This is a genomic window from Lachnoclostridium sp. An138 (genome assembly GCF_002160765.1).
GTDB lineage: Bacteria > Bacillota > Clostridia > Lachnospirales > Lachnospiraceae > Laedolimicola > Laedolimicola faecalis.
This window is the reverse complement of record NZ_NFLF01000011.1, coordinates 1-57,671: the sequence shown is the minus strand read 5'-3', so window position 1 is coordinate 57,671 and position 57,671 is coordinate 1. Positions and strand designations below refer to the sequence as shown.

Annotated in this window: 52 protein-coding genes (1 of these 52 running past the window's edge); 3 read left to right on the top strand and 49 right to left on the bottom strand. The window is 51.0% G+C overall.

The genetic code is table 11. The annotated features are described in order from the left end of the window. The 38 genes from B5E82_RS10515 to rfbB all read right to left on the bottom strand — a co-directional run. Positions 1-86: the 5' end (the start) of a dihydroorotate dehydrogenase electron transfer subunit gene (locus B5E82_RS10515; RefSeq protein ID WP_087307506.1), read on the bottom strand. It extends 685 nt beyond the left edge of the window; only the first 86 of its 771 coding nucleotides appear in the window; it begins with the start codon at positions 84-86; its stop codon lies beyond the left edge, outside the window. A 79-nt stretch (positions 87-165) separates the two neighbouring features. Beyond that, on the bottom strand, positions 166-1,092 hold the full coding sequence (pyrF, locus tag B5E82_RS10510) for an orotidine-5'-phosphate decarboxylase (protein ID WP_087307505.1): 927 nt from the start codon (positions 1,090-1,092) through the stop codon (positions 166-168). A 48-nt stretch (positions 1,093-1,140) separates the two neighbouring features. Continuing rightward, complete coding sequence (gene hflX, locus B5E82_RS10505) at positions 1,141-2,385, bottom strand: GTPase HflX (protein WP_087307504.1); 1,245 nt, start codon at positions 2,383-2,385, stop codon at positions 1,141-1,143. Positions 2,386-2,430: 45 nt separating this feature from the next. Continuing rightward, the gene (locus B5E82_RS10500) at positions 2,431-3,366 is read right to left on the bottom strand and encodes a glycosyltransferase family 2 protein (protein ID WP_206415669.1); all 936 of its coding nucleotides are present in this window, start codon (positions 3,364-3,366) and stop codon (positions 2,431-2,433) included. A gap of 111 nt (positions 3,367-3,477) precedes the next feature. Beyond that, a complete protein-coding gene (locus B5E82_RS10495; protein ID WP_162610760.1) occupies positions 3,478-4,695 on the bottom strand; it encodes an LCP family protein in 1,218 nt (405 codons plus the stop codon). A 27-nt stretch (positions 4,696-4,722) separates the two neighbouring features. Then, positions 4,723-6,132: an undecaprenyl-phosphate glucose phosphotransferase gene (locus B5E82_RS10490; RefSeq protein WP_087307501.1), complete on the bottom strand. Its 1,410-nt coding sequence runs from the start codon at positions 6,130-6,132 to the stop codon at positions 4,723-4,725. A 6-nt stretch (positions 6,133-6,138) separates the two neighbouring features. After that, positions 6,139-7,098, bottom strand: a complete 960-nt coding sequence (locus B5E82_RS10485) for a glycosyltransferase family 2 protein (RefSeq protein ID WP_087307500.1) — start codon at positions 7,096-7,098, stop codon at positions 6,139-6,141. After that, entirely contained in the window at positions 7,085-8,539 is a 1,455-nt protein-coding gene (locus tag B5E82_RS10480; RefSeq protein WP_087307499.1) for a glycosyltransferase family 2 protein, read from the bottom strand. Before B5E82_RS10480 ends, B5E82_RS10485 begins: the two co-directional genes overlap by 14 nt. Positions 8,540-8,548: 9 nt before the next feature. After that, a complete protein-coding gene (locus B5E82_RS10475) occupies positions 8,549-9,223 on the bottom strand; it encodes a DUF4956 domain-containing protein (protein ID WP_087307498.1) in 675 nt (224 codons plus the stop codon). A gap of 93 nt (positions 9,224-9,316) precedes the next feature. Beyond that, positions 9,317-10,042: a polyphosphate polymerase domain-containing protein gene (locus B5E82_RS10470; RefSeq protein ID WP_087307497.1), complete on the bottom strand. Its 726-nt coding sequence runs from the start codon at positions 10,040-10,042 to the stop codon at positions 9,317-9,319. After that, entirely contained in the window at positions 10,035-11,657 is a 1,623-nt protein-coding gene (locus B5E82_RS10465) for a CotH kinase family protein (protein WP_140393127.1), read from the bottom strand. Before B5E82_RS10465 ends, B5E82_RS10470 begins: the two co-directional genes overlap by 8 nt. Positions 11,658-11,674: 17 nt before the next feature. Further along, positions 11,675-13,267 (bottom strand): CotH kinase family protein, encoded by a 1,593-nt coding sequence (locus B5E82_RS10460; protein WP_087307495.1) that lies wholly within the window; start codon positions 13,265-13,267, stop codon positions 11,675-11,677. Between the two features lie 41 nt (positions 13,268-13,308). After that, on the bottom strand, positions 13,309-13,737 hold the full coding sequence (locus B5E82_RS10455; RefSeq protein ID WP_087307494.1) for a GtrA family protein: 429 nt from the start codon (positions 13,735-13,737) through the stop codon (positions 13,309-13,311). Positions 13,738-13,784: 47 nt separating this feature from the next. Beyond that, complete coding sequence (locus B5E82_RS10450; protein ID WP_087307493.1) at positions 13,785-14,114, bottom strand: EamA family transporter; 330 nt, start codon at positions 14,112-14,114, stop codon at positions 13,785-13,787. Position 14,115: 1 nt separating this feature from the next. After that, positions 14,116-14,475 carry an EamA family transporter gene (locus tag B5E82_RS10445; RefSeq protein WP_087307492.1) on the bottom strand — a complete coding sequence of 120 codons (360 nt, stop codon included), beginning with the start codon at positions 14,473-14,475 and terminating at the stop codon, positions 14,116-14,118. Further along, positions 14,459-15,400, bottom strand: a complete 942-nt coding sequence (locus tag B5E82_RS10440) for a glycosyltransferase family 2 protein (RefSeq protein WP_087307491.1) — start codon at positions 15,398-15,400, stop codon at positions 14,459-14,461. The genes B5E82_RS10445 and B5E82_RS10440 overlap by 17 nt, the downstream gene beginning before the upstream one ends. Positions 15,401-15,421: 21 nt before the next feature. Beyond that, the gene (locus B5E82_RS10435) at positions 15,422-16,603 is read right to left on the bottom strand and encodes a hypothetical protein (RefSeq protein ID WP_087307490.1); all 1,182 of its coding nucleotides are present in this window, start codon (positions 16,601-16,603) and stop codon (positions 15,422-15,424) included. After that, the gene (locus tag B5E82_RS10430; protein WP_140393126.1) at positions 16,593-18,080 is read right to left on the bottom strand and encodes a hypothetical protein; all 1,488 of its coding nucleotides are present in this window, start codon (positions 18,078-18,080) and stop codon (positions 16,593-16,595) included. The genes B5E82_RS10435 and B5E82_RS10430 overlap by 11 nt, the downstream gene beginning before the upstream one ends. A 119-nt stretch (positions 18,081-18,199) precedes the next feature. Then, entirely contained in the window at positions 18,200-19,258 is a 1,059-nt protein-coding gene (locus tag B5E82_RS10425; RefSeq protein WP_442911308.1) for an acyl-CoA reductase, read from the bottom strand. Between the two features lie 136 nt (positions 19,259-19,394). Next, positions 19,395-20,486, bottom strand: a complete 1,092-nt coding sequence (locus B5E82_RS10420; protein WP_087163817.1) for a LuxE/PaaK family acyltransferase — start codon at positions 20,484-20,486, stop codon at positions 19,395-19,397. Positions 20,487-20,525: 39 nt separating this feature from the next. Beyond that, positions 20,526-21,938 (bottom strand): AMP-binding protein, encoded by a 1,413-nt coding sequence (locus B5E82_RS10415; RefSeq protein WP_242966308.1) that lies wholly within the window; start codon positions 21,936-21,938, stop codon positions 20,526-20,528. Next, entirely contained in the window at positions 21,922-22,161 is a 240-nt protein-coding gene (locus B5E82_RS10410) for an acyl carrier protein (RefSeq protein WP_087163816.1), read from the bottom strand. Before B5E82_RS10410 ends, B5E82_RS10415 begins: the two co-directional genes overlap by 17 nt. 20 nt (positions 22,162-22,181) lie before the next feature. Beyond that, the gene (locus B5E82_RS10405; RefSeq protein WP_087307487.1) at positions 22,182-23,159 is read right to left on the bottom strand and encodes a transketolase family protein; all 978 of its coding nucleotides are present in this window, start codon (positions 23,157-23,159) and stop codon (positions 22,182-22,184) included. Continuing rightward, positions 23,152-23,961, bottom strand: a complete 810-nt coding sequence (locus B5E82_RS10400; protein ID WP_087307553.1) for a transketolase — start codon at positions 23,959-23,961, stop codon at positions 23,152-23,154. Before B5E82_RS10400 ends, B5E82_RS10405 begins: the two co-directional genes overlap by 8 nt. 1 nt (position 23,962) lies before the next feature. Beyond that, complete coding sequence (locus B5E82_RS10395; RefSeq protein ID WP_087307486.1) at positions 23,963-24,709, bottom strand: SDR family NAD(P)-dependent oxidoreductase; 747 nt, start codon at positions 24,707-24,709, stop codon at positions 23,963-23,965. 102 nt (positions 24,710-24,811) lie between these two features. Beyond that, positions 24,812-25,537, bottom strand: a complete 726-nt coding sequence (locus B5E82_RS10390) for a hypothetical protein (protein ID WP_087307485.1) — start codon at positions 25,535-25,537, stop codon at positions 24,812-24,814. 40 nt (positions 25,538-25,577) lie between these two features. Beyond that, positions 25,578-26,705 (bottom strand): dTDP-4-amino-4,6-dideoxygalactose transaminase, encoded by a 1,128-nt coding sequence (gene rffA / locus B5E82_RS10385; RefSeq protein ID WP_087307484.1) that lies wholly within the window; start codon positions 26,703-26,705, stop codon positions 25,578-25,580. Beyond that, positions 26,702-28,405 (bottom strand): hypothetical protein, encoded by a 1,704-nt coding sequence (locus tag B5E82_RS10380; protein ID WP_087307483.1) that lies wholly within the window; start codon positions 28,403-28,405, stop codon positions 26,702-26,704. Before B5E82_RS10380 ends, rffA begins: the two co-directional genes overlap by 4 nt. Then, the gene (locus B5E82_RS10375; RefSeq protein WP_087307482.1) at positions 28,402-30,183 is read right to left on the bottom strand and encodes a hypothetical protein; all 1,782 of its coding nucleotides are present in this window, start codon (positions 30,181-30,183) and stop codon (positions 28,402-28,404) included. The genes B5E82_RS10380 and B5E82_RS10375 overlap by 4 nt, the downstream gene beginning before the upstream one ends. A gap of 15 nt (positions 30,184-30,198) precedes the next feature. Then, positions 30,199-31,161 carry a glycosyltransferase family 2 protein gene (locus tag B5E82_RS10370; protein WP_087307481.1) on the bottom strand — a complete coding sequence of 321 codons (963 nt, stop codon included), beginning with the start codon at positions 31,159-31,161 and terminating at the stop codon, positions 30,199-30,201. 15 nt (positions 31,162-31,176) lie between these two features. Then, entirely contained in the window at positions 31,177-33,063 is a 1,887-nt protein-coding gene (locus B5E82_RS10365) for a DUF6020 family protein (RefSeq protein ID WP_087307480.1), read from the bottom strand. 99 nt (positions 33,064-33,162) lie between these two features. Beyond that, positions 33,163-35,136, bottom strand: coding sequence for a glycosyltransferase family 2 protein (locus B5E82_RS10360; protein ID WP_242966303.1), 1,974 nt, complete (start codon positions 35,134-35,136; stop codon positions 33,163-33,165). A gap of 57 nt (positions 35,137-35,193) precedes the next feature. Continuing rightward, positions 35,194-35,943 carry an ABC transporter ATP-binding protein gene (locus tag B5E82_RS10355; protein ID WP_087163806.1) on the bottom strand — a complete coding sequence of 250 codons (750 nt, stop codon included), beginning with the start codon at positions 35,941-35,943 and terminating at the stop codon, positions 35,194-35,196. A 9-nt stretch (positions 35,944-35,952) separates the two neighbouring features. Continuing rightward, positions 35,953-36,741, bottom strand: coding sequence for an ABC transporter permease (locus B5E82_RS10350; RefSeq protein ID WP_275533160.1), 789 nt, complete (start codon positions 36,739-36,741; stop codon positions 35,953-35,955). Then, on the bottom strand, positions 36,728-37,549 hold the full coding sequence (locus tag B5E82_RS10345) for a hypothetical protein (protein ID WP_087307478.1): 822 nt from the start codon (positions 37,547-37,549) through the stop codon (positions 36,728-36,730). The genes B5E82_RS10350 and B5E82_RS10345 overlap by 14 nt, the downstream gene beginning before the upstream one ends. Positions 37,550-37,565: 16 nt before the next feature. After that, positions 37,566-38,117: a dTDP-4-dehydrorhamnose 3,5-epimerase gene (gene rfbC / locus B5E82_RS10340; protein WP_087307477.1), complete on the bottom strand. Its 552-nt coding sequence runs from the start codon at positions 38,115-38,117 to the stop codon at positions 37,566-37,568. Positions 38,118-38,139: 22 nt separating this feature from the next. Further along, on the bottom strand, positions 38,140-39,009 hold the full coding sequence (rfbA, locus tag B5E82_RS10335) for a glucose-1-phosphate thymidylyltransferase RfbA (RefSeq protein ID WP_087307476.1): 870 nt from the start codon (positions 39,007-39,009) through the stop codon (positions 38,140-38,142). 27 nt (positions 39,010-39,036) lie between these two features. Continuing rightward, positions 39,037-40,119, bottom strand: a complete 1,083-nt coding sequence (gene rfbB, locus B5E82_RS10330; protein WP_087307475.1) for a dTDP-glucose 4,6-dehydratase — start codon at positions 40,117-40,119, stop codon at positions 39,037-39,039. Positions 40,120-40,303: 184 nt separating this feature from the next. On the opposite strand from rfbB, the gene B5E82_RS10325 reads away from it, so the two are divergent. Next, positions 40,304-41,827, top strand: coding sequence for a DUF6056 family protein (locus B5E82_RS10325; RefSeq protein ID WP_087307474.1), 1,524 nt, complete (start codon positions 40,304-40,306; stop codon positions 41,825-41,827). Positions 41,828-41,963: 136 nt separating this feature from the next. Here B5E82_RS10325 and B5E82_RS10320 read toward each other — a convergent pair whose 3' ends face one another. The 5 genes from B5E82_RS10320 to hydG all read right to left on the bottom strand — a co-directional run bounded on the left by B5E82_RS10320 (position 41,964) and on the right by hydG (position 47,736). Beyond that, entirely contained in the window at positions 41,964-43,412 is a 1,449-nt protein-coding gene (locus tag B5E82_RS10320) for a hypothetical protein (RefSeq protein ID WP_140393125.1), read from the bottom strand. Positions 43,413-43,443: 31 nt separating this feature from the next. Next, on the bottom strand, positions 43,444-44,961 hold the full coding sequence (locus B5E82_RS10315) for a glycosyltransferase family 39 protein (protein WP_087307472.1): 1,518 nt from the start codon (positions 44,959-44,961) through the stop codon (positions 43,444-43,446). 59 nt (positions 44,962-45,020) lie between these two features. Further along, a complete protein-coding gene (arcC, locus tag B5E82_RS10310) occupies positions 45,021-45,953 on the bottom strand; it encodes a carbamate kinase (RefSeq protein WP_087307471.1) in 933 nt (310 codons plus the stop codon). A 129-nt stretch (positions 45,954-46,082) separates the two neighbouring features. Next, positions 46,083-46,349, bottom strand: a complete 267-nt coding sequence (locus B5E82_RS10305) for a hypothetical protein (protein ID WP_087307470.1) — start codon at positions 46,347-46,349, stop codon at positions 46,083-46,085. Further along, on the bottom strand, positions 46,324-47,736 hold the full coding sequence (gene hydG, locus B5E82_RS10300; RefSeq protein WP_087307469.1) for a [FeFe] hydrogenase H-cluster radical SAM maturase HydG: 1,413 nt from the start codon (positions 47,734-47,736) through the stop codon (positions 46,324-46,326). The genes B5E82_RS10305 and hydG overlap by 26 nt, the downstream gene beginning before the upstream one ends. A gap of 292 nt (positions 47,737-48,028) precedes the next feature. On the opposite strand from hydG, the gene B5E82_RS10295 reads away from it, so the two are divergent. Next, the gene (locus tag B5E82_RS10295) at positions 48,029-49,288 is read left to right on the top strand and encodes a DNA polymerase Y family protein (protein ID WP_087307468.1); all 1,260 of its coding nucleotides are present in this window, start codon (positions 48,029-48,031) and stop codon (positions 49,286-49,288) included. 74 nt (positions 49,289-49,362) lie between these two features. Here the strand turns inward: B5E82_RS10295 and B5E82_RS10290 are convergent, their stop codons facing one another. From B5E82_RS10290 to B5E82_RS10270, 5 genes are all read right to left on the bottom strand, one after another. Then, entirely contained in the window at positions 49,363-50,127 is a 765-nt protein-coding gene (locus B5E82_RS10290) for a type III pantothenate kinase (protein WP_087307467.1), read from the bottom strand. Between the two features lies 1 nt (position 50,128). Continuing rightward, positions 50,129-52,204: a penicillin-binding transpeptidase domain-containing protein gene (locus B5E82_RS10285; protein WP_087307466.1), complete on the bottom strand. Its 2,076-nt coding sequence runs from the start codon at positions 52,202-52,204 to the stop codon at positions 50,129-50,131. Positions 52,205-52,317: 113 nt separating this feature from the next. Further along, a complete protein-coding gene (locus B5E82_RS10280) occupies positions 52,318-53,412 on the bottom strand; it encodes a hypothetical protein (protein ID WP_087307465.1) in 1,095 nt (364 codons plus the stop codon). Between the two features lie 53 nt (positions 53,413-53,465). After that, positions 53,466-55,109 (bottom strand): M56 family metallopeptidase, encoded by a 1,644-nt coding sequence (locus B5E82_RS10275; protein ID WP_087307464.1) that lies wholly within the window; start codon positions 55,107-55,109, stop codon positions 53,466-53,468. Between the two features lies 1 nt (position 55,110). Beyond that, the gene (locus tag B5E82_RS10270; protein ID WP_087307463.1) at positions 55,111-55,488 is read right to left on the bottom strand and encodes a BlaI/MecI/CopY family transcriptional regulator; all 378 of its coding nucleotides are present in this window, start codon (positions 55,486-55,488) and stop codon (positions 55,111-55,113) included. Between the two features lie 260 nt (positions 55,489-55,748). On the opposite strand from B5E82_RS10270, the gene B5E82_RS10260 reads away from it, so the two are divergent. Further along, complete coding sequence (locus B5E82_RS10260; RefSeq protein ID WP_087307461.1) at positions 55,749-56,588, top strand: PHP domain-containing protein; 840 nt, start codon at positions 55,749-55,751, stop codon at positions 56,586-56,588. On the opposite strand, the gene B5E82_RS10255 is transcribed toward B5E82_RS10260, so the two are convergent. Continuing rightward, positions 56,577-57,470 (bottom strand): LysR family transcriptional regulator, encoded by an 894-nt coding sequence (locus B5E82_RS10255; RefSeq protein WP_087307460.1) that lies wholly within the window; start codon positions 57,468-57,470, stop codon positions 56,577-56,579. The two genes, B5E82_RS10260 and B5E82_RS10255, sit on opposite strands and share 12 nt — an antisense overlap. Positions 57,471-57,671: the final 201 nt, after the last annotated feature.

The window sequence follows — 57,671 nt, the reverse complement described above, 5'->3', positions numbered from 1 at the left end:
ATATCGTCCGCATGCAGCCACAGGCTGTAAATCTGTTCCGCAATCTCACGCTGCTCTGTAATGACAGCTGTTTCCCTGTATTTCATAAAAGTCTCCTTTGACCTGTTTTCTATATCCGGCACTTTTGCTTCCTTCCGCTCTTCCGCCGCGCCGGCTTCCCGCCGCTTACCGGGCTTCCAGCGCCTGGCGGATATCCGAAGCCATGTCCTCTACGGCCGCTCTGGAGGCGTCTCCGAAGTTCTCCGGACCGAAGGACGCATATTTTTCCTGCTTGTAGGCAGCGATGATGCCTCTGGAAGAGTTTACGATGGCGCCCAGCCCGTCTTCATTGAAGAAGTTCACCAGATCCTTCCCCTGGCCTCCCTGGGCTCCATATCCCGGCACCAGGATGAAGGTCTTCGGCATCAGCTTCCGGAGGACTGCTCCCATCTCCGGATAGGTAGCGCCCACAACGGCTCCCACATAGCTGTAAGTGTCGCCCATGTGCTCCTCGCCCCACTGGGCCACTTTTTCTCCTACCAGCTCATAGAGAGGCCGGCCGTCTACCAGCTGATCCTGAAATTCTCCGCTGGAAGGATTGGAAGTCTTCACCAGGACAAAGATTCCCTTGCCTTCCTCCTGGCATACTTCGATAAAGGGCTTTACGCCATCGCTTCCAAGGTAGGGATTCACCGTGGCGAAATCCTCATCAAAAGGCACATAACATTTGCTTCCCACCTGAATCTTTCCCAGATGACCCACCGCATAGGCCGCGGAAGTGGAACCGATGTCCCCGCGCTTAATATCTCCGATAACCACCAGATCTTTGGACTTGCAGTAGTCAATGGTTTTCTTGTATGCCTTCAGGCCTTCGATTCCGAACTGCTCGTACATGGCAATCTGAGGCTTCACGGCGGGAATCAGATCATACGTCTTGTCCACAATCTCCTTATTAAACTGCCAGATAGCCTCCGCCGCGCCTTCCAGGGTCTCGCCGTATTCCTCAAAGGCCTTTTTCTGGATATGCTCCGGGATATAAGAGAGCATCGGGTCAAGGCCTACCACAATGGGGGCTTTCGTCTTCTGAATCTTCGCAATCAGTTTGTTAATCATATTGATATCCTCCTTGGAATTGTTTTCCGTATCTGAAATAACTGTACCCTAAACCGGGCACGCCGTCAAGTTCCGGCTGGCGTAATAACGGACATAAATTCCGTCCTCCCGGTATTCCTCCTCCAGAATCTGCGCGTATCTGCGGATGCGGGCAATGTCACCGGCCTGGGCGTAAGGATAGACCTTCTCCACCAGCACACGGCTCTCTCTCAGATAGTCCTCCAGAAGCTCCTGGAGCTTTAAGAGTCCCTCTCCCGTAGCCGCAGAGATTCCCAGCGTCCGGCTGGCCTTCAAGTCTTTGGGAAGCTCCGCGCCTTCCGTCAGATCCCTCTTATTAAACAGGGTGATCACCGGCTTTCCGGTGATATCCAGCGCCTGCAGCGTCTCATAGACTGTCTCCATCTGCGCATCCATCTGGGGACTGGAGCTGTCCACCACATGCAGGATAAAGTCCGCGTACCTGGCTTCCTCCAGGGTACTTTTGAATGCCTCCACCAGATGGTGCGGAAGCTTTCGAATGAATCCTACCGTATCTGTCAGCAGCAGTTCCTGGCCGCCAGGCAGCTTCATGCGCCGGGTGGTGGGGTCCAGTGTGGCGAAGAGCTTATCCTGGGCGAGGATGCCTGCTCCGGTCAGCGCGTTCATAAGCGTAGATTTTCCGGCGTTTGTATAACCCACCACAGCCGCCACGGGCACCGCGCGCTCCAGCCTCTGCTTTCTCGCCGTATCCCGGTGCAGCTGCATCTGCTTCAATTCCCTGTTCAGCCTTGCCAGACGGCTTTTGATCAGTCTCCGGTCTGTCTCCAGTTTTTTCTCTCCCGGTCCTCTCGTTCCAATGCCGCCTCCCAGACGGGAAAGGGATTTTCCCAGGCCGGACAGGCGGGCAAGCCGGTACCCCAGCTGGGCCATTTCCACCTGAAGCTTTCCTTCTCTTGTAGTGGCATGCTTCGCGAAAATGTCCAGAATCACCAGCGTGCGGTCCATGACCTTCAGCTCCAGCTCTTTCTCCAGGCCGTGGAGCTGGGCAGGAGAAAGCTCGTCGTCGCAGATCACGCCGTCTGCCCCCAGCTCTTCTGCCAGAAGGCGCACTTCTTCTATCTTTCCTTTTCCAATATAGGTGCCGGGGTGAGCCGCTTCCCGGTTCTGAATGACTCTTCCCAGGACCACCGCTCCCGCCGTGTCAGCCAGCTCTCCCAGTTCATCCAGGGAGGCTTCCATATCCTCATCCTGCGTGCTTACGCCGATCAGAAGGACCTTTTCCTCCTGTTCCTGATTTTCATAGAAATCTGCCAAGATCGTTCTCCATTTCTGTCTCTTGAATGACTGCTGTTTTTCAGGTTATTTTCGGGGTTCTCCGGCATCTTCCCTTTCCCAGTATGCCCTGTTCATGGTACAGCGAAGTACCAGGCCGCGGGGAAGCCTCCGGTATGCCTTTCCCAGCCGGTATCCCAGATATTTGCAGCCGCTCTGCCAGACAAGGACCGCAATCAGCCAGGGCTTCCCGATCTGCAGGCAGTGGGCTGCCGTCTTTTTCACCAGGCGGATTCCCTCCCCCTCGGAGGCCACGCCCCCGAAAATCTCCGGGTGCTCCGCCTGGGACACTGCCAGATCAAAGTTCCGGTGAAACTGTTCTCTGCCGCTGTAATTGTGGGAATGAATCACCTCCGCGTCCGCCGCATAAGCGATGGCATAGCCGCTCTGAATCAGTCCGCCCGCATAGATCATATCCTCGTTGAAAATCGTTCTGCGGGGAAAGCCGCCCTGGGCCAGATAAGTCTCACGCTCATACATGGCGCAGACATTGGAGCAGAAAAAGGTCTTGATGCCCAGCTCCGGCAGGTCTGCCGCCGTCTTGATCCGGCTTTTCTCCGGATAATTAAAGTTCCGGGTATACCGTTCCAGCTCCCTGCAGTCCTCTTTGGGCAGCTGTCTGGCATAGGCCGCCTTCACCCTTTTATCCCCGAAAGCCGCCGCAAGCCTTTCCACCAGATGAGCGTCTGCCGGAAGGGCGTCCTGAGTCAGAAACAGCAGATAATCCGCCTCAGAAAGCCTTGCCGCGCGGTCCCGGGTCCCTCCGTGATCAAATTCATTTTTTTCCAGGGATACCACCTGGATTTCGGGCCGGTCCGCAAGCAGCTTCTCCACATCCACCTGGGACCGGGTATTCATCACAAGGATTTTGCTCATGGGAAGCGTCTGTCTCTCCAGCCGGTCTATCAGCTCCAGAAATTCGGCTCCGGGCCGGTATGCCGGGATAATCACATCGATCTTCATGTTATTCTCCACTCGGTAAAAATGGACGAGGCAAATCCTTCCCCGTCCATTTTGTTTCTTCTATCTCTGTCTTTTCAGGGTCCGCTTTCCGGCGGGCCTGCCTGACAGTCCTTATTCACTGCTGCTGTCTGTCTCCTGCGCCGTCACTCCTGTGTCCGCGATAATCTTATCGTTGATCTCAAGTACAGTCGGTGAGGGATAGTAATCGTCCTCATCAAACAGGAACTTATGCAGCTCCGTCACATTTGCCACCAGATCCGCAGGAACTACCACCTGCTGGCCGTCCATTCTCGCGTCCGAGCGGTAACTTGGGAAACCGCTGCTCTCGCCCAGCTCATAAGACATCATGCTGGCCGCCATGCCAATCAGAGTCGTCTGCGGAATATTCGTAGCTATCAGCGGGAATACCTCATCGATAATGGAATTGATCGTACCAAGCCCCGCTGACTTGGCTTTTTCCACAATCTGCTCAATCACCCGGCGCTGGCGCTCCGTTCTCTCAAAATCGTTGTTTCCTACCTTACGGATACGGCAGTAAGCCGTAGCCTGCACGCCGTACAGAGTCTGAAGTCCCGGCTCTGTAATAAAATCGTTGTAGGGATTAATGGAGTCATCCTCTGCTTTCTCAGCGATCTCGGTTGTCTCGTACATGTAACCGTTGATAGCGTCGATCTCTTCCTCTTTGACGTCGATCTCCACGCCGCCCAGCAGATCCACCGTCTTAATCAGGGCGGTAAAATCTATACTCACATAATACTTGATATTCAAATCCAGGTTTGTATTCAGCATCTCCATGGCCTGCTTGGGGCCGCCTTTGGAATAAGCCGCGTTACACTTTCCGTAAGTATCGTCCGCCCGGTTCAGATAGGTATCCCGGTAAACGGACATCAGACGCACTTCCTTCGTCTCATTGTTGATACTGGCGATGATGATGGTATCGCTCAGCTCTCCCTCTCCAAGACTTCCCGGAGTTCTGGAGCCAAGGCCAAAAAGGGCGATATTCGTATACCCCTTCAGAAGCTCTGCCGTATTCGCGTCCATATCCTCATTCTGGCCCACCTCATCGGGATCAACTCCCAGGTTCTGGAGCTTTCCAATCTTGCTCAGACCGAAGACGCAGACGCCAAGCACCAGAATCAGCACAAATTCCACAGCCAGCATCGCAATCAGTTTTCTTTTCCGCTTTGCTTTCTTGATCTTTTTCTGCTCCTTGCGGCTCAGTTTATATTCGCCGTACTCATCTCTTTCTCTGTGAGTTCCGCGTTCCCGCCGGCTTTCGTTTCCCGTTTTCTTTCTTCTCGCATTTCTGCTTTTCGTATTGGTTGTCATAACATAACCCTTTCTGTTTCCCAACATTTAATAGGCGTTCTTGTTAATGAAGCCTTTGAAAATTGTCAGAAATAAGATTTTTATATCAAACCCCAGCGTCCAGTTCTCAATGTAATAAAGGTCATATTCTATCCTCTTACGGATGGAAGTATTTCCACGGTAACCGTTGATCTGTGCCCAGCCGGTCATGCCCGGACGCACCTGGTGTTTAATCATATAACGCGGGATCTCCTCCCGGAACTTTTCCACAAAAAACGGACGCTCCGGACGCGGTCCTACCAGACTCATATCCCCTTTTAAAATATTGAAAAGCTGCGGAAGCTCATCAATGCTGGTCTTCCGTATGATTTTTCCTACTTTTGTAACTCTCGGATCTCCCGGAACTGTCCAGGCGCCTCTCTCTTTCTTTGGAGACTGCACATCCATGGAGCGGAACTTGTACATCCGAAATGTCCTGTTATGAAGTCCTACCCTTTCCTGTGTATAAATCAGCGGGCCCGGAGAAGTCAGTTTGATGGCGATGGCCGTCACCAGCATCACAGGCGAAAAGATAATAATCGCGCATACCGCCCCTGCCAGATCCATGGAGCGCTTCATAAACGCGTTAAAGGTATTGGTCAGCGGCACATGACGGATATTGATCACCGGAAGGCCCATCAAATCCTCCGTATAAGGACGGGTAGGAATGATATTATTGTAATCAGGAATAAACTTTGTATGCACACCGGATTTTTCACAAACCGCTACGATATGCTCCAGCTTGGAATACTCACTTAAGCCCAGAGTAATCGCGATCTCATCCGGCTTCGCGGTCTCCAGAACTCCGGCAATCTCTTCCGTCCTTCCAAAGACCTCCACACCCCGGTATTTCATGCCGCACTGGACATTGTCATCCAGGATGCCCATGATATCGTAGCCCCATTCGGGATTGGCCTTGATCCGGTCAATGTATTCCTCAGCCGCCCGGCTGTAGCCCACCAGAATCATATGCTTCTGATTGAAGCCTTTCTGGCGGATATGCTGAAGCACCAGACGGATAAAATTGCGGAACAGGCATTCCAGCGTGATATTGGCAAGATAAAACCATACCAGCATCATACGGGAATAGTTGTTCGTAAATTCCACATTTTCCCTGAACAGGAACATGGCTGTCATAAACAGCACAATACCGATGGTGTTGGCCTGTACGATCTTTTCGACCTCTACCCGCTTCCTGCGGACGCTCTTTGTGGCATACAGGCCAAAAGCCGCGTACAGTATCAGATAGAGCGGAATCAGGAAGGGCAGCATGCTCATGTAATGCTGGAACAGAAAACCCGATATTCCACCCAGCATCTCAAACTGTATCGCCCATGCCAGGATATAGGCCGCCGCAATAATAAACGCGTCTATCACCACATGCAGCCGGTTAAAATGACGCTGGTTGTCCTTAATCACACTCTCTCACCCAAATCTCTTAACAACATTGATCCATAATTCTAACTGGATTTTAACATAGCAGGGCAGGTTTTTACAACTGAACTTTACCCTGGTGCCTTTTCCACACATGCGAACCCCCTCCAGAAGTCCCCGGGCATAGATGCCGCCCAGGCCCTTTCTGAGGAAAAATAGAAATTTCACTCCAAAGCCTGCCAGCAGAAACGGCAGATTCATAAGGAGCTGAAGAAAAGGCATATTTTTCCATATCAGATAAACATTATTGCGGGAGCTTAAGGTTACTTTGAATTCATTATACCTTGACCCGCTTGTGCCGCTTCCCGCGTGGAGAACTTTTGCCGCCGGGACATACAGATTCCTCCAGCCCGCGATCCGGGCTCTCCAGCCTACATCGATATCTTCCAGGTAGGCAAAATGGGCTTCGTCAAAATAACCGATTTCTTCAAATACGTGTTTCCGGTAAACTGCCGCCCCCGCGCAGGCCGCAAAAATTCTTCCCGGTTTCTCATAGTATTCCACCGGACGGTCCTTTCCTCTCGCGTAAGCCCAGCCAAGAGCGCAGTAAAAATTTCCTGCGTCGTCTGTCTTCTCCGGGTCATGAAGAGAAATCAGCTGCGCCTGTGCGGAAAAAGCGCGGCTGTCCGCCTCAAGCGCTTCCGCCAGGGCTTTCGTAAATCCGGGAAGCACCTCGGTGTCGTTATTCAAAAGAATCACATAAGGCCGCAAAGACGCCCGGATTCCTTCATTAACCGCCCTTGGGAAACCATAATTCTGGTCAAGGGCAATCAGGCGCACCTCCGGAAAACGCTCCTGTACAAGCTCTCTGCTTCCGTCAGAGGAGCCGTTATCCACCACCAGAATCTCCGACCGGGGCGCGTCTGCAAGCAGAGCTTTCAGGCATGTCTCAAGAAAGGCCATTCCATTGTAATTGGGTATCACCACGGATACCTTCTCACCTGCGTTCATACATCACCGCCCACGGCTCATAATAAATATGATACCCTTTTTCCTTCAGCTGTCTGCACAGCTCCGGAACCGATACAGTCTCACGTTCTCCCAGCAGTTCTCTTCGAATCAGAAAACAGTCTGTGGGAGCCTCCAGCTCCTGCTGAAGCAGGGCTCTGTGAAAATAGCCGGAATATCCCGCTTTCAGCCCTTCCATTCCCTGCGCAAACGGATCATGGACGCCGGCCATGCGGATATCGCACCGCAGCCTCTTATCCTTTCCATACACCCGCGCGCAGGCCATTCCCGCGTCCTGCCTTTCCAGGCAGGCCAGCAGCTGCTTCCAGAAGCCTTTATTTATCTTTGCCCTGCGGACACGGGTAAAAAGCACATAATCTTCCTTTCCCAAAATTGTTACAGAATTATTACATGCCTTATCATAATATACAACGTTTACACCCGTTTGTCCATCAAAATTTTCAAAAGATTTTATTAATAATTCTAAACTTTCCGGGTAGCAGACCCTGAAAAATCCATAATTTTCCGTATTCAGGACTTTCCCGGGCGTGCCCATTCTCTCCAGATGGGCTGCCACAGCTCTTTTTCCGGACTCAAACGCATAGAGCTTGCTCTCCGGATTTCCGGCTGTGGAGGAGGCATGACAGCGCCAGGAATATAATACCCGGGGCACATGGAGGATTTTGTCCGCCTTCTCCGTACAGCGGAAGATAAAATCATGATCCTGAGCCCCGTCGAATTCCTGGCGGAACCCTCCGGCTTCCAGCGCGATCTCCCGCTTCACCACAAAGAAATGGCAGATGTAATTATTGCTCCTTAAGTATTCCCCGTTAAAATCAGGCTTGAAGTGAGGCTGGAAATGGCAGTTCCTCTCCGGGTCCAGCTTATCCTCATCCGTATACACTGCGTCTGCCGGTTCTCCGTCATTTAAGGCCCGCACGATCTCAAAAAGGGCCCCTGGAAGAAGCAGATCATCGTGATCCAGAAGGCCCACGTAGGCCCCGGACGCTTCCCCGAGGGCCGCGTTTGTATTTCCTGAAATTCCAAGATTTTCGTCCAGCTTCCGGTAGCGCACCCGGCTGTCTTTCCGGGCATACGCTTCCGCAATCCGCTTCACCCCGTCCGACGGGCTTCCATCCGCGATGCACAGCTCCAGTCTGCCGTAGCTCTGTTGCAGCGCAGAATCTATCATCTGGCGCAGAAAAAGCTCCGGCGTCTCGTAAGCCGGCACAAGGATGCTGATCAGGGGAGAGAACGCAAATTCCACGCTCCGCTGCCTTTCCGTCTCTTCCCTGTCAGGAAGCTGTCCCAGAAGCCAGTCCTCATATCCCGCTTCCGCCCGGTTTCTGTCTCTTCTCTCTTTCACCTTCCGGTAAAGACGCAGTACGCCATACCGCCTCACAAAGCGCCAGCCGCGCCCGAAGAGTCCGATCAGTTTTCCCATGAAGCGCTCCTAGAAGGTCACTTCGCCGTCGTGGGCGATGAGAGACGCGGACTGCACAGTGTCAAGAGCGCAGACTTCCTTGACGAACGCACTCTCATCCTTTACCTTTACTTCCACAATCATATCCATGCCGCCGCCTGTGAGATTGCGGGATCTCACCTTGTAGAAACGGCTGTATTTCCTGGTGATATCCAGCACCCGGGACTCCTGATCCGCGTCGGCAAGATTCACCACCAGCATCATAGGCGCCCTGGAAGCCGGAATATTCTCCAGAACAAGGACGAGCACCGTCACCACAAGGCAGGTCAGAAGGGCTACTTCATAAAGGCCGGCGCCGCAGATGATTCCGATACTGATAGACCAGAAAAGAAATACCAGATCCATCGGGTCCTTGATGGCCGTACGGAAACGCACAATAGACAGAGCGCCGACCATACCAAGGGAAATCACCAGGTTGGACTGCATGGCCAGAATGATCGCCGCCGTGATCACGGAAATCGCCGCCAGGGATACATTAAATCCCTTTGAATAGAAGGATTTCCGGGTCATCAGCCGGTAGATCAGGAAGATATAACAGGCAAGAACGCAGGTCACCACAAAGGTAGCCATAATCCGTCCGGCCGAAATATCCATGCTTGTGAACCCTTCCAGAACCGAATTTTTAAACATGTCTTGAAAACTCATTTAGTGTTCCTCCATTTTTTATATATGAATACACGCCGCGCCGGGCGCAGCCGTTATTCTCTCTGTATCTCCCATCTGCGTTCCCGCCGCTTCTTAAGCCCGCGTTCCGGAAAGGGAATATCTTCTGCAGAGATAATATTTGGAAAAAGTGGTCTGCCTCAGACGGGACAGCTGCAGGTTCCTGCACAGATAATCCGGTAGAAATTCATCGTATTTCACCTCAAGAATCTGTCTGCCCGCCGGCATAATCGGCCTTCCCGGAATTCTTTTTTCCAGAAAAGACTGCACCGCGTCCGAGGAGCGGATATTGCGGTCAAAGGTCACCCGGGTATTTCCCAGCTTCTCCACAAAAGGCGTCCTGTCATACTCTACAATCACCTTCGGGCGCATCAGTCTCGTGCGCATCAGAAGATTCAGCTTCTGCAGCACCGGAGGATAAGCCGGGTCTGCCGGAAGAGGCCGGCCGGCCATCAGCTCCCGGCACTGCTGCTCCGAGAGAAGGCAGGAAAGCTTCTGGGTCATGCTGTGTTCCTTTCGTTTCAGCTCCAGACTGATACGGCCCGGATCGGCATTGTAAATCCGGATGCGGAATTTTTCTCTCGGATCGGTGCCTATCTCGTTTTCGTTATAGCAGCTGTTGTAATAATCATCAAAATACAGGCTGCGGATCTGATAGGTCCCGTCAGCCCCCGCATGTCTGTCCGGGGAAATCAGATGACCTATCCTGTTTTCCAGAAGCGCCAGCTGGGCCTCTGACACCATATATTTGATCTCATTCCGGTAATCCATAGCTCTTCCTTTCCCTGGGGCTTTACTCATATCCCAGCCCCATATATTCCTCCAGGTTTCCGTCAAAATAGTAATCCAGGATTTTCATGCGGTACAGGGCCATCCGGACGAACAGTTCGTAATCCTGTCCCGAATTGCTGTCCGGCCAGCGCTCCGCGTCACGCTCCAGCGCCCCCGAATCCCGTACCTGATGAATCAGTCCGTCGATCTCCTCTGTAAGACTCTCATCCGAAAGCACTCCCTGACGCAGTTCTTTCCACCTTTCAGACACATAATCACAGGAACCGTCCACATCAAGCTCAATGAGCCGGTCTCCGAAGCTCCAGTTGATTCGCTCTGAATAGAGCGCAGTGAAAAGCCCCACATCCCATACGTTATCCCCGGTTCCTTCGCTGAGAGCGTCTCCCCAGGTAATATCCATATCCCAGGGGGCAAAATAAACCACCTGACGGTTCCCCCTGTTTTTTGCCACATAATACATGTTTTTCCCACGGTTGTCAATTCCAAGAACCGCCTGAAGGTAAATCCAGATATCCAGAGCCCCTTCCCTGTCCGTAAGCTCAGAAGCCGCTGCCGCAAAAGCTTCATCGTCAGACAGATCCCGCAGCTCCAGGTAAGACAAAAGCGGCTCCCAGGAAGTCCTGTCTATCACTGTATGGCTGCCCTTCAGTTCAAAGCCGGAAAGGGTCTCTCCGTAAGCCTCCTGATTCAGCAGTTCTTCCGTAGACACATCCTGAGGCGTCACAGACTTATAGGAATATTCCTCCTGGCCGCCCTCCCCTTCCTTCGTCCGGTCCAGCTGTTTGGAATCCACCGGTTCCATCAGCACATAAAGTCCCCAGTACTCATGATTGAAAAAGACTTCCACATAAGTCATCCTTGTGCCAAAATACGCTTCCGGGAACTCCTCCTGATAAGCTCCTATTTCCGCCCAGATATCCGCGCTCAGCTTGTCACGGATTTTGGAGGAATCGCTGTACATGGCATTGAGCAGCCATTCATCATCATTTCGAAGTCCGAACAGGGATTTTTTATCCTCCACAATCTCCCCGTTCTTATTCTGCTTTTTCAGGCTCAGCTTATATCCCTTTTTCTCATAGGTGCGGCTGGTATTTCCCCTGATATTTGCTTCCAGGATACTCGAAGAGGTCCAGTCCACTTTTGTGCTGCTGTCCCAGAAATAGGCGCTTCCGCCAAAGATTTCCGCGTCCGCGTCCGCTTCTGTCTCAATGGAAACCACTGAAAGACCCGTAACCGTCAGCCAGCATTCCTGATATTCTCCGTCCCGCACCGCATAGAAACGAAATTTTGTGCCGTTTTTTATGGCCTCCTGCTTATCCGCGCCGGTAAAATCTTCCTCAAAAATCAGGCTTACGCCGGACGCGAGACTGGTAAGCTGCCCGCTCTCCCATATATCAGTCTCCATATTCAGGGGCAGGTAGAAGGTAGACGTATTCCGGTCATAGGGCAGCTGCTCGCCGGAAAAAGCCAGTTCCGTGAAAAAGGGCTCCGCCGCCTGCGAATGAGTCGCCAGAAGCCGCGAAATCTCCTCTTCCGTTCCCTCCTGAAACGCGATAGGACCCTTCCATAACGGCCACAGGAACAGGAAAGCCAGACTACACGCCAGCAGTATCAAATTCAGCAAAAGAGCTCTCCGTTTCCTCACTCTACATATTCCTCCAAATCCAGATAGGCAAGCGGGTCCGTAAGCTGTTCGTCCAGAAAGGCCATCCGCTCAAGGACCAGCTCCTTCAGGCTTTCGTAATCATCGTTGTGTCCGCCGTTCACCCACAGAGCCTCATCCCGGGAAAAGGCGCCGGAATCCACCACCTGGCGGGCATACGCGTCGATATGTTCCGTCAGCCATTCATCGGAATATACCGTCTCCCGGAGCTCTTTCCACCTTTCCTTCACCTTTTCCCGGGCATTATCCACATCAAGCTGTATCAGCCGGTCGCCCAGCTTCCAGGCAATCCGCATAGTCAGAATCTCTTCCGAAAACCGGGTCCGGTTTCCCGCGTCAAAATCATGCACATTTCCCCAGGTATAATCCATGTCCCAGGGCATAAACCGTATCCGGTACTGTCCGTCTTCCCAGACAGTTGGATAGAAAATGTTTCTTTCTATATTATCCATGCCGATGACCGCCTGCAGATACAGCCAGACATCCAGCGCATTATCCACATCGATCAGATTTCCTATCTCAGCTTTAAAATCCGAATCATCGCCTTCCAGATAAGCCCGGTAGGCCTCCAGTATCTCAAAATCCTCTTCCGTCTGCTCCGTCCAGCTGCCTTTCAGCTCAAAGACACCCGCGTCCTTCTGCTTGTACAGATATTCCACCGGCTGCGCCTCGCCTTCCCCGGTCAGGTCCAGCTGCTTGTAATCCACAGGCTCCATCAATCCGTAGATTCCCCAGTACTCTCCGTTCTGAAACACCTCTATATATTCCATATGATACCCGTAGAAGCCTTCCCCGTCAATCTCCAGGGATCCGGATTCATTCCAGATATCCAGGGACAGCTTGTCCCTCACCTTTGTATCCTCACTGTACATGGCATACAAAAGCCACTCATTATCACTTCTCATTCCCAGGAACGAGACATCATTCTTACGGAGAGCTCCGCTTCCGGTCTGATTCTTCTTGTACAGCGTGATTTTATAGGATTTCTTCGGATTCAGCCGGCTGCTTCCTCCCCGGATATGCCCGCTCATAACACTTTCCGTCACCCAGTCCTTCTTAGAATCCGCCTCGTAAAAGCGGAGAGTGCCGTAAATCTCATCATAGCGAATCTCAGCGCCCGTATCTGTATCCAGCGTCACTATCGAAAGTCCTGAAAAAACCACAGCATATTCCCGGTACACATCTTCGCTTACCGCCAGCAGGCGGTAGCTCTTTCCTGTCCGGACAGCCTCCTGCTTCTCATCCTCCATGGGATTATCCAGAAGATAAACTTTCACTCCGCCGCCTTCCGCCAGGAAAGTGCCGGTCTCCCAGTCTTCCTCGTCCATATCCACCGGAAGATAAAAGGTGCCGCTGGGCCTGTCGCAGGGCAGTTCCTCTCCCGCAAATATCAGCCCCTGGAGAAGCTCCTCCTCCGTGGCCGTCCGCCCCTCCTTAAGCGCCTCCGCTTCCTGCTCTGTAACCGCCTGACTCCCCATATCCGCCTCTTCCAGCGGGAAAACCACCAGTCTGAGATATCCGCAGACAAGCAGAAGCAGTCCGATTGCAAGCGCTGTCCTTCTATTCCGCATATCCGCTCCTTTCTCTATCCGAAAGTTCTCTATCAGAAAGATCAGTGCTTCTCAATAAAGATTTTTCTCGTAATGAAATTATAAACCATTACCACTGCCGTTGCAAAGATCTTCACAATCATGTAAGCATAACGCGCAAACGCTGACAGCATCTGGCTCTGCAGCATCAGTCCTTCCAGCCAGTCTGTTCCCAGCCACATAATAAGCTGGTTGATGCCAAGCCCGATCAGGCTCAGGATTACAAAAATGATAAACTGGGCCGCCTTGTTGGCTTCCTTGTCCGCGTCAAACACCACGGTAATGCTTAAAATATAGTTTACAATTGTCGAGATCGTGTAGGAACAGCCGCTGGAAATCAGCGACGGAATCCCCGCCAGTTCTGTCAGTCCGACCATGATGAAATAGTCGATGAAAAAGCAGAGGAAGCCCACGGCTCCGAATTTGATGATTTGTGCGAGTAATTTTTTCATAATTTTCTCCGTTTTCTTTTGAACCGCAGATGAATCTGCCAATATATCTATAAATTGAAAATCACAATACCAGCGATGATCACCACAAGCCCCAGAAATTTTCTTTTTCCAATTTTCTCCTTCAAAATAAAGTATCCCATTACCGAGACAAACACATAGCCGCTTGCCTCAAGCACCGGCCCCAGAGAAAGAGGCACAAATTTATATGCATACACCGTCAGAAGACTGGAAAGAAAAAACAGGCCGTATGCAAAAATCACTCTGAAATTCAAATACTCATCTATCCACCTGTCATATTTCCGGTCGGCGCTCTTTTTCAGCATAATCTGCGAGATCGAAGCCACCAGCACCGATCCCAGAAAGATTGCAATTCCCATACTATTTCTCCTCTTCCGATACCACCAAAAGAATTCCCGCAATGATGACGGCTGCTCCTATCACATTCATTACTGTGATATGTTCTTTAAACACCAAAACGCCCCATACCACTCCCCAGATTACTGTAACCGCTTTAGACGCGTAGGCAGTAATCAGGGGTAGTCTTTTGATGACCTGCTGCCATCCAAGCGCGTAGAGAGCCAGAATAAAAAGCACCCCTCCATAATACAGGACATACTCTCTGGATAAAAACGGCTGTCCTGCCGCCATTTTTGAGAAGATTCCACTCAGGGAATAAATCAGCAGAAGAAGCTGCAGTCCAAGAAAGGTCATTTTTTCGCTTTTAGTCAGTTTTTTCATCGCTGCCTCCGATTGTCTCCCGTATCACATACTGCGGCGCATTATTGATACTGATATAGATTCTTCCGATATATTCCCCTATAATTCCAAGCAAAACCATAATAATTCCGCCTATAAACAGAATCACGGTAATCAGAGAACTGTAGCCAAGCACTGTCGTATATCCAAGCAGTTTGCGCAGCACCATAACTACGCCATAGATAAAGCCTGCCGCTGCGCACAAAAATCCTACCACTGTAGCCAGCCGGAGAGGCTTGACCGAAAAAGCGGTGAAACCGTTAAACCACAGGCCAAGAAGCTTCCCCAGAGAATACCCGGATTTTCCTTCCATTCTCGCCCGGTGGTGTACTGGCACATTCGCTATATTCTTTGTACTTCTCAAAACCAATCCGCCTACATACGGATAAGAATTTCTGTACCGCAGCATCTCTTCAATGATAAATCTTCTCGCCGCGTAATAGCTGGTACATTTCAGTTCCCGGGGCTTTCCCAGAAGCACCTCTATCATTTTCTCATTGACCCAGCTTCCGAAGATTCGGAAATGGGACTGCTTGATCTCCGGATAACATCCGTATACCACGTCATATCCTTCTTTGATTTTATCGATCAGAAGAAAAGCCTCGTCCGCCGGCGTCTGTCCGTCGTCATCCAGTGAAACCACAATATCGCCGCTGCAGCTTCTGTATCCCGCCATCAGCGCGGCGTGCTGTCCAAAGTTGCGGGCCAAGGAAATTCCCTTCATATTGCCGTATGTCTTTACAAGCTTTTGTATCACTCCCCAGACCTGATCCGGAGAATTGTCATTAACCAGAACAATCTCATAGCTGCATTCCGGCCTCTGCGCCATCGTAGTCCTCAGCTCATCCACAACTTTCTCTATGGTATGCTCTGAGCCATAACATGGTATTACAAACGATACGTCCATTTTTTTCTCTCCTTCACCGATCTATCCGACCGGAATAAAAAAAGTGCTTATGTAATAAATCCCTATAAACAGCTGCAGCGCAAAAATCACCCAGCCGCCCAGGACAAAGATTCGGTCCTTCAGATTCTGATAGTCATATTCCCGGTTGCGCTTCAAAAAATACCGGAATGTCATTACATACACCAGAAACGTCGCCAGCACATATCCCCAGCCAAAGTTCCCGTGATAGCGCCGGTAGCCTGTCTCCGCCAGCGCCGCCGCCTCCAGAAAACCGGCAAACCACATAAAAAACGTCACCTGCATATCCCGCTCTTTCATAATACGCAGATTGGTCAGAATAATATAAAGCGGGAACAGGTATCCCAAAAGCATGGAAAAGGGGATGCTGGGAGAAGACGCTCCCATAACATCAAACCAGGCAATTTCAATCCCGCCCTCTGCTGAGCTGGATGTGCCAAAGGATACAATCATCTGCCACAGCATTACACAGACGCACGGTACAAATGCAGAGGCCGTCTGAAAACAGAAGCCAAATGCTTTTCCTCTGGTTCGAATCAGAAGAATAAGCAGATAAACTGCCAGTCCCGGGACAGCAATCTGAACGAAGCTCGGTTTGGCCAGGTTGCAAAGCACCAGACACACCGCCAGCAGAAGCCAGGTCTTGGCACTGAGCTTTTTCTGCTCCTCTTCATACTCCTTTAAAACTCTCAGAATCAGCAGAAAAGCCAGAAAAGCAAAGGGTCTGACACAAATCGTAGTAGGGTTGTGCCAGATATTCGGTGTCACCTGGCCATTGTATACATCAGGATTGTACCATGGAATATAAAAGGGCCCCACAAGGAGTAAAAACCAGGTGAGCGCTGCAATCCCCAGGCGTTCTTCTTTACACTCCTTTGCCAGATAAGAAAATACCAGCACGTAAGTGAAAGCATTTAAAAGACCTCCTGCAATCGCAGATGCCTCATAAGCCGGAGCTCCAGACAATTTCATAATTCCGGCCACCAAAAAGGCCCAAAAAGGATATCCGATTTCCTTCAATACAGGTCCAAGCCCGGACTGCAGAAGCAGTTCCGCATTCTCTGCATGTCCCAGATAATCGCTGTATGGATTTCTTACTGCTCCCATAATCACCTGATAGGTAATTACAAAAAGAAATACTGCAAAAAATGTTGCTACAATCAGGCTTCTTTTTTCATTCTTCATAGCTGCGCTGCCTCTCATTTTTCAGGACCACAAAATACTCATCTTCCAAAAGGACCTTATGCCCTTCCTCCTCGAGCTTGTTTTTCATCTCTCCAGTATACTCTTCTCCCTGTGTAATAACTGCGTATCCTGCCGTTTTATTGATTTCCAGATCAAGCATATAATTTGAACCGTAACCGGCAGGCAGGGCCAGATATCTGAAATCCACATCTCCATAAGTGGCCACTGTATTTTCCCAGGGTTCCGCGTTTACATCCAGCTCAATCACCTCTGCCAAAGCTGCTTTCTCTTCTTCGATGATATTCTCATTCTGAGAAGCTGCAAACCTTTCATCTGCCATAGAGCTGTAATATCCCCAAACACTTGTAATCTCAAACACTGTCATCAACAGGATAAGAATTTTCAAATTTTCCTTTTTTACAAAGCTCAGATAGATCAGCGCCATAATCAATCCAGTATTGATTCCCCTGCACAATGTCCACTCCTGACCTGTATAAAGCGCACAATATCCTATCAGAAAGCCGGTCATAAAAAATGCCGCCTCATAACAGTAAGATCTGTTCTCTTTGAGCTGCCTTCTTTTTCTTATTAAATCAAACAGCAGAATAAACAGGATTACCAGGTAGTTGATAAAGAACCAGGACAAGACTCCGTAAGTATCCGAGGATACCGAAAGTATGGAAAACAAGTCTGCCGTTCTCAGATTCTGCATAAAGTTTTCCAGGAAAAAGCATAGACCATGATAAATTCCATTTTCTGAAATCTGTTTGAAAATAGTTGTAATAGTGGAATCAACATAAGGCGCGCAGACGCTTGTTACCAGCCTGTTTGCAATAACTGTTACAACACCGGTAACAGCTGTAATTGCCACGATTTTCCCTGAAAATAACAAAATCTGCTTTTTTCTATCTGCATTGTCAAACTGTACTTTCCTGAAAATATACCAGCAATACACCGGAACTACAAGTACAAAAACCAGATACACCTGGATTGCATAAAAAAGGAACAGCGCAAAGGCTATACATCCGCACAATTCCCTTCTGGAAAAACGCTTTTTTTCTCTTGTACAGCGCTCCAGCCATAGCAATGCCCCTGTCAAAATAACAGCCAGAGAATATCGCAGTCCTTCCGACATAGAAGTCAGGGAGTATCCGATAGTAATAAAGCTGCAGCTGTATAACAAAATTAACCACAGGGTCTGTGTAACAGAAGGCCTCGTCATAATAACTAACAGCAGCATCGCCAGACACAGAAAGAAAATATTTGCCAAAGCCATTGACGAAAGTCCCCAGCCGAATATTTTCCCAAAAGCCGCATAAGGCAGCAGCGGCGCAATCCCCCAGGCTCCCCAGGTACCTATCTGGGCATGCGTGCCATTATACCCATAATACCCCAGAGGCTTCCCATATTCAATCACTGCGGCTACCTGATTGTACCATCCAATTTCATCGTTCCAGACAGGCTGCAGAATAGACAATTCAAATTTAAATCCATTACAAAACAGAATGCATAAAACCCACAAAAAGGGAAGCAGGACTAAAACAGCATATAATGCTGTCTGCAGTTTTTTATGCCTCATATCACAATTCCTTCCATTTATGAAATATGGATAGTTCTGGTCAGCCTCTCATACAGATTATATCCATCCCAGATCAGATCAAAATCCATGGTTTTTCCCACCGGAACGATACGGTCAATGCCGCGGACTCCTGTCTTCAAAAGCGGCAGAAACATCTGCGGATCACCGATGTAGGAAACCGTCTGGCAGTGAGTGTCATCGCAGACAGCTTTTAAATCGCAGATATCCTGACAGTCATATTCATAAAAATATCCGGAATCTCCCCGGAAATCCATCAATCCTTCGAAAAGATGGTCCAGGGAAATCCTGACAAGCCGGTTATCGCCGCAGGATATCATATGTGTGCCTTCCTGGGCTGCCGCTGCCAGAAAAGCATTTGTCAGCTTGTTGACTCCCTGAATGGACTGAAATTCGTACTTTTTCTGAACTCTCTCCAGAAGAAGGCTCCAGAAACGTTCCTTGGCCCGGGCAGTCTGGGAACCGCACCAGACTACAAGCCTTGGACTGGTACAGGCATTCTGGTCCGTCAGATAAGTATCGTTATAAAAATCATCCGCAATCCTCGGCTGATTATCCGCTGCCAGATAGGCGTCGCTGTCAATTACCGCCAGAGAATATCTGTCCGCAAAAGTAATTTCCGATGCTCTGGGGCCAAGCGGTGATTTTCTCAGCTCTGCGATTGTACGGTCGCCGCCCCAGACAATCCGGGTATCCGCAATAGAAGAAAGCGCGTCATTGATTCTCTGCTCTCTCCCGTAACGCACAAAACAGATGTAGGGCCGGCAGGCCGGGTACTGTTCCAGAGCCATATTTACCGCTTTGTTGATAATGGAAATCTGCGGAAAATCTTTAGACGGAATGCGGACCACATTGGCGTTCCCCGTCATAAAACCTGCCGCAAAGGAATAGGCATAATTAACCGCCACATTGGACGGAGCAATGTGGAAAGCCACTCCTCTTCCCAGGTGTATACAGTTCTCTTCTGCCTGGAAACGCTCTGCCAGCTTTTTCACTGACGATCTGCGAATCCAGAAGGCAAAGGTTACCACATCCGGATACAGCTTTGCTTCCGGCATGGAAAGAAGTGTTTTGGACAGGAAATTCAGAAACTCTTCAATTTCTCCGCAAAAAGGTTCCCTCGCTTCCACTTCCGGCATGTGTGCAAGAATCTCTTCACTGCCTGCCAGGTATTGAATTCCCTGCAAATTTTCTTTATCTAAACTTTTCTGCATAGGTATCGCTGCACCCCCGTATCTCAGCATTTTTGAGCCTGCCGATTACTTTGAAATATTTTCCTTTTCTGCCGCAGGGGCAGTCATCCTCTCCAAGCACCACTCCCTCATCCTCTGTGAGAAGCGAATGTCCCGGATAGGATTCCGGAAGGGTGGAAACCACCTGAATGATTCCCTTTTCCCCCATTTCACATTCTGCAAAATCCAGCGGCCGTCTTACAATCACATCAGAAAAATTGCTCGCATGAAGATGTCCGCACTCACATTCCATGTAAATGCAGCCTGTCTGCTCTACCATGCCGTAATAATCGTGTACATGGCGGAGACCACAGACCTCCTGCAGGCGCTGCCCGAATTCCTGCGGACTGACAGCTTCGTTTATCAGCTTTTTCCAGCCGCCGCCATGAATCAGGACTCCCTCCGACAGATCGAAAGTAATGCCTTCCTCTTTCAGGCGCACCAGCTCCTTATAAAAATGCTGCCAGATCATAAATGTAAAGCCAAAAAGAAAAATTCTCTGGCCCTGATACTTCTCAAGAAAAGCCTTCAAACCATCCACATCCAGCTTCATATCATCATCCAGCGCGTAGATTCGTTTTGCGCCGAAAATGGAAAATCCCAGAATCCCGGCTCCCCGGGCGGAAAACATCTGACGGTTTTTTACCACGGATGGACAGTCCAGAATAATCATGGGCATTCTGCTGCTTCCTGTAAAATCAGAAACGATTTTTACCATAACCTTCTGCTGATTTGCGGAGGTTACCCGATCCAGATAGATTTTCGAGACGGCCTGTCCGGTCGTTCCCGAAGAGGTCATGGTCTTTACCACCTCTTCCTTCGGAACGCTTCGCAGTTCCAGTTCTTTAAAGAGGCGCACCGGAAGAAACGGCAGCTCTTTATAGCTGCAAAGCTTCTGGCTGTCATAGCCTGCGCTTTCCAGCATGTTTCTGTACTGGGGGCAGCTTTCTCTATGTTTTTCTGTAAGCTCTCCCAGCCTCTCTGTCAGAAAGCGGCCTTTTTCCTCCTTATCTAAAGAATATGGACTTGTCTGCAGCATGTCTTCAAAATTCATCTTTCTGCTCCCTTACCTTTGATACAGGGCTGTATCTGACTACTTATAATATTTTTCCAGTTCCCTGTAAAGCGTTTTTCCGGCGTCATTTTTCGGAATGCTGTCTACGACAATCACCTTAAATGCCGCCTGGTTCAGTCCGGTCTTCGCAACCACAAACTCTTTCACCTGTTCCCCATAAGCTTCGTCTGTCACAAAGAGGTACATGTGGTCATCCACTCCGGCGCTGGCACATTCCAGATTTTCAAATTTTCCCTTGATCATCCGGTCCACTTCATCCAGGTTTACACGGTTTCCATATATTTTCAGAAATCTCTTTCTGCGTCCGACAATATAATAATAGCCGTCCTCGTCAAACTGCGCCATATCTCCTGTCTGAAGGAAGCCGTTTCTTTCGTCTCCCTTACTCAGATCTTCTCCGCACTCCGCATATCCCAGAGTCACATTTTCCCCTTCATATACCAGTTCCCCGGTTACATGGGGTTCCGTGACCGCTTCTCCATTTACATCAATCAAATGGAACACGCCTCCCGGAATGGCGATGCCCATAGACCCGCATTTTTCCACAGCCTTATCCGCGGGCAGATATCCCATCCGGGCCGTAGCCTCACACTGGCCGTACATGACAATAAAACGCTTGCCCTTCTCCGCCGCATATTCCGCGAATTTCTTGTGGAGTTCCGGAATCAGCTTGCCGCCGGCCTGTGTCATTGTCTTCAGATCCGGAAGGTCCATACGGAAAAATCTCAGCTTATCCAGCATTTCATAGGTATAAGGCACTCCTCCGAAAGAAGTCGCCTTCTGCTCCTTCATAAAGGACCAGAATCCTCTCTCCATCATGGTCTTATCCGTAAGCAGGATTTCTGCGCCCACCAGCAGATGGCTGTTGATAATGGACAGACCATAAGTGTAATTCATAGGCAGCGTGGTGATCGCCCTTTCCTCCTGGTCAAGTTCCAGATATTCCGCGATCTGACGGGTATTTACTTCAATATTTTTATAGCTTTGTCTGACAAACTTGGGACTGCCTGTAGATCCTGACGTGGTAAGAAGCAGACCCAGTTCTTCATAAAGAGGCCAGGACTTTTCATAGTCCGTCTTCAGCAGAGAGTATCCTCTGCTCTGATAAACGCACTGAAATCCGGGGAACTTTTCCGTCATTGCATCAGGCATCCACAGAAATGCCGGATTATACTTTTCCAGAAGCGCCTCCAGCAGTTCCTGATCCAGATGGGCATTCAAAAGAACCGGAACAATTCTGTTCTGTATAAAGCTCACATATCCGATAACAGAGCCTTCCGTATTGCTGCACATGGAAAAAACAAGGCAGCGTTTCCCAATCGCCGACGCGAGCCGCCCTGTCTCTTCTCCCAGTTCTCTGTATGTCAGCTGCGTTCCATCATCAGAACGCAGCGCAGTATTATCCAAAAACTCATTAAAATTCCACATCATATTTTTCACTCAGAATTTCCATTCCCTTTTCAAAAGAGCTGAAATCAATAATGTCATCTGTATCCATCATAATATCAAAAGCATCCTCAAGAGCTGCCACAAGAGACATGTGGCCTACAGAATCCCAGGCTGCGATCCCGGAATACTGAAGTCCCTGTGTCTCTTCCTCCGTAATATCAAAGGTCTCCGTAAAAGCATTTACATATTTTTCTTTATTTGTCATTGCTGTTTTCCTCCTGCAATTTAATCCAACTTTTTATACGCGTCCGTGATTCTGTCCGCAATGTGACGGGCTGACAATTTATGATAGTCCAGCAGCCACGCATAGGTTCCCGCTTTTCCAAAGCTGTCCGGAAGTCCCATCATCTCCAGCCGGGTATCCTTATTGTACCTTGCTTTATATTCAGCCACAGCAGAACCCAGTCCTCCGATGACTGTATGCTCTTCAATTGTCACAACAAGTCTGTGCGAATCGAACACTTCTTCCAGAATCTCCTCATCCAGCGGCTTCACCGTGCTCATATCTATAATTGTACAGGAAATTCCGTCTTTCTGAAGCTTTCTTGTGGCACGAAGAGACTCATACACCATGGTTCCCGTGGCCACAATCGCCACATCCGTTCCCTCTCTGACTTTTGTGGCTCTGCCCAGCCGGAAATCATAATTCTCCTTATACACCGGCTGGTTTCCATTCACACCCGTCAGTCTCAGATATGCCGGTCCTTTATGCTCCAGAAGAGCTTCCACAGCCTTCGCGGTCTCCGTGCAGTCTGCCGGTGATACCACAGTCATATTCGGAATCGTCCTTGCAAGCGCCAGATCTTCCAGTCCGTAATGGGTATTGCCTGCTGTTCCCATGCTCAGTCCGCTGGCGATTCCCACTACCGTCACATTCAGATTCATATACCCCAGATAGGTGCGCAGCACTTCAAAGCACCGCATGGAAGCAAATGGCGCAAAGGATACTGCAAAAACCTGATATCCTGATTTCGCCAGGCCTGCCGCAATGGCAGTCATATTCTGCTCCGCAATTCCTACATTCAGGAACTGATCCGGATGGTTTTTTTCAAAATCTCCCAGGCCTGCGGAATCTGCCACGTCCGCCACAAGCACCATCAAATCCGGATACTCACAGGCCAGCTCGTCCAAAACCAGGCCAAATGTCTTTCTTGAACTTATTCTTGACCAGAGGGCAACGTTTTCCGCCGAAATATCAATCATTTTTCAATTCCTCCATCGCCTGATTATACTGCTCCTGGGTAAGTCCTGCATGATGGTATTTCACCTGATTCTCCATGAAGGAAACGCCCTTTCCTTTTACCGTATCCGCCACAATCATTTTTGGCCTGCCATCCGCCGCAAGTCCGGCAAGGGTCTCATAGACAGCCCGGATATCATGTCCGTTTATCTCAAAGACTTCCCAGCCAAAAGAACGGAAGCTTTCCGCAATATGTGCCTGCGGAACGATTTTTTCCGCTTCCCCATCCAGCTGCAGGTGGTTATTGTCCATAATCGCAATCAGATTGTCCAGACCCAGCTTGGGCGCCTGCATGACGGCTTCCCATACGCTGCCTTCGTTGCATTCTCCGTTGCCAAGCAGGACAAATGTCTTTGCCTGTGTCTCCTTCTTTTTATCCGCCAGCGCCAGACCGATGCCGAATCCCAGGCCAAGCCCCAGGCTGCCGCTTGACAGCTCAATTCCTATCTCATCATGCATCACCGGATGAGCCGGGAACATCCCGCCATTGTCTTCAAAGGTCATCAGCTCTTCTCTGGAAATTACGCCGGTCTCGCAGAGAGCCGCATACTGAACCAGGGCACAGTGGCCTTTGCTCAGCACAAAATGATCCTGCTTCCCCGGTCTGTCCATAATTCCGCAGTAGAGCACAGCAACTATATCAGCCGAAGAAAGAGCGCCGCCTATATGAGCCCCGCTGGCTCCTGCATGCAGAGTCATTTCCAGCATATTCTCCCGCATATTATGCGCGGCAGTTTCTATCCGTTTATATAATTCTGTATTCATTTCAATCACAGTCACCACCTCCATTCACTACAATGGTCTCTCCATTTACAAAAGAGGCTTCATCCGATGCAAGAAAAACAGCCACATTGGCGATCTCCTCCGCCTTTGCCATACGTCCCATCGCAGAGGGAAGAAGCCTGTTTTCTCCTGCATTTTCCTGTACCGTTCGACCCATATCCGTATCGGTCAGACTTGGCGCGATAGCGTTTACCCGTATTCCATACTGGGCTGTCTCTGCCCCCAGCACTGCCGTCCAGGCTTTCACCGCAGCCTTGCTGGTTCCGTATGCAGAATTTCCCGCCCTGACATTAAGCGCCGCGACAGAAGACATGTTAATAATGCTTCCGGATTTCTGCCGCATCATTTTTCTCAGCACAAGCTGCGCCAGCTCCATCGGCGCAAATACATTAATATCAAATACCTCCCGGATCGTCTGCATTCTGGTCATTGAAAACAATCCGCCATGGGCAATCCCTGCATTATTAATCAGGACATCTATATTTTCTCCCGATTTCAGCACCTGCTTTATTGCCGCCTTCATCTCTTCACTGTCTGTCAATTCAAAATAAACTGGTCTAATCCATACTCCATTTTGAGACGCAATTTCAGCCATCTGGGTCTCAAATTCCTCACTGTGCTTTCTCGCGCATGCCCAGATATTACATTGCCGCTTCGCGAAAGCTTCCACAAAAGCTTTTCCAATTCCTCTGTTTGAACCTGTAATCAGAACATTCTTTCCTGTAAGCATAAGCCTCTTCTCCTGAATTCTCTTTCTCACAAACTCAGTATGATTTTAACCGCTATTATCCCTGATGTCAATTCATACCGGTCGCCATCTCCGAGTATCTGTTTACTGATGCCGAATCAGCACATACTGCATCTCATTAATCCGATAGCCAAACTGCAGATGCAGATGAATAATTGCCTGGTTATTGGACGATACATGTGTCTTCACTTTTACATTCCCGCGCTCTCTGGCAGAATACAGGTTCGTAAAAAGAGACAGAAAGCCAAGTCCAGCCCTTCCTCCATGATTCAGCATTCCTCCCAGGACAGCGTCACAGACTGCATTTTCCTTATCAATGTTTACTCCAAAAGCAGCTGGCGTATCTTTATAATATCCAACACATACATGTCCGTTCTGCTCGAGAAGATCCCGGGACCAGTTCGCGTACCGTTTTCCAGCCATTTCTTTTCCGAAATAAGGGTCTAAAGCTATGCGGTCAGTCTCAAAAATATCTCCCGATTCTATTTCTCTCAGAATACTCTCCCTCTGTTCTCTGTCGGCTTCTTTTACAACAATTTCCTGTTCAAATCGCCTGTATACAGCAGGAAGAGTCAGTTCTCTAAGCCCAATTTCCAGCCCAATACTCATCTCTATTACCTGATATCCCTGCTCCTGCGCACATAAAAGCAGCCCCGCAGCTCCTCCGGGAACCTTACATACAGAATAAGGAGTCTTAATTCCGGCAAGCGCTTCTTTCAGTTCCTCTCTGCTGTCCGATGCTGCACACTGAATCTCTGTCACATCTACACCCAGATTTCGTTTTTCCCAGAACGCGTCTGTTATCTTCATTTTCTTCAGCCTTTCTCTTTCTGCCTTCTCAGGCAGTGAATTATCTGTAAAAGTTTTTTATTTTTTCACAGATAAACTCTATTTTTTCCTGCTCCAGTCCATAATACATGGGCAGACGCACCAGCCGCTCACTTTCTTTCGTCGTGTACAGGTCTTTCCCGGAAAACCGCCCATATTTCAGGCCCGCCGGCGCAGAGTGCAGCGGAATATAATGAAACACTGTCAGAATTCCTTCTTCTTTCATGTACGAGATAAAACTCGTTCTCTCCTCCAGATCCCGACACTTGATATAAAACATATGCGCATTATGTACGCACCCTTCGGGTATCACAGGCAGCTCTATCCTGCCGGATTCCTCAAGACCTTTCAGTTCCTGATAATACTGATTCCAGCTGGCCATACGGTTCTCATTAATCTCATCCGCAGCACAAAGCTGAGCCCACAGATAAGCCGCGTTCAGCTCACTCGGAAGATAGCTGTCTCCAAAATCCACCCAGGTATACTTGTCTACCTGTCCGCGGAAGAACTTGGAACGGTTTGTTCCTTTTTCACGAAGAATTTCTGCTCTCTCATTGTATTCCGGATTGTTGATCACCAGAGCTCCGCCTTCTCCCATAGAATAGTTTTTTGTCTCATGGAAGGAATAGCAGCCAAAATCTCCTATGGTCCCCAGAGCACGGCCTTTGTATGTGCTCATAACACCCTGAGCCGCGTCTTCAATTACAACCAGGTTATACTTGCGGGCGATTTCCATAATCGTATCCATTTCACAGGCTACCCCTGCATAATGCACGGCGATGATGGCTCTGGTCCGCTCCGTAATGGCTTCTTCTATCTTTTTCTCATCAATATTCATCGTATCCGGCCGGATATCCACGAACACAAGTCTGGCTCCTCCCAGCACTGCTGAGGTAGCTGTACTGGAAAAAGTATAGCTCGGGAGAATCACTTCATCTCCCTCTTTCAGTTCACACAAAAGAGCCGCCATGTCAAGAGCTGTAGTCCCGCTGGTCGTCAGCAGAACCTTCTGAGCTCCAAATCTCTCCTCCAGCCAGGCGTTGCATTTTTTTGTAAACGCCCCGTCCCCGCATATCTTATGTGACTCAATCGCTTCTTTGATATACTGTAATTCTGTTCCCACACAAGGGGGTACATTAAAAGGAATCATCGTCTTTCTCCTCCTGATATTTTAAATACTGGGACCTCCATTCCATAAACCGGGGCCGTATCTATCTCTGTCCACTGGACATCCTCGTATTTTTGTTCATAGTATGCGGTAATTCTGCTTGATGGTGTATTGAAAATCAGATACACATTGTCATTTTCAATCAGAGCCGTATTCTCATCTTCAATTCCAAATTTCTTCAATCCCTGTTCATGTACCGGAAGAAACGTGGTCCATCCCCCCAGACTGAAACCATTATCAAGCCGCGCTTCCTTTCGAATATGGAAATTCTCTGTATACCCGGCTGTCCAGGTAGCAGGTATAAAGTACACCTGTCCGGGGTGTTCGCGATAATAGGACTGTAAAAGTTCATATTCCTGATTTGCCGCTGTACTCTGAAGCTGCCTTTCACGAATAACCGTAAACTGCCACGCTGCAGCTGCCAGCAGCACTATCAGGAGTCCCGCGGTCCACCCTGGGATTTTTTTTGCCGTCTCCGGTACTGCATTTCTCCGTTCCGAGAAAAAAACTGCAAGAGCCGCCAAAAATTCTATTATCAGCAGCGCCGCAATTACTCTGGAAGGCAGTCTTCCTTCATATCCCAGATAAAAGGTCAAAGCGCCTTCACAGAGCAGGAACCCGGCATTGACAAGCCACAGCGCCTTCTTCCGGTACCGAATACCTGTAATAATATTCAGCAGGACCAGAGCTTTCGCCAGAAGGTTCAGAACCAACGTCTCTTTTCCCAGCTCTCCCTGAACTGCAATTCGGACTCCCGCCATCACCCGGGCAGTCAGACTGTTCTGTTCTCTGTAACGCTGCTCCGCATAATCAGCTATCTGCTGCATCTTCCCATTTTCCAGATCGTCTACAAATACCAGCTGATAGCGCTCCAAATTGACAACATCATATTCCTGGAGTCCTATGCTGTCGTAAAACTCTCTGTTCTCCTCATATGGGGGCACGCCATAATAATCATAAATAACCGAACGCGCAGTATTATAATCTTTGTAAGATTTCCATTCCGCGCTGGAATAAGAAAACACTTCCAGAACCATGATTCCAGCCAGACCAGCACAGGCGATGGAAGCCATGAGTGCTTTCTTTTTAACCGGCTCTTTTTTGTAAAGGATAATTAAGCCGCCAAATGGCACTGCCATCAGCAGTACATTTTCTCTGACACAGAAGGAAATCCAAATCAGCAGAATGACCAGAGCCGCCATCCTATATTCCTTTTTCCCGCTGCTGTCATCCAGACAGTAAAGAAACACCGCGGTTCCAGCCACAATTCCTGCTACTACCGTAAACTGAAAACTAACCAGATGTCCCAGGCCTGTCAGTGCAAACACCGAAAGGAACAGGACGGATGCCGCCAAAAGATTTCTTCCTCTTTTTTCACAGATACTAAGAATCTTCCACAAAATCAGCGCTGCTGATAAAATCACAAGCCCCATCCACACCAGGCCATACCAGTCGATCCCTGGAAAATATCTATAAACCGCACTCAGCAGCGCTCCAAGCGCCGCTTTCACAAACACCAGATGATAATCAGGGGTCCCAGACATGGCGCCAGACGCAATGTCCCTCATCGCGGTATCGTCATTGATGGCATAAGTCACCGGTATCATCAGAAAAACAACTGCCAGGAAAATAAAAAACAAGCCAAAAGATATAATCTTTTCCGTCTTCACACTCTTATTCATTTCCTTACCTCAAAATCATACACTTCAAACACCCTTTCTCCATAATCCAGGGTGTCCACCAGCTCCCGGCCCAGATAATCGTCTCCATAGACGCTGGTATAATAGCGGTCCATATACCTCAGATTTACATTTTCTAATGATATCACATATACATGATCCTTTTCAACAATATCTGTCTTGGGGTCAGATATGCCAAGCTTCCCGCACTTTTCATTTTCCAGAGGGGAAAACGTATGCCAGCCGCCCACAGACAGAAGATTGGTAAAATCAAAATCTCTGCGCAGCGTAAAATTGTCTGTATAAGTCTCAATGGAAAAAGTTGTCATAAAATAGACATTTTCCATATGCTCTGCCATATACCGGTTGACATCAAGGAACTCCTCATTGTAGCTGCTGCGCCAGCCCACAGTTCCCTCTACTGTCTTCCATTCCGTCCCGGCTCCCCAGGCCAGAAGCAGGCAGCAGACAGCCGCCGCTCCTCCTGACAGCCAGCGGGCGGCGCCGGAGCGCCCGCTTTCGTTCTGAAACAGACCGCGCAGGATTTCCCAGCCGACGGCCAGCATGCTCAGAAGCTGAAGCAGGAACATTCCGTAGCAGACCCGTTCCACAATCCTTCCACGGAAGCCCAGATACAGCCAGAACAAGGCCACAATTCCATTGATAAAAAGCGCCAACGCAAACTGCTTCCGATTTTTCCAGAGCCCCAGAATCAGAACCGCTGCCGCCGCCAAGTAGCTCAGATAGCTTAAAGGAGCGTAAAATCCATTGGTCAGATGTTCCAGCACCTTCTGCACGCCCATATACAGGCGGTCGCGGGCAGAATACTGCTGATTATATTCTTCCTGCGCGTTCACCGCCAGCTCATGCATGGTTTCGCTGTAAAGATCATCGCAGAGATACAGGGAATACCGCTGCAGATTCTCTACTTCTTCCGGCGACAAATCCAAGGATTCATAAAATTCCTGGTTGTCCTCGTAGTTTTTCAGGCCATAATAATCCATGATTGTAGAGCGGTCTGTATTATAGGAAAGGAATTCCTGCCATTCCTGCGAACGGTAAGCGTATTTCTCCACGCCCAGAACAGCCGCTGTTCCCAGAATCAAAGCCAGAAGCACGCCCCAGTGGCGGAGCCCAAAGGGCCATTTTCCGGCGCGCAGTTTTTCCCAACGAAAAGAACCGTGTCTCCACCAGAAACACAGGGCTGCCGCCGGAAGCACCATCATAAATACAGAATCGCGTACGGACAGACAAAGAAGAAGGAGAAAAACGGAGACTCCCTCTTCACACAAATTTTGAAATCTGTCTTCAGTTGTCGATGTATAAAACAGGAAAATTCCTGCCACTCCGGCAAAGGCTGCCGTCACTGTCCACTGGAACACTGCAATATGCCGAAGTCCGATGCAGGTAAAAAGAAGCAGCGCTGCCGCTGTGTAGACAATCTTCCAGATAATAGACTTTTTCTCTGCCAGTCCCCGGTATAAGATCACAGCCAGAGAAAAGAGAATAATTCCAATCATTACGATTCCGTACCAGTCCCATCCCGGAAAGCCTCTGTACAGACCGCTGATCAATATTCCCAAAACATATTTTACAAAGATCAGATGGGCGTCCGGGGTGCCGGTAATGACTCCCGCCGCCACATTCCGCATTGCCACGTCATCATTGATGTCGTAGATAAACGGCATTCTGGTATACGCAAAGGCAAAATATACTGCCGTTATCAAAAGCGCAAGCAAAAAAGCTGCCGCCATACGGGCTTTTGTCCCCATTCGCTGCATGTCTTTTCCTCCCTGCTATTCGATGGTTTCTTTCTTTTCTTCCGCCCTGATTCTCTCAAAGCTCTCCTTGGCCTGAATCAGCCTCATCTCAAAATCCTGCTTGTTCTTCTGCTCCATGCTCTGCAGCACCAGCCCCGCGAACAGAGACTGCAGGGCGGCAATCAGCACGAAGCCGCAGACGATCAGGGTCGGGAACCGGGGCACAAGGCCTGTCTGCCAGTATTCCACCAGAATCGGAATCAGGAACACAACCGACAGCGCTGCCAGAATCCCCGAAAGCAGAGAAAAGAAAGCCAGAGGCTTATAGTTCTTATAGAGACTTAAGATCCGGCTTAAGACCTTCAGTCCGTCAGAAAAGGTATTCAGCTTTGATACGCTTCCCTCCGGCCGGTCCCGGTATTCGATGACCACATGATCCACCTGCATATGCTTGTCTGCCGCGTGAATGCTCATTTCGGTCTCGATCTCAAAGCCCCTGGAAAGTACCGGGAAGGTCTTCACAAACTGGTAGCTGAACGCCCGGTAGCCGGTCATAATATCCTGAATGTTCGTATCAAAAAACCGATTGATGCAGTTTTTCACAAAGGAATTGCCGAAGTTATGGAAGGGCCGCTTGTTTTCCGTGTAATAGGTAGAGGAAAGCCGGTCGCCCACCACCATATCCGCCTGTTCTTCCACGACTTTGCGCACCATTTCGGGAGCAGCCTCCGCCGGATAGGTGTCGTCGCCGTCCACCATGATGTAGACCTCCGCTTCGATCTCCCGGAACATTCTGCGGATGACATTGCCTTTTCCCTGCTGGTACTCATGCCGCACCACAGCGCCGGCCTCCAGCGCCAGCGCTGCGGTTCCATCCGTGGAATTATTGTCGTAGACATATACTACAGCCTCCGGCAGCGCACGCCGGAAGTCCTCCACGACCTTTTTTACCGTTTTGCTTTCATTGTAGCAGGGGACAAGCACCGCTATCTTATCCATAAATACGTCCTCCGTCTATGATGTTCCATCTTCCCGCATACTCTCTGAACCGCCGTCTCTCTGGCTGCCTGCTTCCTTCCACATGGTCCACAGCAGATAGAAAAGAAGAGGCGCGCAGGCGATAAACGGGTAATGATAACGCATCTTCACCACAGGACCCAGAAGGTTTGTCAGGAAATAAGCTCCGAAAGGCACCAGCGCCAGCGCTCTTTTCCAGCTTTTCCGGTAAAGGACAAGCAGGCAGGCGAAGATCCAGAGCCAGGTATATGCTCCCAGGTTAAATGAGGCGGCAATTACCGGAACATTCTGGAAAGAAGCCTCATTTCCTATCTTCCGGTAAAATTCTGAGAGGGCCGGAAGCTTTGATTCCATTTCCACATCCACATCTTCCCGGAAATCTTTGCAGTAATACTCAAAATAATCTCTTCCGTTATCCGTATCCTCGATAGAATTGCCGGGGTACCAATAGCCGAAGGTGTTTGTCAGGAAAGAATCTATATAGATCTTTTTATGTCTCATACCCGCGGAAAGCCAGGCCTTCAGAAACGGCCACGGATCTTCCGCAAATTTTTCTCCGTTAAAATACGCTTTCACCGGGTCCGCAAACCTGGACAGATAGGAATTCATGCCTTCCTCATCTATGATAGACAGAAATGCTTCTTTTTCCTCCTCGGTAAGCCCCAGATTATCCAGATTGTAAACTCTGGCTGCTGACTGCATCAGCACACTGCACATTTCCCGGGGATCGCTTGCTTCGATTCCCAGCATATGATAGAATGGCCCGTTATAAATGCCGTAGAGGGCCAGGCAGATGACCGCCAGCAGCAGCATTTTCTTCCAGAATCTGCGGAACACAAAGAGCAGAAACGGAATACAGAGCAAAAAGGTGTGAAAGCCGTTATTACGAAAGGCAAACAGGAAAAATACTGTCACGCAGAACACAGCCTGCCTTTTCCGGGAAGCAAAGAAGGCCTCCCTGTCTTCCGCTATCTGCAGCAGCTCCACCACAAAAACCGCAAAAACCGCCGTAAATATAGAGTCCTTGGTGGCGCAGAGGGCCATCAGGCTATTTGCCGGATGGAATCCCAGAAAGAGAATGCTTCCCACAAGAAGCCAGCCCGGAGCTTTTCTCTGCCGCAGATACAGGCAGACTCTGGCGTAAAGAGCCGCCATCACAAGCATCTGAAGCAGCGAATACAGAAGCGCACCCGTCTGGTTTCCGGCCTGTCCCGTTTCGGACAGCGCCCGTCCAAGCATTCTCGTCACACCCAGAAGGGCCGTGTGCAGGATCGGATGATGTCCGGTCACATCTCCATCCACAAAGGCAGCAAGCTGCCAGCCGCTGTCATAGGAAAAGATTCCCGGCCAGGCTGCCAGAAGCACCGGAATCCAGGACAGGAACAGGACGCAAAAGCAGAGCAGATAGAATTTCCGGCCGGAAAGGCCGGATGCCCGTGCGGAAAAATCTTTCCACAGCTTTGCCGGCCTGCTGCTATCCTCAGCCCCTGCCAGCGTCCTTTTCTCTGCGCAGCCTCCCTGCGCCAGCGTCCGCAGGCCAAAGCCTGTGCAGATTCCGAAAAAAGGAGTCAGGCACAGAACCGCGGGAAAAACATTTGGCTGCCAGATGGTATCTGTATAGTTCAGCGAAAAGCCAAAGCAGGTCATCGCCGAAAAGAGAAGTCCTCCGGCAAGCGAGATCACAGCCAGTCTTCTGTCCACTTCTCCCGCGAAGAAACGGATGCCCAGATACAGGAAGGCTGCGAAAGCTGCCATACAGAAGACGCTGTTGGACAGCATGGTGCTCTCCGAGCGGATCTGATACAGCAGATTAAAACCGCATACCGCCAGAAAGGCCGCAAGCCCTGCTATGATATTTCCTGTCCGGGAACGTCTTTTTGTCATGCTTTCTCCTGCTTTTCTATAGTTTCTGCCCTGCTGTTTTCCGGTTTTTTCGTCTTCCGGTTTTTCTGCCCTGCGCTCTCCTGCCGCTTTTGTCTGTCGTTATTTAATCGTGTAGTCTGAATAATCCAGAGAGAAATTCGGGTTGAAATAGGGATCGCCCGCGTCCAGATCCGCCTTCCATTTGGTCCGGAACAGATCTACCTCATGCTGGAAACGCTTCATCTTTTCTCCCTCTTCCATACCTCTCGTCTTGGACTCATAGTGATACAGCTCCGCAAAGGGAGTGAACACATTCAGATAACCCGCATGGCGCAGCTTCAGACAGAGGTCCACGTCATTGAACGCCACGCTGAAGGTCTCATCCAGACCGCCCACTTCATCATACTGGGCGCGGCTGACCAGGAGGCAGGCTCCTGTCACCGCGGTCACATCCTGCGCATAGCAGAGACGGCCCATATAGCCCAGATGCATCTTGTCATCCTTGTAATGGGTATGGCCGGCCGCCCGGTGGGCTCCCAGTCCTATGACAATGCCCGCATGCTGAATGGTGTTGTCCGCGTAGTAGAGCTTCGCTCCCACAGCGGCCACGTCCGGGCGCTGGGCATACATCAGAAGCTCCTCCATCCACTCCCGGGTGATGACTTTCATGTCATTGTTCAGCAGCAGCACATATTTTCCGTTTGTAAAAGTGACGCCGAAATTGTTGATGCGGGAATAATTAAAGTCTCCCTCATATTTTACAACGCGGATCTTCGGATTGTGCTCCAGCGCCTTGTAATAATCAAAAATTTCTTTGGTCTCGCTGTTATTTTCCACAATCACAATCTCGTAATTCTCATACGTAGATTTATTGATAATGGATTCCACACAGCGGGACAGATCCTCCATATGATCCTTGTTCGGAATCACGATGGAGATCAGCGGACGCTCCAGAAGCGGATAGCGTATCCGGAAAATCGTAGGGAACGCTCTCGTGCTTTCTACCTTCGCGTCCATGCCATAGACGTCCATGATATGATCGTGAACGGCTCTCTTGGCCGCATCCACCGCATAGGTCTTTGCGTTGATATCCTGGGCTACGGACGCCTTATGGGAACGCCAGTAATACAGGGCCTTCGGCACATGGTATACTTTTTTCGCCTTCCAGGTCAGGCGCAGAATCATATCGTGATCCTGGCTTCCGTCGTACTGGCTGCGGAACACGCCGGTCTCGTCCAGCAGATGTCTGGAAAAAGCGGAAAAATGACAGATATAGTTATTGCCCCGCAGATTGTCAATGGCAAAGTCCGGTTTGAAGTGCAGCACAATCATGTGATCGATGCTGTCGCCCTCGAACGTAATCTCATCGCAGTAAATGTAATCCGCGCCCGTCTCATTGATGGCCTTCACATACTCGTAAAGCACGGCAGGATGCAGAATGTCATCATGGTCCAGAAGAGCGATATAATCGCCGGTGGCCATCTTCAGGCACTCGTTCGTGTTGCCGGAGATTCCTTCGTTGTGATCCAGCACGCGGTAAAGGATACGGGGATCTTCCGCCGCATATTTTCTGCAGATCTCTCCCACATAGGCATGCTCGTGATCGCTTCCGTCAGCCAGACACAGCTCCCAGTTCTGGTAGGTCTGATTTTTTACACAGTCCAGAAGCTCCGTCAGAAACTTTTCCGGTGTATTATAAAGAGGCGTCAGAATACTGAATTTCACCATGTTGGGGAAGACTGCTTCCCTCTGGCGCTTCGCCTCCTCCGGTGACGGAAAGCTGGCCGTGCCGTGGCGTTTCATGTTCTTACGCTCCTGCATCTTGCTTCTGACCTTCCGCATCAGTCCCGGAATGGAACCATAGCGGGTCAGCCTGTCTCTGGTCTTTTCATAGAAATGAAGACCTTTCCGCAGTGGAGTCGCAAGCTTCCAGGCAAAGCTGCCCTTGATCCGGTCCAGCTTGAAATTCAGCTCTTCGATCTCTTTCTCACATTCCTCTATCTTGCTTACGAGGACTTCGGATTTCTCCCGCTCTGCCTCGTACAGTTTCTTATAATCATTCTGTAATTCCTGATTGTCCATGCTCTCCCTCACTGTCTGCCCTGCTTTCCACCGGCTTCTCTTTTCCGGCCTCCTCTGCAGGACAGGCCTTTACATCAGTTTCTCACTCGGATCTTCGTAGGCGTCGCAGACCTCCTCGGCCTCGCCCATCATCCGGATATGTCCTTTATCGATCCAGATGGCTCTGTTGCAGATTTCCTTCACCTGCTCGATGCTGTGTGACACGAACAGCACCGTCGTATTCCGATCCATCATCTCCCGGATACGCTTCTTGCACTTATTCTGGAACTGGTAATCTCCCACTGACAGAATCTCGTCAATAATCAGAATATCCGCGTCCACAATGGTCGCGATGGAAAAGCCCAGTCTTGCCAGCATACCGGAAGAAAAATTCTTAATGGGCACATCCACGAACCGTTCCAGTCCGGCAAAGGCAATAATATCGTCAAACCGCTCCTCCAGCATCTCCTGGGGATAACCGATCAGCGCTCCGTTCAGGTAAATATTTTCCCGGGCCGTCAGATCGTGGTCGAAACCCGCTCCCAGCTCAATCATGGGCGCTATGGTTCCCGTCGTCTCCACGCTGCCCTTTGTGGGCTTCAGCACGCCGGCTATGATCTTCAGCATCGTACTCTTTCCGGAACCGTTCATTCCCACCAGGCCCACAGAATCGCCTTTCCTCACCTCAAAGCTGATATCATTCAGGGCCCAGAATTCCTCATAGAAAAGCTGGTGCTTCAGCGCTTTGATCACATATTCCTTGATATTGTCCACCTTTTGTTTGGAGAGGTTGAAGCACATGGACACGTTATTTACTTCTATCGCATTCTCTATCTTCATAACTCTCTCCTATATTTTCAGTATAAAGCTGTCCTGAGATTTTTTGAATACCAGGGAGCCCACAATAAGCGCAATCGCGCACCAGATGAGACTCTGCACATGCAGGATGGCAGGAGGCGTCACCCCGTCCAGTACCACAGCGCGGAATATCTTGATAAAGGCCGTCAGCGGATTGGCGTTGATGATAAAGACCACCCAGCGGGGCGCGTCTTCCAGAATAGACATGGGGTAGATCACCGGCGTCAGATACATCCAGGCCGTAGTAATGACGCTGTACAGATGCATCAGATCCCGGAAACTCACCGCTACCGCCGACAGAAACAGGCTGACGCCCGTGGAAAACAGCAGTACATAAAGCAGCGGTACAACCGCCAGCATCACCGTCGGCGTCACTCTCGATCTTGTCACCACCATCACAATCACCAGCGCAATCATGGAAGCCAGCAGATTCACGCCGCTGGACATGACCTTGGTGATGGGAAACAGATATTTGGGCACATAAACTTTTTTGATCAGTTCTCCGCTGTGGACAATGGAACCCATGGCAATGCTTGTGGATTCATTGAAAAAGTTAAACACCAGCTGCCCGCAGAGCAGATATACCGGAAAGTTCTCCACCTCTCCATAGCGCTGAAAAAAATAGGAAAAGACAATAGACAGCACTGCCATCATCAGAAGAGGATTCAGCACCGTCCAAAGCAAGCCCAGAATGGAACGCCGGTATTTGGTTTTAATATCCCTCATCACCAGCTGGTTGATGAGGGCTCTGTATTTGACAAAGACACTAAGCAAGCTCACGGCGGTATCCTTTCTGAATCACACGGTTTATGACGGCAATCAGCACAAAGGCTCCAAGCCATATCAGGCCAAACCGCAGAAAACTGAAGGTCAGCACCTGATCATTGGGACGCGGCGTGGAGTAATAGGCATTGTTAAAGATGAAAAGCTCCGTACAGAGCGCGATATAGACAGCCGCAAAGAAAGTCAGGATATTTCCCTTTCCCAGTATCACCTTCAAAGGACCCCGGGCATCATGCTGCAGCTTCCAGAGGCCGGAAGAATAAATATCCTCCTCTTCTATCCGGAGCCTGCGGTTCTCCTTTTCCAGCGTATGGTTTTCCTTCATGGCCGCATCCAGCTTGCCGAGAAGCTGCTCCTTTTCCTTTTCGGACACGCTGTGCTTCTTAATCTCCTGCCAGTATTCCTTTTCTGCCAGGCCCAGCTCCAGAATCCGGAAACTCACCTTCGCTCTGGTCAGCTTCAGGCACAGGGCCTCATCCACAAAAAATTTCGGGTCCTTATGCAGATACACAAAAATCGGCTCAAAATCCACATCACTGTTGGTTTTGATCCGGGAAAAATCGATGACTTTTGTCTCTCCGTCCTCGTAGGTCAGCGCAATCTCATCCAGACGGACCATGCTGCTGTCCTCCAGCAGCGGGTCAAAACGGAATCCGCAGGTATGCTCAAAGACGCTCAAATCGAACTCAAGCGTAACTGGTTCTCCGGGTATACAGGCATAGGGAACCGTCAGAGAATCCTCCGGACGGAAATCCTTTCCCGTGTCGATAAAGACCTCCGCAGTCAGCTGTATGTTTTCTTCCATGTTCTCTCTCACTCCTCTAGCCTTTGAGCTCCCGGATGCCGCCCCATTTCTGATCCTTTTCGGAAATAGTCAGCTCCATTCCCTCCGGAATCGGCCACTCTACACCGATCTCCGGATCATTCCAGATGATGCCGCCCTCATCGTTCGGATGATAGAAATCCGTACATTTATAGGCAAACTCCGCGTGATCCGAAAGCACCAGAAAACCATGGGCAAAATTTTTCGGGATAAAGAACTGCTTTTTATTTTCCGCGGAAAGGCGCACGCCGTACCACTGTCCGTAGGTGGGCGAACCCTTCCGGAGATCTACCGCCACATCAAAGACCTCACCGCTCACTACCCGTACGATCTTGTCCTGGGGATGATTGATCTGGAAGTGAAGTCCCCGCAGCACGCCTTTTTTGGAAGAAGACTGGTTGTCCTGCACAAAGGTCAGGTCAATTCCCGCTTCCTTAAAATCATTGTAATTGTAGGTTTCCATAAAATAGCCGCGCTCATCTCCGAAAACGGCGGGCGTAATGACCTTCAGCCCCTCGATGGGACAGGTCTCTACTGTTATCTTTCCCATTTTGCTTTTCTCCTGTACAGAATTATAAACCGTTGGCCACATCCACCAGATACTGGCCGTAGGCAGTCTTAAGCAGAGGCTCAGCCAGTTTTAAAAGCTGCTCTCTGTCGATGAAGCCGCGGCGGTACGCGATCTCCTCAATACAGGAAATATACATGCCCTGGCGCTTCTGGAATGCCGCCACGAAATCCGCCGCGTCAAGAAGGGCGTCGTGATTTCCGGTGTCAAGCCACGCGAAACCGCGTCCGAGAGTCTCCACCCGGAGCGTTCCCCGGCGCAGGTACTCATTATTGATGCTCGTGATCTCGATCTCTCCTCTGGCGGAAGGCTTCACACCCTTTGCTATCTCAATCACGTCATTGTCATAAAAATACAGTCCCGGAACCGCATAGTTGGACTTCGGATGCTCCGGCTTTTCTTCAATAGAAAGCGCCTTTCCTTCCTCATCAAACTCCACAACGCCGTACTCCCGCGGATCTTTTACGTAATAGCCGAAGATAGTCGCTCCATGCTCCCGCTCCGCGGCGCGCTTCAACACCTGGGAGAAGCTCTGTCCGTAAAAAATATTGTCGCCCAGCACCAGCGCCACCCGGTCGTCTCCGATAAATTTCTCGCCGATCAGGAAGGCATCCGCCAGTCCCCGGGGATACTCCTGCACCGCATAGCTCATCTGCATGCCAAGCTGGGAACCGTCGCCAAACAGGTCTTCAAACACCGGCAGATCCCGGGGCGTGGAGATAATCAGCACTTCCCGGATGCCGGCCAGCATCAGCGTGGAAAGGGGATAATAGATCATCGGTTTGTCATAAACCGGCATAATCTGCTTGGAAATAGCCTTCGTCAGAGGATAAAGCCGCGTGCCGGCTCCTCCTGCCAGAATAATTCCTTTCATTCGCACAACCTCCGTCTGAAGCATGAATTATTTTACATGATACATTTCTTCGTAGTATTTCTGATAATCGCCGCTGGTCACATTCTTCATCCAGTCTTCGTGCTCGAAGAACCACTGAATCGTCAGGCGGATGCCGTCCTTGAACATGGTCTCCGGATACCAGCCGATCTCTTCCTTAATCTTATCCGGCGCGATGGCGTAGCGGCGGTCGTGTCCCTTGCGGTCCTCCACATAGGTGATAAGATCCGTGCTCACCAGCTTCTTTCTGGGGTCGTCGTCCGGAAGCATCTCCTGAAGCGTGTCCAGAATAATATGAATAATCTCAATATTCTGCTTCTCATTGTGGCCGCCGATATTGTAGCGCTCGCCCAGACGTCCCTTCTCCTGCACCATATCAATAGCCTTGGCATGGTCGTCCACATAGAGCCAGTCGCGTACATTCTTTCCGTCGCCGTATACCGGCAGCTTCTTGCCCTGCAGCGCATTGTTGATGATCAGCGGAATCAGCTTCTCCGGGAACTGATAGGGACCGTAGTTATTGCTGCAGTTGGTAATATTGGCCGGGAAACGGTAGGTATCCCAGTATGCCTTCACCAGCATGTCTGAAGAAGCCTTGCTTGCGGAATAGGGACTGTGGGGATCGATAGGAGTCGTCTCATAGAAATAGGTATCCCCCTCTTCCAGAGAACCATACACCTCGTCTGTAGATACATGCAGGAACTTCTTGTCCTCCTTATAGCTTCCGTCCGGCAGCTCCCATGCTTTCTTCGCCGCGTTCAGCATTACCAGCGTGCCCAGCACGTTGGTCTCCACAAAAATCTCCGGATTGCGGATACTGCGGTCCACGTGGCTCTCCGCCGCGAAATGAACCACCCTGTCGATATCGTTTTCTTCAAATATCTTCTCGATAGCCTCTCTGTCGCGGATATCAGCCTTGATAAACGTGTAGTTCTCCCGATTCTCCACGTCCTTCAGGTTCTCCAGATTTCCCGCGTAGGTAAGAGCGTCCACGTTGATGATACGGATCTCATCTCCGTATTTACGGAACATATAGTGAATATAGTTGGAGCCGATAAAGCCGGCGCCGCCGGTAACGAGATAAGTTCTCATTCAAAATTTTCCTCCTGTTTCGTTCATACACCGCAATTATGACCGTCTACAGCCTAATTTATGGTACTTTCAGCAGTAGTATATCATTAAACGGCCCGAAGAGCAACATTTTTAGTATATAGCATTTGACAACAGTTTTCCAGTCCGTTATATTAAAAATGATAACAAAAGAGGAGAGATTTTCATGACATTTCAAATAAAAACCCGGCTCAGAAGCCTTTCCGCCGCAGAGCGTCTCTGCCTGATTATGGGAATTCTGTTTGCTGCAAGTCTGATCCCGCTTCTGATCCTTTCCTTCTATGCCCATCCGGCCGGAGACGATTACGTCTACGGCGTTCAGGCGCATCTGACCTGGGAAGGCACCCATTCTCTGATCGAAACCATCAAGACGGCTCTGTCTACCGTAAAGAATTATTATGGGAGCTGGCAGGGCACCTACTCTTCCATCTTTCTGATGGCGCTCCAGCCTGCCGTCTTCAGCCAGCGGCTCTACTTCCTGACCACATTCCTGATGCTGGGAATGCTGACGGCCGGAACCGCCTTCCTGATCCACATTCTTTTCACCCGTTATCTGCGTTTTCCGCTCAGCCTGCGGCTGATTCTGACCTTCTCTGTGCTGACTCTGTGTATTCAGAACCTGGAAGAAGGGAAATCGGCCTTTTACTGGTATAACGGAGCGGTCCATTATGTATTCATGCATAGCTGCATGCTGTTTTTGCTTGCCTTTCTGCTTCTGTTTCTCAAAGCCGGAAGCCGGGCCGGGCAGATCCTCAGCCTTGCGGCCGCCTGCTTTCTGAGCTTCGTCACCGGAGGCTCCAATTTTGTGACGGCGCTGATTACCCCTGTGCTGATTTTCTTTCTCCTGGTCTTCTGTCTGCTGGCCAGGCAGAGACGGGCTCTGTTCCTGCTTCTCCCCCTGTCTGTCACGCTGGCCGGCCTTCTGGTAAATGTCACCGCGCCGGGCAACGCCGTCCGCATGGCTGTGCAGGCCGCTCCCATGGGCGCCGTGGAAGCCATTTACTATTCGTTTGTCTATGCGGTCAAGGGAATCGGCGAATGGACAAGCCTGTATGTACTTTTCTTCGCCCTGCTTCTGCTCCCCTTCCTGCTGCCCGTCCTTTATCAGCTGGATTTTGATTTCCCGCTGCCAGGCTGCGCTGCCGCCCTGTCCTTCTGCGTAATCGCGGCCACTTACACCCCATCCCTGTATTCCATGGGACATGTATATATATTTGAAAGAACACTGAATATTATGCGGATGCTGTTCTATCTGCTTTTCTTCCTGAATCTGATTTATACTGCCGGATGGCTCTGTGCCAGATACCGGAGATACGAAAGCGCTCATGCCCTGAACGCTTCGTCCTTTCTTCCGGAACTCCGGAAGCGCTGCGGGCGCGGCTTCGCCATCGGAATGACCGCATTTTTCCTGGGACTTCTGATTTTTTCCGACAAAGATGAAATCACCTCCCTGTCCGCCGCGGACTCCCTGGCAAAAGGCTATGCCAGAAGCTACCATGAGGAAAGCCTGAACCGCATCTCCCTTTTAACTATGGAAGGTGTGGACGAGGTGTGGGTGCCGAACTTTTCTGTGGTTCCTCCACTTCTGGACGAGCAGGCTCTGTCCCCCACCGACACAAATGACTACCGCAATCAGGCTGTCGCAGAGTGGTTCGGCGTGTCCATCCTGCATATGTCTGAGATTTATTGAAAATCGCTGCGGCAGACTGGTTCACTGCCCGCGGAAGCAAAAGGTCCCGGAGCGGGAACTCTCTCAACGAGAGAATGTTTCCCGCTCCGGGACTTTCTTTTTAAAACCATTCCGCCATGCGGAATGCTTTTCGTTTTCAGAACCTTACATAATAGATGACCACCGATTCCTCCGGCAGCATGGCCTCCTGGCGGAACATCTCTTCCAGCCCCGGGAGATAATTCTCCAGACCGGATATGTTGTTAGACCCTCCGCAGATCAGATACATGTCCTCCGCTTCCGGGAACTGCTCCCGCACCCGGCGGATCATCTCGTCATATTCGATGGTTTCCAGCCGTTCCTCGTTCCATACGGAAAAAGTTATCTGCTCCCCGGTCACCGGATACCAGATCCCGCGCTCCGGCAGATAAGCCGCCGTAGAAAAGACCGCCACATCACTGGCCGCGGCCAGAACCGCATCCTCCGGCACCGACTCTCTGATATAGGCCGCTGCCGCTTCTCCCGCGGAATAGGGCTCCTTCACATCCCGGAGCACCGCCTGGGCGTGACCGTCCGAGGCGGTCAGGCTGATCAGTACAAGGGCCATCTGCCATACGGCCAGCTGCAGCCTTCTGCTTTTTCTCGCCGTCCCCTTATTCTTATCCAGGATCAGCCACAGCACAAAAATCAGCTCGTGAAACAAAAGCATGGCTTTCTGTTCAGATGACAGATAGACATAGGTAAACATCAGTACCTGGACCACCCAGGTTCCCGCCAGTATCAGCGCCTCTTTCCAGGAAAGCCACAGCAGGAGCAAAAGACAGACAAAGGCAGCCGCCAGGACAAGCTTCCAGGCGCGGTCACTCAGGCCGATACCCAGCGCATTGTCCACCGCCCACTGGGCTCCCACGCTGATCCGGTACAGATTATAGGAAGGGGAGGAGGAAATATGCACATCGATGGAAGGATTCAGCTCCGTACTTCCCAGCAGCTCCCAGGCCAGGAAAAGTCCGCTTAACAGGGACAGGCTCAGACCGGCCAGCACTGATTTGTTTTCTCCGGGCTGTTTCTGCTTCCACAGGTCCGCCGCCGTCTCGCAGAGCCAGAAAAAAGAAAGCAGGAAGGACAGACCCGCCATATAGACATGGGTCTGCGTCAGCGCCGCAAGCGCCGCGCCATACAAAATTCCTTTTTCCTTTCGACAGGGATACAGGACCGCCAATACGGCAAGAAGCGGCGGAATCAGGCTGTAGCTTCTGGAAATCACCGGATAATAGTAGACAAAGAAACTGCCGAATACCAGAACCAGCTTCACCGGCCACGAGAAGGGCGCTTTTTTCAGCACCAGCCAGGCCGCCACAGACATGAATGCCAGGCTGATAAGCCCCATACAGGAAAACGGCATCCCAAGCTTCGCAAAAGGCATCAGGATCAGATACCAGAGACAGGGATGCCCCTCGTAGCGGAGCTGGGCAAACAGGCCGCCCAGGCCCAGATTCTTCGCAATCTGCCAGGCCTGGGCCTCATCTCTCCAGTTTTCGTGGCGGGAAAGCAGGAACAGATTAATCCCCACATAGGCAAGAAGGGCCAGTACAGGCCAGTACATCCGGACTCTCTCTTTCCAATCCGTGTTCTTCTCAGCTGTTCTCTCCATTGTTTTTAAGACCCAAGCCCTTTCCTCTGATTTTTTCTGTATAAAGTTTCAGCGCCCACTCTCTGATTTTCAACGCTCCATCCAGTCCCAGCAGGAAAAAGACAGGGACAAAATTCACCAGATACCGGGAGCGGGTCTCCCAGAGAAGCAGAAACAGAAACAGGCCGAACACTGCCAGCTGCATGGCCTGAATCTCCCTGACATGGCCTTTTTCAAAGAAATTGCGCAGCACAGAGAGAAGGATGCCAGCCAGAATCAGAAGCTGGACTGCGCTGCAGTACAGGTAGGTCTTCGGATAATCAGCTCCGTCATAGAGCACCCAGGAATGAAGGGCGCTTTCCTTTACCGGATCTCTTTTCAGTTTCTCCGGCGCAAAATACACACCGTCTCCCCAGGTAAACACGACCTTTGCCCGCAGATGTTCCGCCATTCCCCGAACCCCGTATTCCTCCAGCGTATCCCGGATATACTGACGGTCTACCTCTTTTTTGGCTTCTTTTCCTTCTGTGGAAGCAGTCATCCAATAAATGTCCGCATTGTAACCGCCGCTGCCGGCCAGGCCCATGGCAAGCCAGTGCTCCACGGGAAATTCATTTTTTTCTTTCTCTGACGCGTCAAAAAACGGCATCTTTTCCGGCACAACTGTCAAAAATCCCACCAGAAGCAAAAAGGGTACCAGAAGAAAAACGCTCTTTTTCAACCGTTCCGCCGCTCCTTCCCGGTGCAGCCAGAGATGAATCAGAAGCGCTATCAAAATGACACCCAGACTTCCCTTCACCTTATATCCCACCGCCAGCACGGCTGCCGTCAAAATCAGCCATCTGGCGTCTTTTTTCCGATACTGATATAAAAGGAAGCTGCCTGTCACAAAAGGCAGGGCGAAGGTGTCCGTATAAAAGATCGGCGCATGCATGTAAAAAGGCAGAAAGAACGCGCAGAAAAGCAGAACAAGAAAACCCGCCCGGCTTCCGTACAGCTTCTCTGCCAGAAGACAGGTAAACACCATGCCCAGCAGAATCAACACGACATTCAGCAGCACGCCCAGCGTAATATAAGAACCCAGGCCGCCGAACAGCTTGAAAAAGCCCGCGAGAAACATACATACTGCCACATTATTGGGGTATGTAGTAAAGTACCAGTTGCTGCTCTCTGAAAAGGCGCCATTCTCCACAATCTCCACCGCGCCCTGATACACTGCTCCAAAATCCCAGCCCGGATACACTTTAAGCTCCATTCCCGCATACAGGAGGCCCGCCCCCATCAGAACCAGCAGCAGACAGGAAAGAATCCTCCAGAACCGCCGCTCGTCCGCCGCCTTCCGTGAAAGCTTTCCAAAAAGCCAGGCCGCAAGGGCTGCCGCCCCGAGAAGGCCTGCTGCAAGGGCGCAGATCTTTTTAGTCTGGCTCATACTTAAGGCCGAGATGCCGCAGACCCAGATCCAGACAGCGGCAAAGCCTGCCGAAAAGAGCAGTATGCACCACTTTTGTATCTTATCTCCCATTATCTCATTATCTGTCCTTTATCTCTTATCCGTTATCTGATGATCGTTCCAGACTTTTGTTATCTGATGATCGTCCCGGCCTTTTCATGAAGGGCCTCTTTTGCCTTCGTAAGCTCCGCAATCACAGCCACACGTCCCTCGCGTCCAGACACAAAGGAGGCTCCCGCCGCCATCTTGGGCAGAATGGAGGCTCTGGGGAACTGGCCTGCCGCCGCATACTCCTCTACCTCTTCCGGACTCACCACATCCAGCTGTTTCTCCCGGTCCGTGCCATAATTGATAGACATCTTTTCCTGTCCTGTAAGGATCATCAGCATATCCGCGTCCAGAAGCTCCGCCATCTTTCCGCTGGCATAGTCCTTTTCAATCACAGCGCTGGCTCCCTTAAGACGGCCTCTCTGGCGCAGCACGGGAATTCCTCCTCCGCCGCAGGCGATGACCACCTGATCCGCCTCCAGCAGTGTGCGGACAGCCTCGATCTCCACGATCTCCTTGGGCTTCGGAGCCGCAACGATCCGGCGGAAGCCTTTGCCTTCCTCTTCCACCACAAAGTTTCCTTTTTCCTCTTCAGCAGCCGCCTCTTCCGCCGTCATATACCGCCCAATCACCTTGATGGGCTCCGCGAAAGCATCATCATAAGGATCTACCACTACCTGTGTAATTATCGTGCTGACCGTTTTTACGATGCCGCGGGAAAGCAGTTCCTCCCGAATAGCATTCTGCAAATCGTATCCGATATATCCCTGGCTCATGGCAGAGCAGACGGACATGGGCGCAAAGGTATAATCCTGATGCACCTTTCCGAATTCATTTAAAGCTGTATGAATCATGCCCACCTGAGGCGCGTTGCTGTGGCAGACAGCCACCTGGCAGCCCTCTTCCACCAGATCAGCCACAGCCTTTGCCGCCCCCTTTACCGCGGTCATCTGCTCCGGCAGCGTCGTTCCAAGCGCCTTATGTCCCAGCGCAACTACTATTTTCTTTTTTTTCATATCCCCTTACCTCGTCTATTCACAATATCATCCTCCGGCAGTCCGGGCCGCCCGCCCTCATGCCGCCGGCGCTAATAAAATTAATTATAATGGCTAACCGGTAAAAAAGCAACGGAAACCATGGCCTTCTCACCGGTAATTCTCCGTACATTTTACGCATTTGCTGTCCCTGCTGCAGTAAAAATCCTCCACCGTATCATCCACACGAGTGCAGGTGGCCTTCCGGAACTGCACTGTATGAACCACTTTGGAAGCGTCCACCGGACAGCGGGAATCAAATTTCTGCGTATAAAACCTGTCTTCCTCCCCGTGTCCGCTCTCCAGCTCTTCCATTCCGCGGTATTTTCTGGACGAAGCCCAGAAGTCCCCGCTAGAACCTGAAATCCCGTTTTCCATGTTCAATCTCCTCCAGATTACGGGCCGCAATCGCCCGGATTTTATCGCTTGTAACCCGCTTCAGCTCTTCTGCGATTACAGCCTCGCCCTTCCTTCTCGTATCCTCCGACGCATAATCTACCAGATACTCCTTCAGCGTCATCAACGCGTTTGGCTGGCAGCAGTTGGCGATCTGTCCCGATTTCACAAGAGTCATGAAGCGGTCGCCCGTGCGCCCTTCCCGGTAGCAGGCCGTGCAGAAGCTAGGGATATAGCCCAGCTCCAGCAGCCAGTTCACCACCTCATCCAGGGTGCGCGTATCACTTACATCAAACTGGGCTGAATTTTCCTCTTCTTCCTCCACGTAGCCGCCGACGCTGGTGCGGGAACCGCCGCTTATCTGGGATACGCCCAGATCCAGAACCTTTTCCCGGGTGATCTTGGACTCCCGGGTGGAAATAATCATGCCCGTGTAGGGAACCGCGATCCGGATTACTGCCACTATCTTCGCAAACAATTCATCGGAAATAGCGTTTTCAAAGGTGGAAGCGTCGATATCGTCAGCATTCCGGATACGGGGCACGCTGATGGTGTGGGGGCCTACGCCGCAGGCCGCCTCCAAGTGCTCCGCGTGCATCAAAAGCCCCACAAAATCATAGCGGTACATGTTCAGGCCGAACAGTACGCCGATTCCCACATCATCGATTCCGCCCTCCATGGCCCGGTCCATGGCTTCCGTGTGCCAGGCGTAATCATGCTTCGGTCCGGTGGGGTGAAGCTTCTCATAATTTTCTTTATGATAGGTTTCCTGAAACAGGATATAGGTACCGATGCCGGCCTCCTTCAGTTTTCGGTAATTCTCCACTGTAGTGGCCGCGATATTCACATTTACCCGGCGGATGGCTCCGTTCTTATGCTGGATGCTGTAAATGGTTTTGATACTCTCCAGCACATATTCGATGGGATTATTGACCGGGTCCTCCCCCGTCTCCAGAGCCAGACGCTTGTGGCCCATATCCTGAAGGGCTATGACTTCCCGGCGGATCTCCTCCTGGGTCAGCTTCTTTCTCGCAATATGCTTGTTCTTCGCATGGTAGGGGCAGTAAGTGCAGCCATTGACACAGTAGTTGGAAAGATACAGCGGCGCAAACATCACGATCCGGTTGCCGTAAAATTTCTGCTTAATCTCTCTGGCAAGATGAAACATCCGCTCCACCAGATCCGGTTCCTCACACTCCAGAAGGGTCATGGCCTCCCTGTGATTCAGCCCCTTACAATCAGCCGCCCGCTCAATCAGGGATTCGATGTATGGCCGGTTGTCCTTATTCTCCTGGGCAAACTGGATCGATGCCAGGATCTCCTCATGATCGATAAACTCCTCTGCGCGCTTTGATGCCGCGTTATACATAATACTACCTCCTCTTCTTGGCACAGATACGAGACCGCCCGAAAGCCCGGGCTGCCGGAGGACGCGCATGAACGCTTCCTGCTGATAACGGTTTTCCGCTCTGATTTTCCGCTCTGGCTTTCTATTTTGGTTTTCTGCTTTGATTTTCAGTGTACCACGATCCGAATGCCCGGTCAAACCATCACTTTGTAGTATTCCCATATTGTAAACATATGTTCTGCCGTGTTATAATGTGGGCAGAATCACGAATGCGCCGCACATCCGGCAGGAAGCGCGAAAGGAGGTACCCGGCATGGCACAGCAAAAGCAAATCATCTTTCATATCGATGTCAACTCAGCCTATCTGAGCTGGACCGCTCTGGAAAAGCTGAAGACAGGCAGCGGAATCGATCTGCGCACGATTCCTTCCATCATCGGCGGAGACGAAAAGAGCCGCCACGGCGTCGTGCTGGCGAAATCCATTCCCGCCAAAAAATACGGAATCCAGACCGGCGAGCCTGTGGCCGCCGCCCTGCGTAAATGCCCCGGCCTCGTCATGGAGCCGCCCGATCACAAGCTGTACCGGCGGTACAGCCGCGCCATGATAAAGCTGCTCTCCGAGGAATTTTCTCCGGAACTGGAACAGGTCTCCATCGATGAGTGCTATATGGATTTCACCTCCGTCTCCCACCGCTATGCTTCACCTGAGGAAGCTGCGGGACTTATCCGGGACCGGATTTTTGAAAGCTTCGGTTTTACGGTAAATGTGGGAATCTCCACGGTGAAGGTGCTGGCAAAGATGGCCAGCGATTTCGAGAAACCGGGAAAGGTACACACCCTGTACCCGGAAGAGATCGCGGTGAAAATGTGGCCTCTGCCCGTCTCGGACCTGTTCATGGTGGGAAGAAGAAGCGCCTCCAAGCTGGAAAGTCTGGGGCTGCGCACCATCGGCGATCTGGCCCGGTCCGATCCGTCTTTTCTCACCACTCATTTTAAGAGGCACGGAAAGCTCATGTGGGAATACGCAAACGGCATCGATCCCTCCCCTGTCGTCACGGTGAAACAGGAAGCCAAGGGCGTGGGCAGCTCCACCACACTCTCCGAAGACGTCACCGACGCAGCCAGGGCAAAGGAAATTCTCTATTCTCTGGCCGAAAGCGTAGCCGGCCGTCTGCAAAGCGCCGGCCAGCTGGCAGGCACCATCACCGTGGAAATCAAATACTTTGACTTCACCAAGGCTTCCCACCAGACTCAGGCTCTTTCTCCGGTGAACAGCGCAGACGAGATCTGCCGCCTCGCCTGCTCCCTGTTCGACGAGCTCTGGGACGGACGGCCCGTCCGTCTTCTTGGCATCCGCTCCTCCAGACTCACCGCGGAGGACGGGCCTGTGCAGCTCTCCATTTTCGACCTTCCGGCAGCTCCGGCTGCCCCGAAGAGGCAGGCGCCATCCGGTCCTTCTCCGGAAAAGCCAAAGCCTGCCGGTCCTTCTCCGGAAAAGCTGAAAAAGCTGGATGCCGCCATGGATAAAATCCGCAGGAAATACGGGGAAAACGCAGTTCACCGGGGAACATGAGCAAAGGTTCATGAATTCTCCAGGAATCCTTCAGAAACTTCTCTGAAACTTCTCTGCAATTTCTCAGGAATTTCTCAGGAATTCCGCCGGTAAATCAGCTTCAGGCCCTTTAAGAGCAGCGCGTCGTCCAGGCTGACCGGCGTGCGGCAGTAGGGCACGATATATTTTGCCATGCCTCCGGTGGCCACAGCCGTCACCTTCTGTCCAAGTTCCTCCTCTACTCGGGCAATCATGCCGTCCAGACAGACTGCGTTTCCGTAAAGGACTCCGCTTTTCATACATTCGACCGTATTGCTGCCGATGAACTTTTTCGGCGGGTCCAGACTGATCTTGGGCAGCTGGGAAGTCCTGTTAATGAGGGAATCCAGAGCCACATTCACGCCCGGCATGATCATGCCGCCCATGACCTGCTTCTTTTCATTGACCACAGTAAAGGTGGTCGCTGTGCCCATATCAATAATGACCAGGGGACAGCTGTACTCTTCCACACCGGCCACAGCGCCTACCACCAGGCCCGTACCCAGCTGAGCCGGATTGTCGATGCGGATATCCAGCCCTGTCTTTACACCGGGACCTACCACGAGGATCTCCCGCCCTGTCACCTTGGCCGCCGCGCGCCTCATCACATTGGTCAGGGGCGGCACCACGGAGGAAATGATTCCTCCGTCCAGGGCCTTTCTGTCGATGCCGTAGATTTCCAGCACCGTCTTGATGCTGATAGCATATTCCAGTTCGGATTTCGTGCTGTCTGTGTGGATGCGCTCCACAAAGATGATATCGTCTCCCTGAATACATCCCACTTCAATATTTGTATTTCCTATATCAATCGCCAGTATCATCTCACTGTTCTCCTTCCAGAAGAGTTTCGCCGCTGTCAGCGGAAAACGCAGGAGCCTGTCCCAGAATATAAGCGTCAAAGCCTGCCGAGACCTTCGGAATCACATAATGGCTGCCGCCGCGTCCCTTTACATCCTCGATCATCATGGTAATCAGAAGTGGGCTGTCCGTATCTTCTACGCACAGTCCCACAAACCAGCCGAGTTCCGTGCCTGTGGTATCATCCTGGGAATCCTTGATTTCCGCCGTTCCGGTCTTGCCTGCCAGCCGGTAGCCGCTGCTGTAAGCCTCATGGGCCGTTCCTTCCTCTGCTTCCACTACCTGGTACAGATCATTCAGCACCGTCTCTGCCGCCTCCGGCGCAAAGACGCCTTCTTTCCAATAAGTGGTCTCCTGACCCTCCGTCAGATAGGGCTTTACCATATTGCCCCCATTTACAAGGGCGGAATAGATGGAAGACAGATGAATGGGATTTACGAGAATCTTTCCCTGTCCGTAGCCGCTGTCCGCCAGCTCCGTATCCGATGTAATCTTCCCGTCCGTCCCGTAGGTGGAGGCTGTCAGGGCGAAATCAAAGGGCAGTTCTTCCCCGAAGCCCAGGGAATTCAGTCCTTCCCCGAAGCCGTCCGCTCCCATTCCCACCGCTGCCTTGGCAAAATAAATGTTATCCGAATGAATCAGCGCGTTTTCCAGATTTTTCACAGAATAGTCTTCCAGCGTGGTCACATAATAGCTTCCCCAGCTGGAATCCAGCTGCCAGCGGAGACCCTCATTCTGTATATCCTCCTCCGGATCAAGGGTGCCTTCCGTCAATGCCAGAGCCGCCGTCACCGGCTTGAAAGCAGAGCCCGGCACCCAGGAGGCCAGCCAGCGGTTGTAAAGCGGCTGGGCCTCATCCGAATTGATCGCTTCCCAGGCGCTGCTGGTATAGCCCATCACAAAATCGTTGGGATCATAGGCAGGCGTGCTCACCAGAGCCAGCACCGCGCCGCTCACAGGGTCCATGGCCGCCGCGCAGCCCTCGTCGCCCTCCATCTCCTGGTAGAGATACTGCTGAAGAGTAATGTCGATGGTCAGCATGACGTCCTCTCCGTCCTGAGGCGCTTTTTCCAGCACTGTTTCCTTCAGATCTCCCAGTTCATTGTAGATCTGGATGGAATAGCCGTCCCTGGGCCGGAGCTGTTCCTCGTAGACGCGCTCGGCTCCCGCCTTCCCGATGATGCTGTTCTGATTATAGCCCTGTCCTTCCCGCTCTTCCAGCTCTTCCGCCGTGATATTCTGCACGTAGCCTGTAAGCTGGGCCGCCTTCTCTCCGAAGGGATAGTACCGCACCGTGGTATCCGTGATCATGACGCCGGGGATCTCCAGAAGCTGTTCCTTCAGGTCCATGGCGTCCTTGGCAACCGTCCGCAGAGGAACAAAGGTATCGTCCCGGACCCAGCCGGCGCTCAGCGCGTTTTCAATTTTCTCCACGCTGATTTCCAGAAGAGAGGCCAGCTGTGTGAAGGCTGCTTCCCGATCCTCCGGAAGCTTGCCGGGCACCAGTCCCACAGAAGAAGCCACACCTTCCCGCGCCAGCTCCACCTGGTTCCTGTCATAGATATTTCCCCGCTTCGCGGCGGTAGTCACCACCCGCACTGTGTCGGAATTTTGGAGGGTTGGGAAAATATCCTGGCTGTCCCATTCCATTTTATAGCTGCCTTCCTCATCCTTGTTAAAAATGGCAACCATATTATCAAAGGACAGCTCCCCGGCCAGAGTCTGCATGGTGACAGTGTATTTGACCCGCCTTGTATCCGCGTCTTTTTCCTCGTCCCCGTCCTCCGCTATGTCAATCACGATATCCGAGGCTTCGATTCCGCCGTAAATATTACGGTTCCGGTTCACATAAGTCTCTTCATCCGTCTGTGCCTTTGCGTCCTCAGACAGGTACGTGTACATCTCCTCATACTTTTCCTCGTTCAGCAGCTGTATATATTCTGTCAGCAGCTGCTCCGGCTGCACCGGCTCCTTTCCGCAGCCTGCCAGAAAGCTCAGACAAAGCGTCAGCAGAGCTGCCGCCAGCATTTCTCTTTTCATATCCTTTGTTCCCCCTTTTCACCGCCCGCGCTTATGCCGCGTCTTCCGGCAGACAGAGCCGCCGCACCTGTTTCCAGTGTAACACGCCGCCTGTACCCGTTACAAGTCCCGTTTCACAGAATTCCCCTGTACAGATAACGGACCGGCGTAACCGCCTCGTTTTCCGGACAGAAGACAGAGACGCTGAAGCCTTTGATCTCTGCTGACGCATACGCTCCCGGATAAGACACGCTCCCGTCCGGCTCCAGATACCGGATTCCCTCCGTGCTGTATCCCCAGCTCCGCTCCCCATAATACAGGATTCCGTATATATCTTCCTGCCAGTTTTCCACCGTCTCCTTCAGAGGCAGAACGCGCATGGCCTCCAGCAGCGGCTCCAGATCCTTTTCCTGATCAAACTCCATATCCGCCGCCCCTCCAAGCCAGATGGTAATTTTATCCGAGTCAGCCGCGTCATAGCTGATCAGATAGCTGTCCACAAAATTTCCGTTTTCATCAAAGCCCTTTACGAAGGTGTACAGCGTCTCCACCGTGCCATCCGCCCGGAAATGCAGATTGAAGCTGTTTACCAGGCAGAGCTTCTCCGGCAGATCCACTTTTCCCCGGATATCCTCCAGAATCCCGTCCAGCCCATCCTCATAAATGTTATTGTGCACCAGGCGGACTCTCCTGCTGCTCTGAAGCTCGTTGATGACCCAGGACAGCTTTCCGTTGAAGGGAACCGCGCTCCAGGCTGTGCCGGCCGCTCCAAGGAAAGTCACTCCGGCAAGAATCAGCGCGATGGGAATTCTCCAGAAATGCGTGGCCAGAATTCCTCTCTGGGTCAGCTTCATCTCCAGGAATTCCCGTTTCTGCTCTGATATCTGCTCCGTATCCAGCCACACAAACCGGTGCCCTTTCAGAAACAGGAAGATCTGCCCTTTCTTTTTTCGGTACCAGCGCACATCCCTAAGTTCAAATACCGCCTGCTGCTTCCTGTCGTCCTCTTCCCACTCCGCCGCAATCCGGTTCTCTTCTATTTCAAACTGAGAAAAAATCCGCTTCAGGCTCCGTTTTCCATACATGCAAAGTTCCGCAAAATAAACAATCAGATACACAGCGAAAAACGCCATGCAGAGAGCCAGCAGCGGCAGATTCCGCCTGACGCCTCCGTAGAGGCACAGACGCACAAACGCTCCCCAGGCCGTCACATAGACAACCAGAAACAAAGGGCAGAAAAGCCTTCCTGTCCACAGAAAGCCCCTAAGCTTTCTCCTCCATGCTATTGTCTCCGTACTTCTCCTGTATAGCTCCATGTCTTTCCCAAATCCTCCGATTCATAGCGCAGTCTGGTCCCTCCCAGCTCGGAATATTCCTCCATACCCAGATACACACAAAGCCTGTCTTCTTTCTGTTCCGGCGGATAGGCCATCGTATAGAATTCCTCATTCTCAGCTCCTGACTCCGGAAAAGCGCAGAGCTCCCAGTTCACTCCTCCGTCCTCTGTCCGGTACAACTCCGGTTCCTGGGAGCTGCGGATCGCCACAAAGCCGACCTCCGGCGTGACAAACTCCGCCCCTATGGTCAGGGAATGCACGCCTTCGTACCCCGGCGCGCTCTCCCGCTCCACCTCTGTCCAGGTATAACCGCCGTCTTTCGTCGCAAACAGCACATCGCCTTCCTGCCACATGGTCCGGCCGGCTGTCAGAACCAGAAATCCGTGTTCCGCGTCCGGAAAACTTAAGAAGAGGCAGCGCACACTGTTGTATTCATGAGTTACTACGCTTGTGGTCCAGTTCGCCCCCTGATCCTTTGTCCAGGTAACCGTCACAGGGACTTCCGCAGAACCGCCGTAGGCAAAAGCTGTCATCTCTTCCGAAACCGTATAGCTCTTATCCTGCAGTCCCGTGAGAGCTCCATCCATCTGGTCGCCCCTGGCCGTCAGAGCTTCCAGGGCAGCCGGGACCTCCATCCAGTCTGTTCCGTCATTCCAGGTCACTTCTGCCGCCCCTTCCCCGTTTCTCGCTCTGCACTCCGGAAGCTCAGAATCTTCATAAAGGTTCTGAGGCGGCTCAGCGGCATACGGATTCCAGAGAGCCTGCCGGACCTCATTCACACGGTCCGCAAATATCAGAACCGTCAGGACCGCCAGCGCCGCGCAGACGGCTGCCCCCGGTATTCCGGATCTTACCCGCGTATCCTCCACTACGGCAAGACGGGCTTTCATCACTGATTTACTGTTGTAAAAGTAAGCCGAATAGGGCAGTTCTCTGTTTCTTCCCTTTCTGAGAGACTCCAGCAGAAAATCCGCATATGCTTTCCGGTCTGCCTCCGGCTTCCCCTCCACTACGTTCTGATCACAGGCGATCTCCAGGTCCCGGTAAGCCGCCGCCTTCAGCAGATACAAAAGAGGCTGAAACCACAGGATGCAGGCCGCCGCCGTAAAGATCAGCTTATACCAGAGATCCTTTTTCCTGATATGGGTACACTCATGGAGAAATACCATCCGAAGCTCTGCCCAGGTATATTCTCCCTCCGGCACCAGCATCACCGGAGCGGCAAAGCCCAGTACCAGAGGTGTGCTGACCGAACTGCTCTGATACAGAGGCGGCACAGCCTCACAGCCCGCTTCCAGCGCCGCCTGCTCACAGGCGCTCCGCATCCAGGATTCTTCCACAGGCTTCATGCTTTCCAGCGCCTTCCTTCGAAATCTCTGATAGGAGCCAAACTGCCACAGGACCATGCACAGTGCGCCGGCCAGCCAGAAACAGGGCAGCAGAGTTCTCAGATCATCTCCAGGCGCCGATCCCAGCTGTAAACTCCGGAACGAAGCATCCATAAGCTTCTCCAACAGCCGGCTGTGAAGAAGCTGCAGCCAGATTAGCAGAAGCAGCCATAAAACCCTGCGGTGCTTCGCCTGCAGCATATCAGCCTCTCTCCTTTCTCTTTCGGTCCAGAAATTCCTGAAGCTCGTCCAGATCCTGATCCGTCAGCTCATCTCCCTGCCCCAGAGCCGCCATAAAGTTTCCTACAGAATTCTGATACAGGCGTTTCCAGATACTGCGGCTCTCCTGTTTCAGGTAATCTTCTTTCCGGACCAGGGGCTCGTAGACGTTGTTCCTTCCTTCTTTCCGGACCTGTACAAACCTCTTTTCCTGAAGTCTGGACAGAAACGACAAAATCGTCGTCGCAGAAAGCTGTCTCTCGCCGGGCAGCTGTTCTTCTATCTCATTCCTGGACATGGGACGCCCTGCGTCCCAGATAATCATCATCAACTCCAGCTCTGAATCCGGCAGCCTCTTCATGCAGATTCCCTCCTTTTATCTTCGGCAAATGCAGAACTTTTCCTCCATTCTACACTTGCCGAAAATAATTGTCAAGTATCCTTTCGGCAGGAAACCAGATCCGGCGGGACGCTTCTGGCAAATCCGTACGGATTATGATAGAATACTCTTAATTGCCAAGGGCATACCCGCTCTTGGCAATTAAGGACAGGATGCCAAAAATGAAACAGACAACTGCAGAAATGATACCCGAAGGAATGACTGAAAGGAGTCTTTGTCTTATGAAATACATTGATCTTCACACGCACTCCGCCTGTTCTGACGGAACCTTTACTCCTTCAGAGCTGGCAGCGTATGCCGCAGAAAAAGGACTTGCTGCCTTCGCCCTGACCGACCACGATACCACTGACGGACTCGCGGAAGCAGCCTGCGCCGCCGCGGAACACGGGATCGAATTTGTGCCCGGAATCGAATTTTCCACCAACTACAATGGACACGATATTCACATTGTAGGCCTGGATATCGACCCGGAACAGGAAGATCTGGCCGCAAAGCTGCAGTCCTTCCGGGCAAACCGGGACACCCGCAACGAAGAGATGCTGTCCCTGCTGCGCAGAATCGGAGGCTTTGACATCACCATGGAGGATCTGAAGAAAGCATACGGGGAACACACGGTAATCACCCGGGCACATTTCGGACGCTGGCTTTTTGAGCACGGCTGCGTGAAATCCATTTCCGAAGCCTTCGACCGCTATCTGGGCGACGGCTGTCCCTGTTTTGTGGAAAAGAAAAAAACACGGCCCCAGACTGCCCTCCGGCTGATTCTGGGCGCTGGAGGAATCCCGGTGCTGGCTCATCCTCTTCTCTATCATCTTGCTCCGGAAGAGCTGGAGCAGCTGGTAAAAGACCTGAAGGAGCATGGTCTGGCTGCCATTGAAGCCATCTATTCCTCCAATACAGGTCTGGACGAAAGCAATATGCGCCGTCTGGCCCGGAAAATGAATCTGAAAATATCCGGGGGATCTGATTTCCATGGAAAAAACAAGCCGCTGATCGACCTGGGAAGCGGACGGGGAAATCTGAAAATTCCCTATACGGTTCTGGAAGAGCTAAGAAAATAAGCTTTTGGACTGCTTCTCCGTAAAATATCGTTTTGCCTCTTCCATAAAAAACGTAACAAGGAGATTGTCCTCCTCCATAGACGCCAGCCCTACGTCGTAAATAGTATTCTTTCCGATAATCGGTTTATACACGATAGAAGGCGCCTGCTGTCTGCGGCAGCTTTCTCCTGTGATATGAATCCCTCCCGTAGAACGAATGGCAAAAGGGACCATTTCAATATTGTCTGTCTCAATGGTACTCCGGAACGTCACATGAAGCTCCCACAGCATTTCCTGTGTCAACTCCTCGGAAAAATCATCGTTTCCCAGCCGAATCAAGGTACTGTCCGAAAGTTCCTCTACTGTAACTGCATTCTTCCGGGCCAGCGGATGATCTTCTCTCATCATTGCTACCATATGCGTTGTCCCCAGTTTCTGAAATTTCATGCCGTCCGGCAATCTGCCTTTATAACAAAGATAAGAGCCTATTTGAATCTTTCCTCTCTGCAGATCCTCTTTTAGAGCCTGCGGCTGGTAATTTGTCAAGCAGGTAAGCCTCACATACGGATACTTTTCCCTGATGTCATTCAGAAATTCATCAAAACATCCGCCCATCAGATAATACAGAATACCTATAGAGAGCGCTCCTGTTATCTCATTGGAAAAATATTTATTTCGATTGAGAAAAGATTCATACTCCTTCAATATTTTACGAAAAGATTTCTCAGCATTTTCGCCTGCCCGTGTAAGGGAAATTCCATGGTTTGAAGACTCCACAATCCGAAACCCCAGCTCTTTTTCCATGGCTTGAATATGCCGTGATAAAGTCGGCTGAGAGATAAACAGCTTTGAAGCAGCAGCTGAATAATTCATGGCATCCGCCAGCTCAAGAAATTCTTTCATGTATTCTGTTTTTATTACAATCACCCCTTTGAGAAAAGCATAACACAGGCATTCATGTTATGCAATATTTGCATAACTATACCAGTTTTGAACGGTAAAAAATATGTCTGCCTGCCATAAAGAAAAAATTTCTTGAGAAATTATGTTATCCCCATTTTATTTTTTTCCGCACCTTTTATCCACATTCCATAAGCGCACTTA

What these genes read in the sequence shown, in the direction of transcription:
- pyrF (WP_087307505.1), bottom strand. Translation starts at nt 1,092, where the DNA reads ATGATTAACAAACTGATTGCGAAGATTCAGAAGACGAAAGCCCCCATT.
- B5E82_RS10500 (WP_206415669.1), bottom strand. Translation starts at nt 3,366, where the DNA reads ATGAAGATCGATGTGATTATCCCGGCATACCGGCCCGGAGCCGAATTT.
- B5E82_RS10495 (WP_162610760.1), bottom strand. Translation starts at nt 4,695, where the DNA reads ATGACAACCAATACGAAAAGCAGAAATGCGAGAAGAAAGAAAACGGGA.
- B5E82_RS10485 (WP_087307500.1), bottom strand. Translation starts at nt 7,098, where the DNA reads ATGAACGCAGGTGAGAAGGTATCCGTGGTGATACCCAATTACAATGGA.
- B5E82_RS10480 (WP_087307499.1), bottom strand. Translation starts at nt 8,539, where the DNA reads ATGGGAAAACTGATCGGACTCTTCGGGCGCGGCTGGCGCTTTGTGAGG.
- B5E82_RS10475 (WP_087307498.1), bottom strand. Translation starts at nt 9,223, where the DNA reads ATGAGTTTTCAAGACATGTTTAAAAATTCGGTTCTGGAAGGGTTCACA.
- B5E82_RS10470 (WP_087307497.1), bottom strand. Translation starts at nt 10,042, where the DNA reads ATGAGTAAAGCCCCAGGGAAAGGAAGAGCTATGGATTACCGGAATGAG.
- B5E82_RS10460 (WP_087307495.1), bottom strand. Translation starts at nt 13,267, where the DNA reads ATGCGGAATAGAAGGACAGCGCTTGCAATCGGACTGCTTCTGCTTGTC.
- B5E82_RS10455 (WP_087307494.1), bottom strand. Translation starts at nt 13,737, where the DNA reads ATGAAAAAATTACTCGCACAAATCATCAAATTCGGAGCCGTGGGCTTC.
- B5E82_RS10450 (WP_087307493.1), bottom strand. Translation starts at nt 14,114, where the DNA reads ATGGGAATTGCAATCTTTCTGGGATCGGTGCTGGTGGCTTCGATCTCG.
- B5E82_RS10445 (WP_087307492.1), bottom strand. Translation starts at nt 14,475, where the DNA reads ATGAAAAAACTGACTAAAAGCGAAAAAATGACCTTTCTTGGACTGCAG.
- B5E82_RS10440 (WP_087307491.1), bottom strand. Translation starts at nt 15,400, where the DNA reads ATGGACGTATCGTTTGTAATACCATGTTATGGCTCAGAGCATACCATA.
- B5E82_RS10435 (WP_087307490.1), bottom strand. Translation starts at nt 16,603, where the DNA reads ATGAAGAATGAAAAAAGAAGCCTGATTGTAGCAACATTTTTTGCAGTA.
- B5E82_RS10425 (WP_442911308.1), bottom strand. Translation starts at nt 19,258, where the DNA reads ATGCCGGAAGCAAAGCTGTATCCGGATGTGGTAACCTTTGCCTTCTGG.
- B5E82_RS10420 (WP_087163817.1), bottom strand. Translation starts at nt 20,486, where the DNA reads ATGAATTTTGAAGACATGCTGCAGACAAGTCCATATTCTTTAGATAAG.
- B5E82_RS10415 (WP_242966308.1), bottom strand. Translation starts at nt 21,938, where the DNA reads ATGATGTGGAATTTTAATGAGTTTTTGGATAATACTGCGCTGCGTTCT.
- B5E82_RS10410 (WP_087163816.1), bottom strand. Translation starts at nt 22,161, where the DNA reads ATGACAAATAAAGAAAAATATGTAAATGCTTTTACGGAGACCTTTGAT.
- B5E82_RS10405 (WP_087307487.1), bottom strand. Translation starts at nt 23,159, where the DNA reads ATGATTGATATTTCGGCGGAAAACGTTGCCCTCTGGTCAAGAATAAGT.
- B5E82_RS10400 (WP_087307553.1), bottom strand. Translation starts at nt 23,961, where the DNA reads ATGAATACAGAATTATATAAACGGATAGAAACTGCCGCGCATAATATG.
- B5E82_RS10395 (WP_087307486.1), bottom strand. Translation starts at nt 24,709, where the DNA reads ATGCTTACAGGAAAGAATGTTCTGATTACAGGTTCAAACAGAGGAATT.
- B5E82_RS10390 (WP_087307485.1), bottom strand. Translation starts at nt 25,537, where the DNA reads ATGAAGATAACAGACGCGTTCTGGGAAAAACGAAATCTGGGTGTAGAT.
- rffA (WP_087307484.1), bottom strand. Translation starts at nt 26,705, where the DNA reads ATGATTCCTTTTAATGTACCCCCTTGTGTGGGAACAGAATTACAGTAT.
- B5E82_RS10380 (WP_087307483.1), bottom strand. Translation starts at nt 28,405, where the DNA reads ATGAATAAGAGTGTGAAGACGGAAAAGATTATATCTTTTGGCTTGTTT.
- B5E82_RS10375 (WP_087307482.1), bottom strand. Translation starts at nt 30,183, where the DNA reads ATGCAGCGAATGGGGACAAAAGCCCGTATGGCGGCAGCTTTTTTGCTT.
- B5E82_RS10370 (WP_087307481.1), bottom strand. Translation starts at nt 31,161, where the DNA reads ATGGATAAGATAGCGGTGCTTGTCCCCTGCTACAATGAAAGCAAAACG.
- B5E82_RS10365 (WP_087307480.1), bottom strand. Translation starts at nt 33,063, where the DNA reads ATGACAAAAAGACGTTCCCGGACAGGAAATATCATAGCAGGGCTTGCG.
- B5E82_RS10355 (WP_087163806.1), bottom strand. Translation starts at nt 35,943, where the DNA reads ATGAAGATAGAGAATGCGATAGAAGTAAATAACGTGTCCATGTGCTTC.
- B5E82_RS10345 (WP_087307478.1), bottom strand. Translation starts at nt 37,549, where the DNA reads ATGGAAGAAAACATACAGCTGACTGCGGAGGTCTTTATCGACACGGGA.
- rfbC (WP_087307477.1), bottom strand. Translation starts at nt 38,117, where the DNA reads ATGGGAAAGATAACAGTAGAGACCTGTCCCATCGAGGGGCTGAAGGTC.
- rfbA (WP_087307476.1), bottom strand. Translation starts at nt 39,009, where the DNA reads ATGAAAGGAATTATTCTGGCAGGAGGAGCCGGCACGCGGCTTTATCCT.
- rfbB (WP_087307475.1), bottom strand. Translation starts at nt 40,119, where the DNA reads ATGAGAACTTATCTCGTTACCGGCGGCGCCGGCTTTATCGGCTCCAAC.
- B5E82_RS10325 (WP_087307474.1), top strand. Translation starts at nt 40,304, where the DNA reads ATGACATTTCAAATAAAAACCCGGCTCAGAAGCCTTTCCGCCGCAGAG.
- B5E82_RS10320 (WP_140393125.1), bottom strand. Translation starts at nt 43,412, where the DNA reads ATGTACTGGCCTGTACTGGCCCTTCTTGCCTATGTGGGGATTAATCTG.
- B5E82_RS10315 (WP_087307472.1), bottom strand. Translation starts at nt 44,961, where the DNA reads ATGGGAGATAAGATACAAAAGTGGTGCATACTGCTCTTTTCGGCAGGC.
- arcC (WP_087307471.1), bottom strand. Translation starts at nt 45,953, where the DNA reads ATGAAAAAAAAGAAAATAGTAGTTGCGCTGGGACATAAGGCGCTTGGA.
- B5E82_RS10305 (WP_087307470.1), bottom strand. Translation starts at nt 46,349, where the DNA reads ATGGAAAACGGGATTTCAGGTTCTAGCGGGGACTTCTGGGCTTCGTCC.
- hydG (WP_087307469.1), bottom strand. Translation starts at nt 47,736, where the DNA reads ATGTATAACGCGGCATCAAAGCGCGCAGAGGAGTTTATCGATCATGAG.
- B5E82_RS10295 (WP_087307468.1), top strand. Translation starts at nt 48,029, where the DNA reads ATGGCACAGCAAAAGCAAATCATCTTTCATATCGATGTCAACTCAGCC.
- B5E82_RS10290 (WP_087307467.1), bottom strand. Translation starts at nt 50,127, where the DNA reads ATGATACTGGCGATTGATATAGGAAATACAAATATTGAAGTGGGATGT.
- B5E82_RS10285 (WP_087307466.1), bottom strand. Translation starts at nt 52,204, where the DNA reads ATGAAAAGAGAAATGCTGGCGGCAGCTCTGCTGACGCTTTGTCTGAGC.
- B5E82_RS10275 (WP_087307464.1), bottom strand. Translation starts at nt 55,109, where the DNA reads ATGCTGCAGGCGAAGCACCGCAGGGTTTTATGGCTGCTTCTGCTAATC.
- B5E82_RS10270 (WP_087307463.1), bottom strand. Translation starts at nt 55,488, where the DNA reads ATGAAGAGGCTGCCGGATTCAGAGCTGGAGTTGATGATGATTATCTGG.
- B5E82_RS10260 (WP_087307461.1), top strand. Translation starts at nt 55,749, where the DNA reads ATGAAATACATTGATCTTCACACGCACTCCGCCTGTTCTGACGGAACC.
- B5E82_RS10255 (WP_087307460.1), bottom strand. Translation starts at nt 57,470, where the DNA reads ATGAAAGAATTTCTTGAGCTGGCGGATGCCATGAATTATTCAGCTGCT.